Consider the following 57,671-nt stretch of genomic DNA (forward strand, 5'->3'; position numbering starts at 1 on the left):
CGGGTCGTCGGGTACGTCCCAGTCGGCCACGCGGCCGGGATCCATCAGGCGGGTGCGGGCGACGAGCAGGGCGACATCGTCTGTGGGCCGTTCGGTCAGCAGGGCGTCGAGGACCGCTTGGCATGTCGCCTCGGGACCCGGGTCACCTGGGCGGGCCAGCGTGGCGCGCAGGACGTCCAGCCCGGCGTCGATGTCGCGGCCGCGCCGCTGGACCAGCCCGTCGGTGAACAGGACCAGCCTGCTTCCTTCGGGCAGCACGAGCTCCGTGGTCTCCACCGGCAGGCCCTCGTTGATCCCGAGCGGCGGCGACCCCGGGATCTCCGGGTAGGTGACGGTGCCGTCCGGGAGCACCAGGGCCGGGCCCGGGTGACCGGCCCTGGCCATGGTGCAGTGCCCGGTGACCGGGTCGTAGATGGCGTAGAGGCAGGTGGCTCCGGAGACGTCGACGTCGCTGTCCCCCTCCGCGTCGATGCGGCTGACGAGGGCGTCGAGGTGGGCGAGGAGTTCGTCCGGGGCCAGGTCGAGGGCGGAGAAGTTGTGCACCGCGGTACGCAACCGTCCCATGGTGGCCGCGGCATGGAGGCCGTGGCCGACGACATCACCGACCACCAGCGCGACCCGGACCCCGGGCAGCGGGATGATGTCGTACCAGTCCCCGCCGACGCCCGGCTGGGCCGGGAGGTAGCGATGGGCGACCTCAAGGGCGGAATGCGTGGGCAGGGCGCGGGGCAGCAGGCTGCGCTGGAGTGTGACAGCCATGGCGTGCTCGCGGGTGAAGCGGCGCGCGTTGTCGATGGCGACACCCGCTCGGGCCGCCAGCTCTTCCGCGACGGACAGGTCCTCGGGCTCGAAGGGGTCCTTGTCCTTGCGCCAGAAGTCCACGCTCCCCAGCACCACACCGCGTGGCCGCAGCGGGGCGGAGACCAGGGAGTGGATGCCGTAGTCCAGGACCGCACGTGCCCGTGGCCGGTCCAGGTCGGTCCAGCCCCCGGAGGCCGAGAGGTCGGCCGCCAGAACGGCCCGGCCGCCGGCCACACCGAGCGCCGCGGGACTGCCGGGAGGCAGGTGCAGCACCTCCCCCACCGGGTAGAGGGGGTGATCGTCGCGGATACCGGCGATCGCCGTGCGGCGCATGTCGGAGTCCGCTCCGGTGGGTTCCTCACCGCGCAGGACGGGGTCCAGCAACTCCACGGTGACGAAGTCGGCGAACCGGGGTACCGCCACGGCGGCCAGTTCCTCGGCGGTGCGCACCACATCGAGCGTGGTGCCGATGTGCGTCCCGGCGTCGTAGAGCAGTCGCAGCCGGGACCGCGCCACTTCCGCCCGGCCCGCCAGTTCACGCAGCTCGGTGGTGTCGCGCAGGGTGACCACGCTGCCCCGGGGGCCTCCTGGCCCCTCGACGGTACGGAGGTTGACGGCGAGGAGCCGGTCCCCGTTGGCGTGGACCTCGTCGCTGGCTGTCCGGCCCGAGACCAGGAGCTGCGTGGTGTCCGGGGTCAGACCGAGGTCGGTCACCCGTCGTTGCTCGGCGTTGCGCGGCAGGTCGAGCAGGCGTCGCGCCTCGTCGTTGGCCAGCGTGAGCACGCCGTGGTCGTCGATGATGAGCACGCCTTCCCGTACCGAGTGAAGGACCGCGTCATGGTGCTCGTACATCCGTGTCATCTCGGCGGAGCCCAGGCCGTGGGTCTGATGGCGCAGGCGTTTGCTCACGGCCGCCGCCCCGGCCGCGGCCAGCAGGAGTGCCCCGCCCGCGACCGCGAGGATCGCCGGTAGCTGGTGCGCGACCATCTCGTTCACGCTCTTGACGTAGATCCCCACCGAGATCAGTCCGACGACCCGGCCCCTGTTGTCGAACACGGCGACCGTCGTGTCGACCGCTCGTCCCAGGGCGCTGTCGAACGTCTCCTGGAAGGGCTTGCCCGTGAGCGCGGGTCCGAAGCTGCCCGTGACGTGGCCGCCGATGCGGCTCGGGTCGGGGTGGGACCAGCGGATGCCGTTCGGGTCGAACGCCACCACATAGCCGACGTGAGCGCTCTTGCGCATCTTCTCCGAACTGGGCTGCAGCAGCCGTGTCGGGTCGGCCGACCGCATCGCCGCGGCGGTGCCCGGTGCGTCCCGGAACGCCACGGCCACGGCGAGCGACCTGTCCCGCGCCTCGGCTGTGCCGGTGTGCTGGGACTGGACGAGGAGTACCAGGAACATGGCGGCGATCAGGAAGACCGCGACGACCACCTGCAGCAGGAACACCTGTCCCGCGACACTCCGCGGCAGCGGCTTGGGAAACCGGCCACGACGCCTGGTCCGGTACCGCCGCGGAGACCCTTTCTCGACCATCCGCCCAGCATCACCGAGGAGAGGCCGGCGGAGCGGCTGACCGCGCCGGTACGCGGCAGTGCCTTACACGACGGGGTCACAGCCCAGGCGGTGCACGGCGGCCGGTGGGCCGTGGGACGTCCCCGAGCAGCGGTGGTTCCGTCCCGCTCGCGTGATCGGGTGGAATCAGTCCTTGCGCCCCGTCACGGCGACGGTGACGCCAAGGCCGATCATGGTGAGCCCGCCGGCCCCGCCGACCAGGGAGAGCCGCTGGGGTGAGCGGGTGAAGTAGTCCCGGGCGGTGGACGCGACAAGCCCCCACACCAGGTCGGAAGCGACGGCGATGATGTTGAAGACCAGGCCGAGCACCAGCATCTGGACCGCGACATGCCCCTGACCACGATCGATGAACTGCGGCAGTACGGCGGCGAAGAACACGATGGCCTTGGGGTTGGTCACGCCGACCGCGAACCCCTCCCCAAGGGTGCGCAGACCACTGCGCGCGGCTTCCCCGCCGGTGACCGCGGCATGCAGCGAGCCACGCTGCCGCCAAGCCTTGACGCCGAGGTACACCAAGTAAGCGGCACCGGCCAGCTTGAGCAGTGTGAAGACGAGGACCGAGCGCTCCACCAGTGACCCGATCCCCAGGGCCACGGCCACGATCAGCGCATAGGCGCCGAGCGTGTTCCCGACGACCGTGGTCAGTGCGGCACGGCGTCCCTGCGCCAGTGCCCGCCCGATCACGAACAGCACGCTGGGTCCGGGAACCACGATCAGCAGGAACGACATGGCCGCGAAGGCGAGTAGACGGTCTGCAGACACCATGAGGGTATGCAAGCACGGGGGTGCTCACCCTTCCAGCAGGTTTCCGCATTCCGGTCGGGCTTCTCGACGGTGCCGATCGCACGCCGGGGCGCGCGGCCCGGCGTGCCGGGGCTGCGGGCGCTTCCCGGGCCGGGTCCCCGGCCGTTGCCGGCGCAGGCTGAACGGTCTTCCGCGCGGGCGCGGGGAGCGGGGCCTCGGCGTCATCGAGGACCGCATAGAGTGACCGTGCGCCCGGCCGGTCCGGCATGAGGGCTTCCGGCGGCGAGCGGATGAGGCTGCGATGAGTGAACTGACGAAGCCCGAGATCGAACGCCCGGAAGGTGACGCTCCCCACGAGCTGACCATCCGCGACCTCGTCGTCGGGGACGGGCTTGAGGCGAAGCCGGGCCGGGTTGTCCAGGTTCACTACGTCGGCATCACCTTCGAGTCCGGAAAGGAGTTCGACACCTCCTGGGACCGGGGCAAGGCGTTCAAGTTCGCCGTGGGCGGTGGCAAGGTCATCAAGGGATGGGACCGCGGGATCAGAGGGATGAGGGTCGGCGGCCGGCGCGAGATCGTCATTCCCCCGCGCCTCGGCTACGGCAACCAGTCACCCTCGGCACTGATCCCGGCGGGCTCGGCACTCGTCTTCGTGGTGGACCTGCTGTCCGTCGCGGTCTGAGGCCTTCTGCTGCCCGGCCGCTCCCCCGGAACCGAGGCCGTGCGGCACCTGCCGGCGGACCGCGACATCACAGCTGGGCAGGCCGGGGCCGGGGGCACGGGCGGGGTCGCGATGACGGGCGCCGCCGGAGGCCGGCGGCTTGAGGTTCCGGAAGAAGTCGTCCTCGCGCGGCGTGGTGACGCTGACCGACGCGCCCTCGGCTCCCGCATCGGGCGCGGACGGCCGCCGAGCCATGCGGACGGCGGAGCGATTGCCGGGCCGCCCACCGCGGGGTGTTCGCGGCGCCCGGCCGTCCTCGTGCGCAAGGTCATCGGGCGGCCCTGCGGGGGAAGCCGAGGGCGACCACGGCCGTCAGGGCGATGCCCGCCGCTGCCGCCAAGAGCGCGGTACGCGTGCCGTCCACCGTGGCCGCCGCCGAGGCGTGCTCGCCGGGACCCGCGATGCCGACCAGGACCGCCAGGCCCACCGCGCCGCCGATCTGCTGGGCCGTGGACGCCATGCCGGAGGCGATGCCCTGCTCGTGGCCCGCGACTCCCGCGGCGGCGGCGCCGAACATCAGGGTGTAGGCCGTCCCTTGGCCCAGGCCGAGGGCCAGGAAGCCGGGGACGAGCGCGGCGTAGGAGCCGTCGGCGGCCATGGCGAGGGCCACCGTCGCCGTTCCCGCCGCGCCGAGCGCCAGGCTGCCGGCCATCGCGGCGCGCGTCCCGAGCCGCGTGGTGGTCCGGCCCGCGAGGAGGGAGCCCGCGGTGATCGCCAGCATCGGGACGAGGTAGGCGAGGCCGGTGCGCAGGGCGCTGTAGCCGAGCACGTTCTGGAAGTAGCCGGTGAGGAAGTACGCGAGGCTGCCGATCGTCGCCATGAAGAGGAACGTCACCGCCATGCCGGTGCGCAGGCCCCGGCCGCGGAGCAGCCGCAGGGGCATCAGAGGATCGCGGGTGCGGGCCTCGATGAGGAGGAAGCCGGCCAGCAGGGTCGCGCCCATCACTGCGGAGAGCGTGACCTTCGCGGACAGCCAGCCCGACTCCGGGCCCTGGACCAGGGCGACGACCAGGCCCGTGACGCCGAGCGTGGAGGTCAGGGCGCCGGGCAGGTCGATCCGGCGGCCGGCCCGCCGGACGGTGTCCGGGGCGACGAGGCGGAAGGCGGTCACCACCGCGATCAGGGCCAGCGGGACATTGACGTACAGCACCGAGCGCCAGCCGAGGAGTTGAGTCAGTACGCCGCCGAGCAGCGCGCCCACGACGAGGCCGCTGCCGCCCGCCGCGCCCCACACCGAGTAGGCGCGGTTGCGCTCGCGGCCCTCGGTGAAGAGTGTGCCGACGAGGGTGAGCGTCGCGGGGAAGAGGAACGCGCCGCCGATGCCCTGCACAGCGCGGGCCGCGATCAGCAGAACGGGTCCGGTGGCGAGGCCGCCTGCCAGCGAGGAGACCCCGTACAGGCCCAGTCCGAGCACGAACGTGCGGCGTGGCCCGTACAGGTCGCAGGCGCGGCCGCCGAGGAGCAGGAAGCCGCCGAAGGCGACGGCGTACGCGCTGATCACCCACTGGAGGTGCTGTGCGGAGAAGCCCAGGCCGCTGCCGATCCGGGGCAGCGCGACGTAGACGATGTTGTAGTCGACGGAGATGATCAGTTGGGCGAAGGCCAGGAGGGCGAGGGTCGCGGCGCTCGCCCTCCCGCTCCGCGCGGCGGGCGGGTGGGGGCCGGTCCCCGTCACCGGGGCCGCCATCAGTGGGCCGCCCGCTCGTCCTCGCCCGCGACCTTCGCGGTGCTCAGGGCGATGCGGTTCCAGGTGTTGATGGTGAAGATCAGGGCGAGGATCCGGGCCAGATCCGGTTCGTCGAAGTGGCGGGCGGCCGCTGCGTAGACGTCGTCGGGGACGCCGTCGTGGGAGACGAGGGTGACCGCCTCGGTCAGGGCGAGGGCGGCCTGCTCCTTCTCGGTGAAGAAGCGACGGGCCTCGCGCCACACGCCGATCATGTGCAGCCTGGCCTCGTCCTCGCCGGCCTTGCGGGCGTCGGAGGTGTGCATGTGGAGGCAGTAGGCGCAGCCGTTGAGGAGCGAGGCGCGGATCTGGATCAGCTCGACGAGGGCCGGGTCGAGGCCCTCGCGGGCGGCGGCGTCGAAGCCGATGAGGGCCTTGAACGCCTTGGGCGCGGCCTTGGCGAAGTTGAGGCGCGGGGCGTGGTGGTGAGCGGTGGCGGGGGTGTGGGGTGCGGTCCGGGCGGTGTGCGCGTTGTCTGTCATGATCATGAATCTAGAGGCCGGATAGACCTCGGGTAAGGTTCATTCCTGTGCCGGAATCATGGGTCAATTTGGCGGAACGCATCGGCAGTGACCTGTACTTGGAGCTGTCCGGTCCCGGCAGTCGCCGCGCCGTCCTCATCCGCGCGCTGCGGGACGCCGTGCGCGAGGGACTGCTCGCGCCGGGCACCCGCCTGCCGCCCTACCGCTCGCTCGCCGCCGACCTCGGCCTGGCCCGCAACACGGTCGCCGACGCCTACGCGGAACTGGTCGCCGAGGGCTGGCTGACCGCGCGCCAGGGCTCCGGGACGCGGGTGGCGGAAGGCGCCGCGCCCTCCACGCGCGCACGGAGGCCGAAGCCCGCTCCCGTGCGGCCCACCGCCCCCCGGTACGACCTGCGCCAGGGCGCTCCGGAGGCCGCCTCGTTCCCTCGTACGGCCTGGCTCGCGGCCGCCCGGCGCGCCTTGGGCACCGCACCGGACGAGGTCTTCGGACCCGGCGATCCACGCGGCCGCATCGAGTTGCGCCGCGCGCTCACCGACTACCTGACGCGTGTCCGCGGGGTTCGCGTCGATCCAGACCGGATCGTGGTGTGCTCGGGCTTCGCGCACGCGCTGCGGCTGCTGTTCGACGGTTCGCGCGGCGCGGGCGGCGGGCCGCTGCGCGGTCCCTTCGCCGTGGAGTCGTACGGGCTCCGCTTCCACTGCGACATCCTGGAGGCCTCGGGCGTTCGGACGGTGCCGCTGGACCTGGACGAACAGGGCGCTCTGGTCGAGCAGTTGGTTGAGGAACCACGGGTACGCGGTGTCCTGCTCACGCCCGCGCACCAGTTCCCGACCGGCGGCCCGCTGCACCCGGCCCGGCGCGCAGCGGTCATCGACTGGGCCCGCACCCATGACGGTCTGGTCCTTGAGGACGACTACGACGGGGAGTTCCGCTACGACCGCGTGCCCGTGGGCGCCGTGCAGGGTCTGGACCCCGAACGGGTCGTCTACCTCGGCTCGGTCAGCAAGAGCCTGTCCCCCGCGGTGCGCCTCGGCTGGATGGTGCTGCCCGCGAACCTCGTCGAGGGCGTGCTCGCCGCCAAGGGGACGCGGGAGGCGTCGGCGAGCGTCCTCGACCAGCTCACGCTCGCCGACTTCATCGCCTCCGGGCAGTACGACCGACACATCCGCCGGATGCGGCAGCGCTACCGGCACCGCCGCGACCGGCTCGTCACGGTCCTCGCCGAACAGGCCCCGCACATCACGGTCACCGGCGTCGCGGCGGGACTGCACGCCGTCCTCCGGCTGCCGCCCGGCACGGAGGCGTCCGCGGTCAAGGCCGCGTCCTGGCAGGGGATCGCGCTGGACGGCCTCGCCGGGTTCCGGCACCCACGGGCCTCGATGCCGGCCGGGGACGGTCTGGTCATCGGGTACTCGACGCCCGCGGAGCACGCGTACGGGGCGGCGATAGAGGCGCTGCTGCGGGCCCTGCCGCCCAGCGCCGCCGACTCCCCGGCCTCGCGGTGCTGAGGCCGCCCCAGTCTTCGCGACTGTCTTCCCGACGACGTACGCGATCCTCGTGGGCTCGGGACTCCTCGGATCGCGGCCCGGCGAACGGCCCCGTTCCTTACGCGCCCCGCGTGGAGTGGGAGGTCGGCAGCTCCTGCCGAAGGGATCGCACATGGCCTCGGACCACGACATGCTGTGGCCTCGCCGCGCGTACCGGGGACGCCTCCTGCTGCCACTACTCGACCAGCAGCTGTGGCGGCGGGATCGCCGCCGGGAGCGGCTGCGGGCCCTGGGACATCGACCCGGTGGTGGGGGAACGGCTCACCGAGGTCATCGCGGCCCTGGCAGGTCACGCCGTCGCGCTGGACGCTCCGTCGTCCGCGCCAGAGTTCGGGAACCTGCCCCTCGGTACCGTGGGCCGGCGCGACGACCGGCAAGTGCGGCTTCGGGCTACTCACCGGGCTCCCGGACACCTTCGGCGACGAACGCGACGACATCCCGGTCAAGGTCTTCCGGCTGTACGCCTGCAGAGGCGGCCGGACCGGTCTCCAGCTCTCGCGCTCTGCGCCCACCCGTAGCCTTCGTCGACTCGGTGCGTTTCGACGCCCGCTATCTCCAGCCCAGTGAACCCACTGGCCGCGACCCGATGGACCACCGCGTGGAGATCTCCCAGCGCGCCCGATCCCTGACCCTGTGGGTGATCCTGCACCACGAGGGCCGTGACGGGATCGCCCGTACCGTCGAACACAACCGTTCCGCGGCCGGCGAACCGGGATGGCTCCTGGAGGGAGAGCCGGGCATCGAACTGCTGGCTCCCGTCACACCCAGCCAAGTACTCCTGAGCGTCAGCGAGGAACACCGTGCGCAGCGGGTGATAGACGCGCTCAGCAGCAGCGGCTCGTGCTGGGTCACCCCCACCACGTGGAACGGCCGCTCCGCCGCCCGAATCTCCCTCTCGAACTGGAGGGGCAGCGAGGAGAGCGCCGAGGCCACCGCGGCCGCGTTCCTTGAGGCGTACCGCGATCACCCGGGCTGACCCCGGTTCCTCTCGGCTGCCGGGCCCCCCTGAGCGCCGTGTCTCACGCCCGATCCGGTGCGTAGCCGCCTCTACACGTTGCTTGGTCGGGTAGCCGGGTCACGTTGCCGTGACCCGGCTACCCACCTTGCGGAGACACTCCATGGCGGTAGTGCAGGTGCGGGTCGCCGGTCTTGTTCTCACTGACGGCGACGAGATGCTGGTAGTCGACTGCGACACCGCGGAGCAGGGCGTGAACGGCTTGCTCGACTTCGGCGTCACTGGTGGAGGCGTGACCGAAGAGTGCGCGGTAGTGGACGAGCGAGGCCAGAAGATCCAGCAGCAGGTCCCGGTCGACGTCGTCGCGCAGGTCGCCGCGGACGATTGCGCCGTCGAGGACCCGACCGACGGCATGGCGTGGTGGATCGAACAACGCCGCCATGAACGCCTCGTGGCGCTGGGGCTCGTCGTTGCAGTCCGCCAGCAAGGACGCGAGGGCATCCGGTGGCATCCGCTGGAACGCGCCGACGTGGAGCTTGATCGCGTCGCTCAGGTCACAGATCGTGCAGTCGGTGTCGGGCACCTCCAGCTTGCCGAGCCGTGCGGTCAGGGCATCGAGCAACAGCTCGGGCAGACCGGCCCACCGGCGGTAGATCGTCGGCTTCGTGGTGCCGGCACGCCGGGCCACCGCCTCAAGCGTCAAGCCCGTATAGCCGACCTCGTCGAGCAGCGTGAGACCGGCGTCAAGGATGGCCTGATCGATCGCGGGATCGCGCGGACGGCCTCCAGGACCTTGACTCGACTCCGCAGGGCTGCCAAGTCGCAACGGTCGTCCGGCACCGTGCGCCGGCCGTCTCTCGGAGGCAGGGGTGTGATTCGACATTGACCTCAGGGTATCGTACGTTCCGTTCCGATCCGTATCGTAACTATTGAAGGAGTTGAGATGACTGAAGCAGCTGAACGGATAGCGAACGCAGAGGCGCGCCGGGCGACGGGGTGGGGCGCGCTGCTTGGCCGCAGACACGGACCGGTCTCCGCGACATTGGCCGGCGGAGTCGCGCTGCACGCGATCAACGTCTATCTGGCAACCACGATCCTGCCGTCCGTGATCACAGATGTCGGTGGTGCGAATCTGTACGCGTGGGCCACAACGGTCTTCGTCTTCGCGTCGGTCCTCGGGTCAACGGTTGCTTCCTCGGTCCTCGCCGCACGCGGACCACGAGCCAGCTACCGGCTCGCGTCGCTCATCCTCGGAATCGGCACGGTCGTCTGCGCGCTTGCTCCAACGATGCCGATCCTGCTCGCCGGGCGACTCGTGCAGGGGATCGGTGGCGGCCTGCTTTTCGCCCTCTGCTATTCAGTGGTCCGGATCACCTTCGATGAAGCGTTGTGGCCACGGGCAATGGCACTGGTGTCAGCGATGTGGGGCGTCGCGACATTGGTCGGTCCTGCCATCGGCGGAGCCTTTGCCGAACTCGGCGTCTGGCGCTGGGCCTTCTGGGTGCTGGTCCCGGTCGTGGCGTTCTTCGGCCTCTGGGGTGCGGCACAACTGCCGGCAGGCGGCGTCGACGGAGCGGCGCCGCGTATACCCTGGGCCGGCGTGAGTCTGCTGGCCGCCGCGGTCCTGGTGATCTCGGGGGCGAGCATCTCGTCGCGACTCACGGTCAACATCGTCGGACTCGTGGTCGCCATTCTGCTGCTGGTGGCCTGGCTGAGACACGAGCGCAGCGCAACACGCCGGCTTGTCCCCGCCGCTGCTTTCGGCCCAGAACCACGTCTACGAGTCGTCTATCTGACGATGGCGTTACTCGTTATCGCCGGCACTGTCGAGGTCTTCGTCCCCTATTTCGGTCAGCGCCTGCAAGGGCTCGGACCGCTCGCGGCCGGCTACCTCGGGGCCGTGATGGCCGCCGGCTGGACCGCGGCCTCGCTCACCTGCAGCGGCATCGAGCGCCGTCGCGGGCTCATCATCGCCATCGCTCCGGCGTTCTCGGCTCTCGGACTCATAGCCCTGATCTTCACCGGACCGGTCCACTCGGACGGAGCCGTCCCGATCGGCGGCGTCGCGCTCGGCCTGCTGCTTCTGGGTTGGGGCATCGGCATGGCCTGGCCGCATCTGACCACCATGGTCCTGCAGCTCGTCCCGGACTCCGACCAGGGTCTTGCCGGCTCCTCGGTCACGACCATTCAGCTCACCGCGACCGCGTTCGGGTCGGCCATCGCCGGTGCCGTCACCAACGTCGCTGGATTCTCCGACAGCGCCGGTATCAACGGAACCCAGACCGCGGCCCGGTGGCTCTTCGCGATCTTCACCCTCGCAGCCCTCTTCGCGCTCGCCACTGTACGCTCCGCGCGCCAGTGACCCCGCCCCTCCGGTGAGCGTCAGAGCAATCGCGCGGACGGGGTGAGTCCGTGACGTCGCAGCGCCGGAGGCGGCCCAGAACGCGACAAGCAGAGACCAGGTTGTCGACGTGGGCGGCCATCGCCGCCGGGGCCGGGGCGACCGTGTTCCCGGTCCTGGCGGGCATTGGCATCTACGGCTTCCTCGCCCTATCCGACACGCGGACCCTCTCGCCACCACCGCGACCGCGCCGAACGCGCCTGCTGGTCGGCCGGGTTCGGCAGGAGGGCGAGGCACGCGAGGCCGGTGATGATCTCGCTGGTCCAGGCCCAGTGGCGGGCGAGGCGGAGAGGGTGCCATCGAGGCCGGGAGCGAATCCAACCGCCCTGTCGACGGCCGGCGGGCGTACCTCGGGGTGGGTCGGGTTCGATGCTCGGGTGGGGTCAGGACGGCGCACGCTGCCAGCACTCCCGCCGGGCCGGAACGGACACCGGGCGAGGCGCGGGCCGCTGCGGTCCTGCCCACGCGGCCGCGGTGGGGTGCCCGGCCGCAAAAAGATCTCCCGAACACCGAACCGCTCCGAGGCATCACACATCTTCAGAGGCGTAGGCGCGCATCACCTCGCGCGCCGATTCGTAAACGAGGGGAACCCGAACGTCATGAAGAGCAAGCTGACCGTCATGACCCTAGCGGCCGTCGTCGTCGCCGGGACCGCCACTTTCGCAGTACCGGCAGCGGCCGCCTCCGCCAAAGCACAGCCGACCCGCTGTCACACCGCAGACCTGAAGGCCGGCTTCGCCCTGGGCGGTGACGCGGCGCCGGAGATGAACCAGACCAAGAAGCAGACCCAGGCGTTCATCTGGTTCACCAACCAGAGCAAGCGCACCTGCACCCTGTCCGGCTTCGCCGGTGTCGACATGATCGGCGCTCAGAAGACTGACGGCACCTGGTCGGTAGCGCGTTCGTCCAAGAAGGCCACGAAGTTCACCCTGAAGCACGGGGACACGGTGGACTTCAGCATCACCCTGCTGCCGGTGGCCAAGTCCACCGCGCAGAAGCAGAAGTTCGTTCCGGCGAAGTTCCTGGTCACTCCGCCGAACGAGACGAAGCACCTCACCCTGAAGTGGCCCTTCGGCGGCCAGATCCTCAAGCAGGACGGCGCCACGCACCCGGCGACCTACCTCAACCCGATCGGGCTGTAACCAAGGCCGGCCTCTGCACCTCTCCCGCCGGTAACGGGCGCTCACAGCAAGGTACTTCTCGGTGACAAGGACCTCGTGGGCAGCCACGGCCCACGCGGTGGTGGGGGCCGGCGGGGTATGGGCTTCGGCGCCGGAGCGCAGGTTGCCGGTCAGGGCACCGGGCCTGGTCGCATCTGCGCGCCCCGGACCTTCTCGAAGGTCAGCAGGACCCGGACGGATAAGCCGAAGATGTCGGCGACTTGACGCAGGTGGTTTCGCCGCGGAGATGGACATACCGGTCCGGCCCAGGGGTGTCCTGGGGATCTTGCAACCGTCACAGTCCTTGCTCGTTGGCATGTTCTCGGGGCGAGGAGGTCTCACAAGCGAAGGATGGACCCGGCTGAAGCCGCATCTGCCGAAATCGGGTCAGCGAGGCGGGCGTTGGGGCAGCCACCGGAGGATCATCAACGGGGTCCTGCACGGGAACCGGGCCGGGGTGCCGTGGTGGGATCTGCCTGCGCGTTTCCGGCAAGTGGAGGACCGTGTACGAGCGGCATCGACGCTGGTCAGCGGATGGCACGTGGGACAGGCTCTGCGCGGCCGTCCTGGTCGATGCGGACGCGGAAGGCCGCGTCGACTGGTCGATGGCGAGCGTGGACTCCACCGCCTGGCGGGCCCGCCAGCACGCCGCCGGAGCACGCAAGAAGCCTCCGCGACCGCTGGGAAAAGACGCACGCCCCGGCAGCACCGCCCCGACGAGGGACTCTGTCGCTCCCGGGGCGGCCTGACCTGCAAAATCCACCTCGCCCGTGAGGGCGGACGACGCCCACTGGCCCTGCTGTTCGCCCCAGGCCAGTGGGGCGACGTCCCGCAGTTCATCCCGGTCATGGAGCGTGTCCGTGTCGCCCGCCTCGACGGCGGGCGTCCCCGGACTCGGCCCGACCATCTCGGCGGCGACAAGGCGTACCACTCCCGCCGCAACCTGCGACGACGCCAGATCAAGCACACCATTCCCGAGCCGAAGAACCAGCGGGCCAACCGCCGAGCCCGCGACAGCAAGGGTGGCCGACCCGCCGGCTTCGACAAGAGGATCTAACAAGCGCAGGAACGAAGTCGAGCGAACGATCAACGCGCTGAAAAGCTCCCGGGCCGTGGCCACGAGATTCGACAAGCGCGCCTACGTCTTCCACGGCACCGTCACCGTGGTTTCAATCCGCCTTCGGCTCAAGCCGTGATCACTTGGCCTTCGTGACAAGATCTGGGCGTGACGATGTTGTTCCTGATGGTCGGCCTGCCAGCGGCCGGAAAGACCACGCGAGCGCGGCAGCTGGCCAAGGAGCACAGCGCGCTGCGGCTGACGCCGGATAAGTGGATGATCCCGCTGTTCGGCGATCCGCAGCCGGCTGGAAAGCGCGATGTGCTGGAAGGACGGCTGCTCTGGCTTGGTCTGGAGGCGCTGAGGCTGGGGACCGACGTGGTGCTGGATTTCGGATGCTGGTCCCGTGACGAGAGGTCCGCGATCCGCTGGTTGGTGATGTCTGTGGGCGCGTCCTGTCAGCTTGTCTACGTGCCGGTGGACCATGAGACCCAGCGTGCTCGGATCGCTCATCGCCATTCGACCACCCCTGATCAGACTTTCGCGATGAGTGAGGCGGATCTGCTGCACTGGAGGACGCTGTTCGAGGAGCCCGACGTCACGGAACTCGATGGACAGGTGGTGGGAGATCCGCCTCCTGGGTGGTCAGGATGGCTGGAGTGGGCCGCCGATCGGTGGCCATCGCTCGCGTGACTGTCCGGCCAACCTTGGTACGGCCCATCAACGCAGCCGTGCCAGGAGTATCGGGCCCGTAAAGATCCGCCGGTCAGGCTCTAGGCAGGTGCCGACCACGACGGTGGTATGGCCTTCGTGGGCGTGGATGTGGAGCCGGCCGTGGCGGATGGCGTCGTGGACCTTCTGGGCCCGGCCGGAGACCTCGCGGAAGTCGCTGCGGAGCACCAGGGCACTGGGCAGTTGGCCCAGGTCCAATCGTCGTCCACGGCCTCCCGGAGCCGGGGGTGATCTCGACGGTGATCCCCTCGGCGGTCAGGTGTTTGGCCGAGCCTGTGCCCAGTAGGGCTCCTCGGAGTCGATGCGGGGCAGAACCAGGACGTTGTCCGCGACGACGGTCCCGTCGGCTGGAACGTGTACCAGCGCTGCCTCAACGCCGTGTCCATCCGGCCCGGGACTGTGATGCGAACCGAGCAGCGATGGGGCACCGCACTGCCGGGAGTCCTCACACGCGCAGGTCCGACCGATCAGGTCCCAAGTTCTCTATTTGCGCTGACGGTCACCGAGGTGACCGGACCGACCGCCGCGTATTCCACTGCGCTCAGGCCGCTGCGGCCGCGGCGGGACCGGGCCTGAGCCGGGCCGGATCGCCGCCGATCCGCCGCCTCGCTCACGGTGAACGCCGCTTGCTCGGCGGATCTCAGCGACCTTGCCATGGCGACACGAACCGGCCACGGCTTTCCACCGCCTTGCCGCACTGACCGGCCCAGTCGGCTGACCGACGTCGCCTGCCCGCCCACGATCCGAGGGACCCCGGAGAATCTGGCCACAGCGCCGGAATTCCGCCATGACCTGACAGCGAAATCGCCACGCCCGCACAACGGCTGACGATCATGGGTGGCACGTCATCGCGACCGAACAGTGAGGCTGGCAGTCTGTCGGCCGCCTGGGCGCCGGGCACCCGGGCGCGGGGTTCCCGGGCTCCACCGGGCAGCCGGAGGCGGGGAGAGTTAAGGACAAATTTCGCTCATAAGGGCTGTTTGGAGCTGTTGGATCATTCTGCGAAGTTTGGTGTGGTGTGTTCGTGTGCAGATTGTGGGTGTCGGCCGCGGAGCATCTGCGGCCGCGCACTTCGAGAGGCTTCCTCATGCGCTTCATGCGCACCACTGCTCTTTCCCGGACTCTGCTGGTCTCCGCGATCACGGTGGCCGGACTCACCGCCGCCCCTGCCCTGGCTTCCGCGTCGGCCCGTGCCGAGATGGGCAGCGTCCGGGATGTGGGTGACTTCAGTCTCCGGGGTCTTCCGGGGGGTAATGGGGCCAACGGTGTGGGCACCGGTGGTGGGATCGGCGGCCTGGGCGGTACCGGCGGCGCGGCCGGTGCCAACGGTAATGGCGGCACCGGGGGTGACGGCGGCAATGCGAGCGGCAGCGCCAGCGTCGGTGGCGCGGGCGGTGCCGGCGGCGCCGGGGGTGCCAACGGCAACGGCGGTAGCGGCGGTCCCGGAGGCGGAGCCGCCCTGGGCGGTATCGGGGGCAAGGGCGGTGTGGGCGGTGTCGGCAACGCGGGTGCCGGTATCGCCGGTGGCAGGGGCGGCAACGGCGGAGCGTCCACGGTCGGTGGCGGACACAAGGGCGGTACCGGCGGTGCGGGTGGCGCTGCCAGCCCGGTGTGTCCCGGCAAGCCCGGTGGCACCGGCACTGCCGCCACGTTCACCGCGGACGGCACTACCGGTGCCACCGGCGCCGCCGGGAACTCCACCCTTCCCTGCTGAACCGACCTCCGCGGGGACTGCCGAGCCAGCTCCCGCAGGACAAACACGTCTCATTCACCCGCGCTCTACCTGAGTCTGAGGAGACCCCGTCATGAACAAGAACCAGACCGCCGCTCTCCTCGCCCTGCCCACGTTCTTCGCCGGCGCAGCACTCTTCCTCGGCTCTCCGGTCGCGGCCTCCGCCCTCGCCTGCACCGCCGGCACCGCGGGCGTCGCGGGTGCCAATGGGGACTCCTCCCATCCCAACGGTTTTCCCGGCACCGCAGGCGGCCCCGCGACCGGAGCAGGGGACTGCGCCGGCGGTGCGGGGGGTCCCGGCGGCAACGGCGCGGCCGGCGGACTGACCGGCGCGGGCGGAGCAGGCGGCGCCGGCGGTCTGGGTACCCGCGGGGGCACGGGCGGCGCCGGAGGCTCCGGCGGCAACTCCGGCGCCAACGCCGGCGCGGGCGGCCACGGTGGCCTCGGCGGCGCCGGGGGCCCCAACGGCGGTGCGGGTGGCAACGCGGGCAGCGGCGGCATCGGCCACGGCGGTGGCGCGGGCGGTAACGGCGGCGCGGGCGGCGTCAACAGCGCCGGCAACGGCGGCAAGGGAGGCAAGGCCGGCAATGGCGGCAATGGCAGCCCTGGTGGCGCCTACCCGGGTGGTGCCGCAGGTGTCGGCGGGGCGGGGGGCCTGAGCTCTGGAGGGACCCTCAACTTCGGCGGCAACGGCGGTGACGGGGGCAACGGCGGCGCCAAGTCGGGTGCCGGCGCCGACGGCGTCTGCGGTATCGGCGGCGCCGGCGGCAACGCCACCGGCGGCCTCCTCTTCCACGGCGGAACCGGAGGGACGGGCGGGACCTTCGGCTTGGGAAGCCCCTGCGCGAACGGAGCCCACGGAACGCCGTGACCCACCACCACCGGTGCCCCGCGCCACCCCCTGGCCGAGGACACCGGGTGCGGCCCCCACGTGTGACGGTCGCACGCTGACCATCTCGCCACTGAGAGCCGGAGAGCCGACTCCCAGTGGCGAGGAGTAACCGGATCCGGCGTGCGCACGGACCAGGTAGCGCCCGGGGGCGACGCCGTACGCACGGCTGCGTCCCTGCCGTACCCGCTTCCCTGACGCCGTCTCCTGTCGTCCGACCGGGTCTGCCTGGTGTGTTTCCTCAACAGCTCCGACGCGCACCGTCGTGGTACCGGGACAAGTGCACCAGGGGTGTCAGGTTGCCGGGAGGGGCGGGACAGCAACGGGCAGCACACAACCTGCTGCTGCGGCCGCGGTCTTGAGGGCGGCCGCAGCCGCATCGTTGGCCGTCTTCTGGGCTTCGAGGGACGCTAGGCCGTTTCTTCTGGATCACTCCCGTCGGAGTTGGTTGTCAGTGCGGGGTGGGAGAGTCCTGGGCATGACGTTGCCGAAGAACCTTGAGGGAGTGCTGACTGAGATCGGACGCGACTTGTTCGACGTTCTCGTCATCAGGACCGACTTCAGTGACGACGAGGCATGAAACGCCGTGGTTGGGGAGCTGCACCGGCCGTGGGGGCCGGGCGGTGGGTTTGCCGCAGCAGTGCAGCTGGTTGATGCGCCTGCTTGGTCAGGAGCATCGGCCGACGAGGTTCTTGCCGCTGTGGTGGATGAGGATCTGGTTGTCGTCTTCCCCGCTGACCGCGGCACGATGAAGTCGCCGGCGCGGGCGTTGCTGGCTCTGTCGACCGTCTGGGAAGACGTGAGTGGCCTTGACCCCGTCTACTACCAGGAACTCATCGAGTCGCCGGATCCCAGGGAGTTTCGAGCCCTGCCCACCGCGGTGCACGGCGTCCAGGTGGACCTGGCGCTCGGCAACGTGGACTTCGCAGAGTACGCCGGGGCTGCTTCCGCAGAGCCTGATCAGGTACTGCGGCCTATCTGACTGGTACGGCGCACAGCCGAGGGCGATCTGGACTGGGTCGTCGCAGTCGACTCCACGGTCGTTCATACTCACCAGCACGCGGCCGGGACCCGCAAAAAAAGGGCCTTGGCCAAAGAAACCGGACCATCATGCACTGGGACGGTCTCGTGGTGGGATGACAACGAAGATCCACCTGGCGGCCGACAACCGCTGCCGCCCGCTGGCCTTCGTCATCACCCCCGGCCAGGCTGGTGACGCCCCGGCATTCCCGGCGTGATGACGGGGATCCGGGTGCCTCGGCAGACCCCGAACGACGCCCACCGCGGTCCTCGCGGACAAAGCGTATTCGTCTCGCGCGATCCGCACCTACCTGCGACATCGCGGGAACCGGGCGGTGCCCCCCCAACCCGCCGACCAGGCAGCCAACCGCAAGCGGCTCGGCAGCCGCGGTGGACGCCCTCCGGCGTTCCCGCGCGGAACGTACAAACAGCGGAACACGGTCGAGCGGTGCATCAACAAGATCAAGCAATGGCGCGGCCTGGCCACCCGCTATGGCAAGACCGCCACCATCTACCTCGCAGCCCTCCACCTGGCAGGCATCTTCGTGTGGTCAGCAAGGTGATCCGGAGGAAACAGCCTAGGCCTTGCAGGCGGCGACTGCCGCCTCGGCAGCAGTGGCGGCGGTGGTATCGGCATCGACCGCCGCGTTGGCCGAGGTGACAGCGGCGGCAGCGGTGGCGGTGGCGGTCGTACTGGCGGCAGCGATGGCGGCCGCGTCCGGCGGGACGGCGGCCAGGGCCGCGGTGAGGGTCTTGAGGGCTGCCGCGGCGCTGGACGCGTCTGCCGCAGCGGCAACCGCAGCGGTACTGGCATTGGTTACGGCAGCAGCAGTAGTGGTCGTGGCGGCGGCGCAGGCTGCCGGGTCGGGGACGGCCACCCGGGGCGCGGATGCCGGGGCGGCGCCGGCGGGAGCCGTGATGAGCGCTGTGCCGCCGAGGGCGAGGGCCACGGTGGCCAGGGATGCGGCAGCGATGCGGTGGATCGGCATGCGGAACTCCAGGGGACGGGTAGCGGGGGTTCTCGAGTGCCCGGTGGGACAGCCAGAGCGCGAGAACCCGGGGCGGCCCGGGATCGGGCCGACTCACACTGAGAAGAAGATCAGCGAAAGTCCCCTATGTCCTCCTGAAGGTCGCGGCCGCGCTGACGAAAGCGCCTTGGGCGACACCGTTTTGACCATGAGCAGGAGATAGTTCAACATCCTGCTGGACGAGCCCGCCCCTGGTGGGGCGCTGTTTTGCGCCGCACCACACGTCGAGGTCGTGGCCGTCGGGACCGCCTCGGCGTTCTTCGCCCGCTGCGCAACAGTGGTGGCAGCTCAGGGCCGGATGGCGGCGCCGGCGGGACCGCCGGATTCGGCGAGACGGGCGGGACGGGCAACTCCGGCGGCCGACGCGGAGGGTGGATTGGCGTGAGGGACGGTGGTGGTCAGGGTCTGGCGGGATGCGATCACCCCCGTCGGTGAGCCAGTGCTGGCAGGTAGCTCATCCTCACTCCCAACCGCGGTGTCGACGAAGGTGGGCTTCGCCGCTTCGCTGACGTCTCGGCTTCGGCCCGCTGCCGCGCGGTGCGCTCCTGTGTCGACGAAGGTGGGCTTCGCCGTTTCGCCGACGTGGGATCGGTTGCTGTCCGTGAACGCGAAAATGCCTTCTGAGCTGGGACGATGAACCTTGTCGAGAGGTAATGCCGGTCCAGGCGGAAGGCACTTTCCGCGCCCCGGGCTTCCGGACAACGTACGGGAGATGCTCGCCGCGGACCCGGAGATCCGGGTCGTCGTGGAACTGGCACTGTGGACAACAGCCGACATGGCGGCCCGGCTCGCCCGCCATCCTGACGCGGAGGTCCGCCGCGCGGCTGCGGCGAACGAGGCCCCGCCACCGGATCTCCTGGCCGCGCTCGCCAACGGTGAGGGGCTTCCCCCGGCGGAACGGTGGCTGGTCTGCGACAGCATGGAGACGCCGTTCACGCACGATCCGCACTGCCCCCCGGTCCGACTGCGGTCTGCGGTCCGGTGCCGCCTGCGACGGCTCCCACGGATCCACCGTCCATGAAACGGCCGAGCGGGTACTGCGGAATCCCGCCGCGCCGGTCGAGGCTCTCCTCCGGTTCGCCGGCCATCCTTCCATGATGCTGCGCTCGCCGCCCGCCCCGGCCTTCCGCCGGAGACAGGGCTGAGGCTCGCGGGCGATCCCCGTTCCCGGAGTCCGGGCCGAACTCGCGGGGAACCCGGCGATCGACGCGCCGCTCGTCCGGAAGCCGGCCGCCGGCCACGACGTGCAGCGCGCACTCGCGCACGACCCCGGGGTGCCGCTGGACGTACTCCCCCGCCTTGTGGCCGCCGTCAGAATCGGACCGACGCCGCTGCCGCGGGTCTCAGCGGCCACCGCCTCCGAGGCCGAGGATCTGTCCCGCTCGCCGGATCCCACGGTACGGATGCTCCTGGCCCAACGACGCGACCTGCCGGCCGGGGCCCGCGACAGGCTGGCCGCCGATCCCGAAGCGAAGGCGGTCAAGTACATCGCGAGGCACCGGGCCTGTTGGATCGTCAGCTACGGGCCATGGTCGAACGGCACGGAGTCCAGGTCATGGCCGGGGGGCGGCCAATCCGGACACATCGCCGGCCCTGCTCGACGAGTTGGCCCGGCACGTTCCACCGGCCCGCAGAGCACTGCGTGAGGTCGCCCGGCACCCCTAGGCGCGGGGACCGCCGCCGCTCGCCTGTCTCGCCGACAGCCGGGCCCGGCCCCTGACCGCCCGCCACCCGGCCCTTCCACCCCGGACCCTGGTCGAACTGCTCGCCGCCGACGACTGGCAGGTGGTGGGGGCTACCGCCGCCGACGCCTCGCTGCCTCCGGCGGTCATGAGAGACCTGCTACCCGGAGCCGAGCAGACTCCCTCAGCGCCCGCAGCCTGTCAGTGACCAGAGGCGTACTCCCCCAGCCGCGCCGGAGGAAGCCGACCAGCCGCCGCATCGGGAGCACTCCGCCGTTCAACGGTATGCGTACGAGCTAGTAGCTCTGCGGGAACGTCGCGAGGCGCGGCAGCAGGCAGATGCCACGGCCGGCGGCGACCGGCGCCGCGATCGCGGACCAGTCGACCGCGTTGCGGGTGACGCGGGGTGAGAAGCCCGCTGTCTCCGGCTGCCTGATTCCAGGCCTCGTTCTTCACATGGCCGTCGGCTGAACATCTCGCCACTGCACCGTTGTTGAGCTTTGGCTACCGGTGCCGGCCTGTCGGCGGGGACAACTCAGCACGGTGGACAGCGAATTGCGGATGACGTCACGGAACCCCCTTGCGCAATGGTCAAGAAGCGTTGACCATTGAGCGCATGCCTACCGATGATCTGCCCGAGACGCTTCACGTCACCACCGACGAGCAACTGCGCGCCGTCTCCAGCCTCACGCGCCACCGGATCATGGCCGTGCTCCGCTTCGAACCGGCGACGATCACGCAGATCGCCGGGCGGGTGGGGCTCGCGAAGGGGAGTTCCAGCTATCACGTGCGGCTGCTGGAGCGGGCCGGCCTGGTGAAGGTCGTGCGGACACGGAAGGTGCGAGGGGTGACCGAGCGGTACTACGCGATGGCCGCGCGGTCGATCGTGCTGCCGGATCCGGGGACCGGGCAGCCGGATGTGCTGATGCGGCATGCGGTGGCGGATCTGGAAGCGGCGCCCGTGGATGGCGAACGGTATGTCCGGATGGCTCATCTCCGGCTCACGGAAAAGCAGTTCACGGAGCTGGGGGCTCGACTGGAGGAGCTGGCCGACGAGTACCGGCAGCTGTCGGATCCGGCACTGCCGGACGTGTCGCTGGCCTTCGCGCTGTTCCGGCCGGGGCCGCGCGATCAGGCCGAGGGAGAGGCCAAGTGACCTCCGACATCGGGAAGTTGCCGACCGGGTTCGGGCGGCTGTGGACCGCTCAGACCGTTTCCTCGCTCGGCGACGGCGTGACGCATGCCGCACTGCCGCTGCTCGCGTTGACGCTGACACGGGATCCGATGGCTCTCGCCGTCGTCACGGCCGCCGGGACGCTGCCCTGGCTGCTCTTCGGGGTGGTCGGCGGCGCGCTGTCGGACCGCTGGGACCGCCGGCGCACGATGTGGGTCGCGGACACCGCTCGTGCCCTGCTGCTCGTGATACCGGCGGCGGCCGCAGCGCTCGATCTGCTGAGCATTCCGCTGCTCGCGGCCGTCGCCTTCCTGCTCGGCCTCGGCGGACTCTTCTTCGACACGGCCGCCACGGCCTATCTGCCCGATCTGCTCGGCCGCGACCCCGTACACCTTGAGCGCGCCAACTCCCGGCTGCGGGGCGCCCAGACCGCCATGTCCGGATTCGCGGGGCCGCCCGCGGGCAGTGCGCTGCTCGCGGTCGGCCGGGCGGTTCCGCTGGTCGCCGACGCGGTGTCGTTCGCACTCTCCGCGCTGCTCGTACGGTCGCTGCCCGCCGCGCCCCGGCCTGCCGGGGGCGTCCGCGCGTCGCTGCTCCGGGAGGCACGAGACGGGGCCTCGTACGTCTTCCGGGACCGGTTGCTGCTCGGGCTCGCGCTCCGCCCGGCCGTCGGGAACGTGGCCTTCCTCGCCGTGGAGACCGTGCTCGCCCTCTTCGCGCACGACCGGCTCGGCATCGGCACCTTCGGCTTCGGCCTGCTGCTCACGGCGGAGGCCACCGGCGGGCTGCTCGGGGCGGGCATCGCCTCCTTCCTCGGCCGGCGGCTCGGCACCGGAACCGCTCTGACCTGTACGGCCGCGGTCGAGGGCCTCGCCGTCCTGGGACTCGCCGCCGCCCCGAATCCGTACCTGGCCGGGCTCGCGCTCGCCGTCTGCGGGGCGGGCATGGGCGCCACGATGGTGCTCGCGCCCTCCCTCCGTCAGGCGATCGTCCCGGCCCGCCTGATGGGGCGGGTCGCCTCCACCTCCCGCATGCTCGCCATGTGCGCGGCCCCGTTCGGCGCATTCGCCGGAGGATGGCTGGCCGCCTCGTACGACGTCCGCACCCCGCTCTACGCCGCCGCCGGCCTTCTCCTCACTATGACGGCCCTCACCGCGACCATGACCGGCAACCGCCGTGTCGAGGCCGCGCTGCGGGGTGCCGCACCGGACGGCGGCCCGGCGCGGCCGGCATCCGGGGAGTCCGTCCGGGAGGGTGCGCCCGGCCCGTCGTCGTGACCCCGTCGCGGATGGTGTCGCGGAGACCTCACGTGTCCCAGGTCAGCGTTCGTAGGTGCCGGTCAGCCGACCCCGGGCGAGGACGGGCGCTGTGATGCCGCCCAGGAGTGCGCGGGGCCGTGTCCGGTCGGCCGTCTCCGCGCCGAGGGCGCCGTCCACGGTGGCCGCGAGGGCGAACAGCTGGAAGGTGTAGCGGTGTGGTCCGTGGCCCTTGACGGGCGCGGGGCCGTGGTAGCCCCGTCCGATGGTCGAACGGAGCACCCGCACCCCGGCGGCGGGCCGTCGCGCGTCGAGTGCGCCTGGGCCGAGGTCTCCCGATGCCGGGTCGACGAGAGCTACGCAGTGCACGGCGGGCCTGGGCAGGGGGACGTCGGTGTCCTCGACGACCAGGAGGAGTTGGGCGGTGCCCGGGGGCGGCGCGGTCCAGGTGAGGTGGGGGGAGAGATTGCCGCCGCCGACGTTCTTCGCAGCGTGCCGCGGTGGCATGGCCTCGCCGTGGGCGAAGTGGCGGCTGGTCAGGGTCAGGAGTGCGGGGCCCTGGAGGTTCGGCAGGTTCCACGCCGTATGGGCCTCGCCCGCTCTGCGGTTGTTCAGGAGCCTGCCGAGCAGGGTCATCGGGTCGCCTCCACCATGTCGATGACCTCGGCGGTGGCAGTGGTCTCACCGATCTTGGGAAAGACGCGTTCGATGCTGTGGCGGTGGGCTTCGGGATCGGGGTCGCACATGGCGTCGGTGGCCATCACGACGTGGTACCCGTGGTCGGAGGCCGATCGTGCGGTCGACTCGACGCCCGCGCTGGTCGAGATGCCCGCGAGCACGACCTGGGTGACGCCCAGGTCTCGCAGGAGGGTGTCGAGTCCGGTGTCGTGGAACGCGCTGCGCCGCCGCTTGGTGATCAGGTGGTCGGCCGGCCGGACATCGAGTTCGTCGATGAGGTCCGCCCAGCCGGCGGGCCGGACGCCGTCGCTCCCGGCCCGTCCGGCGTCGGTACGTCCCGGCGCGCGTCCGGTGACGTTGACGAGGACCACGGGCAGCTCGTGGCGCCGGAACGCGGCGGCCAGGTGGGCCGCCTGTTCGACAGCGGTGGCGGCGAGTGGACTGCCGGCCAGGGCGGAGACGATGCCCTTCTGCAGGTCGATCACGACGAGCGCGGGCCTGGGATCGATCGTAGTCAGTGTCATGCGGTTGTCTCTCCTGTGGATGCGGACCGGTTGCCGGGCCGGACAGTGCGGTGGTCGCAGCCGCTTCGGCGGTTGCTGCCGCCGGACTACCTCCGCGGTCGCGCGAGGGGGTCGACGGTGGGGGTCTCGTGCGGCACCGGGCCTTGACGGCGGGGCTACTGCCGCGCGGAACGGAGGCGATCGCGGCGAGCAGCGCGAGGGCCGCGCCGAAGGCGAACACGATGACCAGGCCGGAGTGGGAGGGGTCCGTCGATCAGGGACAGAAAGACCTCTCTTCCGGTCAGGGCCAGTTGCTGCGCGGCCGAGAGGTGCGTGAGGGCGCCGGTGGGCTGGAGCAGGTGCTGGATCGGGTTGACACCCAGCTGGGCGGCTGACACCCAGCTGGGCGGCGAAGAGCGACGAGACCGGGGGCGGGCTGCCGACCTGGCCGGCGACGTGTGCCGGGACGCCCTGTTGTCGCAGTGCGCCGGTCAGCGTGTGCGGGAGGCTGCCGGCCAGTCCGGCGATCATGAGGGAGAAGAACACGCCGATGGACGGCGGTGCCGGAGTTCTGGAATGTGGCGCGCATGCCGGAGGCGACGCCACGCAGCCGGGCGGGCGCGCTGCCCATGATCGAGGAGGAGTCGGGGGCGGCGAACATGCCGCCGGCGATCCCGTTCAGCGTGATCAGCACGGCGAATATCCAGTAACTGAAGTCGATCGGCAGGAACATCAGGCCCAGGAAGCCGGCGCCGAGGAGCAGCGCTCCGCCGGTGGCCAGGCCCCGGGAGCCGATCCGGTCGGACAGATAGCCGGAGACAGGCCCGGCGGCGAGGCATCCGGCCGTCAGCGGCAGCATGAAGATGCCGGCCCACAGGGGCGTGTCGCTGTAGTCGTAGCCGTGCAGCGGCAGCCAGATGCCTTGCGGCCAGATGATCAGTACGAACCGCATACCGCCTCGGCCGATCGAGACGGCCAGGCCCGCCAGGGTGCCGAAGGTGAGGGCCCGCAGGCGGAACAGGCTCAGTTCGATCATGGGCGCGGAGACGCGGTTCTCGATGACGACGAACGCCGCCAGGAGGATCAGTCCCCCGGCTATCAGCCCGTCGGTCAGCGGATCGGTCCAGCCCATGGTGTGCCCGCCGCAGGGCAGGAGGCGGAAGGTGACCGCGATCAGGACGGCGCTGAGTCCGGCCGCGAAGGTGGCGTTGCCAGGCGATCAGCCACATCGTTCCATGGCCTCCGGTGTCAGATGTTCAGATGGTCCGGGCCAGCCGGTCCAGCAGTGGCCCTGCCGCCGCGAGCTGTTCCAGCTCGGCCGGGGTGAACGCGCCGTCGGCCAGGGCCTTGGCGATGAGCTCGGTGCGCGCGTTGCGCTTGTCCTTCAGCTCCCGCCGGCCGGCGTCGCTCACGGTCAGCACCACGCGCCTGCCGTCGTCCGGGTCGGGGCTGCGCTCGACCAGTCCCCGGGACCTCAGCGCGGCGAGCGTCGCCCCCATGGCCTGGGCGGTGATCTGCGCGTCCCGGGCCAGCGCGGAGGAAGTGGTGGGCCCCGTACGTTCCAGCTGCGACAGGGCGGTCCGCTCCGGCATCGTCAGCCCTCCCCCGGTGGGCACTTGCCGCACGCGCCGCAGCAGCGCGCCGACGCCCACGAGAAGGGAGGCGGCGACCTTTCCGGGGTCCAGATCTTCGTTCACATAGTAAGGCTACCTTATCAACCAGCCTTATTTGTTTGGACGTGGGCGGCACTGTCCGCCGGGTCAGGCGGAGAGTGTCCTCTCCAGTGAGGCGAGCCCGTCGCGGTAGATGCCCCCGAAGAGGGCGGTCGCCTCGCCGTCGGCGACTCCGTCCGGTGTGAACGTCCCCGACCACTCCACCCTGGACCCCGCCGCGCCCAGGTCGACGACCTTGAGCGTGGAGCGGTAGCCCGTGACCGGGAAGGGTGCCCGGACTATGGAGTAGGCGTAGCTGCGGGCCCGCTCGTCGAAGGACTCCAGGCGTTCCACGATGACGCCGCCCTCCTCGTTCGTCAGAGTGCGCAGCCGGGCACCCTCACCGAACCGGCTCTCCTTGATGTACGGGAGCCAGTCCGGCAGGGAGCCGAAGCCGCCGATGAGCTGCCAGACCCGGTCCGCGGACCACGCGGTGGTGAGGGTGGCGGTCGTGGAGGTCATGACGCTTCCCGTAGGGGAACGGGTGCGTCGTGGGCGATGATCTCCTGGTCCCGCAGCGCCTTCCAGAAGGCGTACGGCACATTTTCGGTGAGCGCGCCGAGGTCCTCGGCTATGCGGCTGGGGCGGGTCGCGCCGGGGATGGCCGCGGCGACGGCCGGGTGCGCCAGGACGAACTGGAGCGCGGCGGACTTGATGCCGATGCCGTGCTCCTGCGCCAGCGCCTTGATCCGGCTCACCTTCTCGACGATGGCGGCGGGCGCCTCCGCGTATTCGTAGTGGTTGCCGCCGGCGAGGATGCCGGAGCTGTAGGGGCCGCCGACGACGATGTCGACGTCGCGCTCGGCCGCGGCGGGCAGGAGGCGCTGCAGCGCTCGTGAATGGTCGAGCAGGGTGTAGCGTCCGGCGAGGAGGAACGCGTCGGGGCGCGGCTCGTCCAGGTCCAGCGTCATCTCCAGCGGCTCGACCTTGTTGACGCCGATCCCCCAGGCCTTGATGACCCCCTCCTCCCGCAGCCGGGTCAGGGCGCGGAACGCACCGGTGCGGGCGCTCTCGTACATGGACAGCCAGCCGTCGCCGTAGAAGTCCTGGGCGATGTCGTGGACCCAGACGATGTCGAGGCGGTCCGTCCGGAGGCGCTTGAGGCTGTCCTCGACGGAGCGCAGCGTCGCCTCTGCGCTGTAGTCGTTGACGATCCTGTTGGGACGTCCGTGCTCGAACAGGGCTCCCTTTTCACCGAGTTGACGGCTCGTGGGGTCCTCGACCTCGTCGAGGACGACCCGGCCCACCTTGGTGGACAGGACGTACTCGCCGCGCGGCTTACCGGCGAGGACGTCGCCGAGGCGGATCTCGGCGAGGCCGGCGCCGTACAGCGGGGCCGTGTCGAAGTAGCGGATGCCCTGGTCCCAGGCGGCCTGCACGGTGGCGGCGGCCTCTTCGTCGGGGATGGCGCGGAACATGTTCCCCAGGGGGGCGGTGCCGAAGCCGATGCGGCCGGGCAGCAGGGAGCGGATGGTCATGGGTGGTGCCTCGATCTTGTGTGGGGGCGATGTGGTGGTGGCCGGGGAGGGTCAGTTGAGGGTGTCCGGGTCCGGTCCGGTGCGCAGGGCGCGGTCCAGGGCGGTGAGGGCCTCGACGTCCCCGGCGCTCAGCCGGAAGCCGAAGACGTCGAGGTTCTCGCGGATGCGGGCCTCGGTCACCGACTTGGGGATGACCACGTTGCCGGTCTGCAGGTGCCAGCGCAGGACGATCTGGGCCGGGCTCCTGCCGTGCTTCGCCGCGAGGGAGACGACCGCCTCGTCGCTCAGGACGGCGCCCTGGGCGAGCGGGCTCCAGGCCTCGGTGGCGATGCCGTGACGGGCGTGGAATTCGCGCAGCTCCCGCTGCTGGAGGCCGGGGTGCAGCTCGATCTGGTTGACGGCCGGGACGACAGAGGCGCTCTTCAGCAGGCGCTCCAGGTGGGCGGGCTGGAAGTTGGAGACGCCGATGGCGCGGGTGCGCCCGTCCGCGAGGAGCTTCTCCAGGGCGCGCCAGGTGTCGGAGTAGAGGTCGCGGGCCGGGGTCGGCCAGTGGATCAGGTAGAGGTCGACGTGGTCGAGCCCGAGCTTGTCCAGGGAGGCGTCGAAAGCGGCCAGCGCGGAGTCGTAGCCCTGGTCGGCGTTCCACAGCTTGGTGGTGATGAACAGCTCGTCACGGGCGACGCCGGATTCGGCGAGCGCCCGGCCGACGCCCCGCTCGTTGCCGTAGACCGCGGCGGTGTCGATGCTGCGGTATCCGGCGTCGAGGGCCGTGGCTACGGCGGCGGTGGTCGCCTCGTCGGGGACCTGGAAGACGCCGAAGCCGAGCTGCGGCATGGTGACGCCGTTGTTGAGGGTGATGTTCGGGATGGAGCTCATGTTGTTCTCGCTACTCTCCGGGGGGACACGCGTGCAACAGCGCCTTACAAGCGATAACAATAATTGCATGCGCGGGCTATTGCAAACGCACCATGACGGCGTGCGCCTTATGCCCCGGGGGCTCCCCGGCCGCGTGTCCCCTCGCCCGTTGTCCCCTCAGCCCAGCAGCAGGGACCTCGGCTGCGCGGAGAGCGCCTGGTCCAGGACGAGGGAGGCCGCACCGACGGCAGCCACGTTCTCTCCCAGGGTGGTCGAGGCCACGGTCGTGGCGTGGGTCGCCCTGACGAACGGGGACCTGGCCACCATCGGCTCGATGGTGGCCAGGAGACGCTCACCCAGTACGTGCCAGGCAGGTCCGCCGAAGACGATGCTGTCCACGTCGAGCAGGGTCGCCGCCGCGCACACCCCCCGGCCGACGCGCAGCCCCAGGCGCTCGATGATGCCGTCCGCCTGGGCGTCCCCCTCCGCGGCGAGCTGTCCGAGGCGCTCCAGTCCGCTCTGCGCGTCGGCCGGATCGAGCACGGTGTACTCGCCACCGAGCACGCCGAGCGCGATGGCCTCCTCGACCAGGGTCCGCGTCGAGCAGGCGGCGCCCAGCCCGCCCACCTCGCCCGCGTTCCCGGAGACGCCGCGCAGCACGGTGTCGTCCACCACGAGCCCCATGCCGGAACCCGTACCGAGGTAGAAGAAGAGCAGGTTGCGGCTGTCGGGACCCGCCCCCGCCCAGCGCTCGGCGACGACGGCGGCCGTGACGTCCTTGTCGAGCAGGGCCGGGAGCCCGGTCGCCTCACTGAGCCGGTCGCGCAGCGGATAGCGGCCCCAGCCATGCAGTTCGGGCGGTTCCACCACCCAACCCGCGGTGACGTCTACGGGCCCCGGCGCTGCGATGCCGAGACCGAGGATCCGTCCGTCGTCGATCCCGGACTCCGCCACGATCCCGGACACGGACGCGGCCATGTCCGCGACGGTGCCGTCGGTGTCGCCGCCACTGGGGGTACGCCCGCTGCGCTGGGCCACCACCTTCCCGAGCAGGTCCACCAGGACGCAGGTGATCACGGCGGGGTCGAGGTGGACGCCCACCGCGTACCGGGAGGTGGGGACGATCTCCAGCAGGGTGCGGGGCTTGCCGCTGCCGGTGTTGTGCTTCCCCGACTCACGGGCGAGGCCCTGGTCGAGCAGTCGTCGGGTGATGTTGGAGACGGTCTGCGCGGACAGGCCGGTGGCCTGCGCGAGCTCCACCCGGCTCAGGCCGCCGCTCCCCCGCCGGCGGATGGCGTCGAGGATCACGGACTCGTTGAAGTCCCCCATCCTCGGCAGGTTGGTGCCACGCCTGATGGCGCCCTTCTCCGTGCTCGCCGTCTTGCTCGTCAACGTGCCTCTCCCAGCCTCGGCGGGCGGCGGCGGAACCGCCGCCCCGCCTGCGACGGCAACAGAATCGATGGAATGGTACGACGCGGGAGGGACAGCGCGCCGGGGACGAACGCGCCCCGGGGCACAACTGTCCCTCTCTCCTGGCGGTTTCACTTCCTCACCGCCGGTCGCAGGCGCACCGTGCGGATCTGGAAGGGCCGGAACGCGAGGCCGACCGCCCCGTCCTCCGGCGCCAGCTCGCGCTCCGGCTGCTCCAGCAGGTCGCAGTCCTGTGCCCCGGCGAGCGGGAATCCGGCGCTCAGCCGGGACCCGACCGCTCCCCCGCACGCCTCGTACAGCCGCACCACGACGTCGCCGCTCCGGTCGTCGGCGAGCTTGACGGACTCCACCACCACGTCCGTGGTGTCGAGCGTGACCAGCGCGGCCGCCTGCGCCGGGGCCGCCCGCAGCGGCAGGTTCAGCGCGTAGCCGCCCGCGACGGCCTCCTCGATCCCGGCGCCCGCGAGCAGCGCGTAGCCGAAGCGGTGGGTGCCCCGGTCGGCCTGCGGGTCGGGGCTGTGCGGGGAGCGCAGCAGGGTCAGGCGCAGCGTCGTGGTGGTCCCGCCGCCCTGGCGGGTGTCGCGGCGCACGTCGTGCCCGTAGGTCGAGTCGGTCAGGAGCGCGGCGCCCCAGTGCCGCTCGCCCACGTGCACCCAGCGGTGCGCCCACAGCTCGAAGCGGGCGGCGTCCCAGCTGGTGTTCTCGTGGGTGGGCCGCTGCACATGGCCGAACTGGATCTCCGCGCTCTCCCGTTCCGCGTGCACATCCAGCGGCCAGGCGGCCTTCAGTACCGTGTCGCGCTCCTGCCAGTCGATTTCGTTGCGTACGGTCACCTGGCGGCTCTCGGCGGCGAGTTCGATGTGCTGGACGAACCGCGAGTCGCCGTGGACGCGTTCGACCCGCACCGACGCGAGCAGCGGGCCCCCGTCCGCGAGTGCCACCGACTCGCAGGTGTCGAGGTCGTGCACGACGTCGCGGTAGTAGGAGTCGATGTTCCACGCCGACCACAGGTTCGGGTCGTCGGGGTGGAGCTGGAGGAGGTTGCCGGCGGCGCCGGGGGCGATCGCCTCCCGCCGTGCCGTGTGGTCGTACACCGAGGTGACCAGGCCGCGCCGGTCCACGACGACGGTCAGCACGCCGTTGTCGAGGACGAATCCGTCGTCCTGCGCGCGGGCCGTGACGGGCTGGCGGGCCTGTGCCGTGCCGCCGGAGGCCAGCGGGCCGGCCTCCGCGAGGACCGCCGTACGCCCGTCGGCGAGGTGCTGTGCGCCGGGGAACCCCGGGTCGCCGGCGAGAACGGCGACCTCGCGGCGCGCGTACGGCCCGGCGTTGAGGAGCGCGGGCCGGCCCGGCAGCCGCTCCGCCGCCTCCGCGATCAGCGTCTCCAGTTCGGCGTGGATCTCGCCGTACTCCCGCTCGGCCTGCTGGTGCACCCAGGCGATGGACGAGCCCGGCAGGATGTCGTGGAACTGGTTGAGCAGGACCCGCTGCCACAGCGATTCGAGCCGTTCGTACGGGTAGGGCGCGCCGGACCGTACGGCGGCGGTGGCCGTCCACAGCTCGGCCTCGCGCAGCAGCGCCTCGCTGCGCCGGTTGCCCCGCTTGGTGCGGGCCTGGCTGGTGTAGGTGCCGCGGTGGTTCTCCAGGTACAGTTCGCCGCGCCAGACGGGCAGTCGCGCGCCCTCGCGTTCGGCGCGTGCCGACTCGAAGAAGGCGTCGGGCGATTCGACCACGATCTTCGGTGAGCCTTCGAGGTCGCGCAGTCGGCGGGCCTTCTCCAGCATCGAGCGGCTGGGCCCGCCGCCGCCGTCCCCGTAGCCGAAGGGGACGAGGGAGCGGGTGGCAACGCCCTTGTCGCTGAAGTTGCCCTCGGCGTGGGCGTTCTCACCGGCCGTCAGTGAGGCGTTGTAGCTGTCGACGGGCGGGCAGTGGGTGAAGATCCGCGAGCCGTCGATGCCCTCCCATTCGAAGGTGTGGTGGGGCAGCCGGTTCGTCTCGTTCCACGAGAGCTTCTGGGTGAGGAACCACTCGGCGCCGGCCAGTCTGGCGAGCTGCGGGTAGGCGGCGGTGTACCCGAACGAGTCGGGCAGCCAGATCCCGGGCTGTCCGACGCCGAACTCCTCGGCGAAGAAGCGTCGTCCGTAGACGAGCTGGCGGGCGAGCGCCTCACCGCCCGGCAGGTTCCCGTCGGCCTCGACCCACATGCCGCCGACCGGCACCCAGTTGCCGTCGGCAGCCGCCTTCTTCATCCGGGCGTAGATGTCCGGGCGCTGCTGTTTCATCCACGCGTACTGCTGGGCGGAGGAGCAGGCGAAGACCAGCTCGGGGTACTCCTGGGCGAGGGTGGTCATGTTGGTGAAGGTGCGCGCGCACTTGCGTACGGTCTCGCGTACCGGCCACAGCCAGGCCGAGTCGATGTGTGCGTGGCCGACGGCGGAGAGGGTGTGCGCGGAGGCGTGCGCGGGCCGGGACAGCGCGTCGGCCAGAAGCGCCCTGGCGCGCGCCGCCGTTCCGGCGACATCGGCCGGGTCCACGGCGTCGGCGGCGCGGCGCAGGGCGTAGAGGATCTCGTGGCGCCGGGTGGAGCTGAGCGGCAGCTCGTGCATCAGCTCGTCGAGCACCTCGATGTCGTGGACGAGGTGCCACACGTCTTCCTCGCGTACCGCGATGTCGGCCTGCCTGAGGCGGTAGAGGGGCGCGTTTCCGGCGGTTTCCAGGGAGCCGTGGTGCAGGTGCAGTCCGGCGCTGCCGACGATCGGCGGGTTGGCGGCCAGCTCGATCAGCAGGTCGATGGCGGCGCCGCCGGTGGCTGAGCCGTCGAGGAGCACGCTGCGGTTGTACGGGTGCAGACCCTGGAGCGGCGTGCCCTGGGCATCGTGGACCAGGCCCTCGGCCTGGCCGCCGGGCCCCTTGGACAGGTCGAAGTCGAGGTCGAAGACGGCCTCCACGCGGCGCCCCGACCAGTCTCCGGGAATGTCGGCGCGCGCCCGCATCCAGGTCGTCTGCCAGGGGCTGCCCCAGGCGTCACCGATCGTGAAGGGCTCGTAGTCGGCGCCCAGTGCCTCGGCGACGGGGACGGGCTCGCCGTCCACGCGCCAGGCGCTCAGGGCCAGCGGTCGTACGGCGCTGTAGACGGCGGGGCGGACGGTCCGGTCGAGCAGCTTGCGGATCCGGTCCTCGATGATCCGGCGGTCGTCATGCACGGAACTGGTCCTTCCAGGGGTCGTACGCGGTGTCGTCGGGGGCGGGCAGCCGGATGGTGTCGTGCGCGCCGTCGGGCCAGCTCACGTCCGCGAGCAGGGCGTCGCCCTCGGCGCGGGTGGTGACCTGGGGCAGGGCGCCGGGGCCGGTGCCGCCGAGGTGGATGAGGGCGACGTGGACCGCGCCGTGCGTGACGGGTCCCTCGGTCGCCACGACCGGGGTGGCGGAGGAGGCGCCGAGGGCGTTGCTGCCGGCTCCGGCCACCGAGGCCGCGCGGGGCAGCCGGTGGGTCCCGATGACGACGGAGACCAGCCCGTCGGCCCCCTCGACCCGGGCCGCGGCCCCCTCGACGGTCGCGGCGCCGGCCCCGGAGCGGGGATCGACGGCCAGCGCCCAGCCGCCGACACGCAGCCGGTGGCCGGCCGCCGTCCCGCCGTCCGCACGGTCCTCCGCGCAGTCGTCGACCCGTACGGCACGCACTTCGACGGACCCCCGCAGGGCCGAACCCGTGGTGATCCAGGGGCCCAGGGCGTAGCGGGTGTCGGGCCCGCCGAAGACGTCCCAGGTCGCGTCCTGCGGCCAGTGCGCGCGGGACCGGGAGACGGCCGTGGCCCCGCCGATGGAGATCCGTTCCGCGGGGCGCCGGTGCGAGGCGCGTCCCGCCGCGTCCAGCAGGACGACCGCGTTGTCGAGCGGGTCCGCGTCCGCGCTGCCGCCGGGGACCGTGGGGTCTCCGGGGGTCTCCGGGGCGGTGTGCGTCGAGTAGGCGAAGCGGGCGTAGCCGGGGTCGTCGGCGTGCGGGCGGGCCGGGTCCGCGTGGTCGCCGCCGTGGTTGACGACGCGGACGACCCCGTCGGCGGCGGTGCCGGAGACGAGCCAGCCGGGCGCGGTCAGGGTCCGCGTGAAGTCGCCCTGCTCGACGGGGAGTGAGGACACCTCCTCGGTCCACACCGGGTGCTCGGGCGGCAGGGCGAGGCCGATGAAGCCCTTGCTCGCCCAGTACGGGGAGGCGGGGCCGGAGTACCCCTGCAGAATGCCGCGGAAGGGCCGGTGCCAGCCGAGTGTCAGCAGGCCGTTCTCGTCGGTGGCGCCGTGGTCGGTGAAGTGGTCCAGCATCCGGCCGGCGAGTGCCCGGGTCTCCCCCGGTGCCAGCGGTGTGGCGTCGAACAGCGCGCCGGTCCACAGCGGGGCGAGCGCGGCGTGCCGGTAGGTGAGGGAGCGGCCGTGGACGAGCGGCGAGCCGTTGCCGCCGATCAGGAGCCGCTGGTCCGCCAGGAATCGGTGCAGCCTGGCCCGGTAGCGGTCGAGGAGTCCGCTGGGCGCGGCGTCGCCGAGGATGCGGCAGAACCACAGCGGGTAGAGGTGCATGGCCCAGCCGTTGTAGTGGTCGAAGTTGCGGTGGGCGGCGCCGGTGAGCCCGTCCGAGTACCAGCCCTCGCCCGCGTACCAGCCGTCGGTGAGGGCGATGACCCGGTCCAGGTCCTGCTGGCGCCACTGTCCGCCGGCCGTGCGGGCGAACGCCTCGGTGACGCCCTGGAACCAGATCCAGTTGTTGCCCGGCATCGGGTCGCCCACCATGGGCGCCAGCCAGTCCAGGACCCGCTGCCGGACCCGCTCTTCGAGGCGGTCCCAGATCCACGGCCGGGTCTCGTGCAGGGCGATCGCGATCGAGGCGGCCTCGACCTTCGCCTGGCCGCTTTCGGCGAAGGTGGGCCAGCGCTCCGGGCTCGCGGGGTCGGTACCGGCGGCCAGGCCCGCGGCGTACCAGCCGGCGAGGTCGAGCGGGTCGGCTCCGCCCGCTCCCGCCAGCCGGAATCCGGCCAGCAGGAAGGTGCGGGCGAAGCCTTCGAGACCGTCGCTGTGGACGCCGTTGTGGCTCGGGACGCCGGGCAGGCCGATCAGGGCGTGCTCCTCGCTGGCGTAGGGCCGTACGGCGAGCAGCATCCGTTCCGCGGTGCGCTCCCAGTGGGCGCGGTCCTGGGTGGGGGTGCGGTTCATGACTGGCGGCTCTCCCATGCCTGTTCGTACTCCGCGCGGATCCGGTCGCCGGCCTGCTTGCGCCAGTTCCGCATCGCCTCGTTCCACTCCTTGAGGGGGACGCGGCCCTGCATGATGCCCTTGCGGGTGTCGTCCAGGGTCTTCTGGAGCAGCGCGGACATCTTGGCGTTGGTCGGCGAGTAGAGGTCCTCGGTCGGGTTGGCGAGCAGCCGTTGGACCGCTTCCTTCTGGAACGCGTACTGCGTCTTCACGATCTCCGGCCTGGACGGGTAGTACAGCGTGAAGGGCGCGTCCGTGGCGAAGATGGTCGGCAGGGCGACCTCGGCCTGGCCCTTCGGGGTGAGGATCGGGTCGGTCCCCTTGAGGGTGTGGTCCGTGCCGGGGACGCCGTACTTGCGCAGCAGGTAGCCGTCCGTGCCGAAGGGCGAGGCGAGCGCGTTCATCGCGCGCAGGATCTGCTTGATCCGCTCCTTGGGCGCCTTCTTGATGATGAGCATGCCGTAGTAGGACTGGCCCTGCCATTGGACGCCCTCGCCGCCGTCCCAGCCGGGCGCGAGCAGGTAGCCGAGTTCGAAGCCCTTCGTGGCCGGGGCGTACATGGAGTAGTAGTCGTTCCAGGCCACGGGCCCGTCGGGGTTCAGGACGGTCTGTCCGGTGCCGAACCAGTCCTTGACCTTCCCGGTGACGCTGTAGGCGTCCGGGTGCATCACGCCGGCCTTGGTCATCCGGCGGACCGCGTCCAGGGTCTGCCTGGCCTCCTCGGTCTCGAACCACCAGGTGAACTTCCCTCCTTCCTCACGCCACTTGTTGGGTCCCCCGAGCATCTGCATCACGGTGTCGAACGCGGTGATGGGGTCGCCCATGGCGTACTGGCTGTGCTTGCGGTCGGTGACGTCCTTGCAAAGCTGGAAGAACTCCTGCCAGCTCTTCGGGTCCGGGTCGAGGCCCCGTTCGCGGATCAGGTCGAGCCGGGTGTAGACGGGGCCGCCGGAGAGCGGGCGGGGCATCGGGATCGCGTAGATACCACCGTTGAGCACGCAGGGCGCCCAGGAGGGGGACGGGATGTTCGCGAGGTACGGGTAGTCCCGGATGCTGTCACCGGAGAGATGCTCGGTGAGGTCCTGGAAGAGCGCGTCCAGCATGCCCGGGGTGGCGGCGGAGTTCTGGCTCGGCGGCAGCATCAGCATGGTGTCGGGCAGGTCGCCGCCCGCGACGGTCACGGCGAACTTGTTGGGGTAGTCGCTGACCGGTGAGATCTGGAAGTTGAGATCGCACCCGACACTTCTGTTCAGGGCCTGCCACATCACGTTGTCCGTGACCGGTGGCGGCACCGGGTTGAAGATCAGCGTCATGATGTCGATGGCCGGGCCCTTGGCGGGCGGGCCGCCCGGCAGTGACTTCACCGGCTCGGCCGGGAAGTTGAGATACCCGGGCGCGACACCGGCGGCGGTGGCCGGCATCGGCGTCGGGACGCCGTTGTACGGGATGTAGGCGGGGAGCGGCACCTTGGCGTTGGCGGCCTTGGCCGACACGGGGCGGTAGTCCCCGCAGCCGGCCAGGGTCAGTCCGGCCGTGACGCCGGCGGCCGAGGCCAGGAATCCGCGCCGACTCAGTGATGAGTTCATGACAGTTTACCCCTTTATCCCTTCACCGCTCCGACCATCACGCCCTTGTTCATGTGGCGCTGGAGGAAGGGGTAGACGATCACGATGGGCACGATCGACAGCACGAGGATCGCGGCCTGGAGGGACTGGGCGGGCGGCAGCGGCGCCCCGGCGGCGACATCCACCTGACCGCCGCTGAGCGCGGCGTTGTTGACGACATAGGTACGCAGCACGAGCTGCATGGGCCACTTCGACGCGTCGTTGATGTAGAGCAGCGCGTTGAAGAACGCGTTCCAGTACGTCACCGCGTAGAACAGGCCGATGACGGCCACCGCGGCCTTGGAGAGCGGAAGCACGATCCTGGTGAGGATCGTCGTCTCGGAGGCGCCGTCGATGCGCGCGGAGTCCAGCAGCTCCTTCGGGATGCTCATGAAGAAGGAGCGCAGCACGATCACGTTGAACGCGTTGATCATGGTCGGCAGGATCAGCGACCAGTAGCTGTTGATCAGGCCGAGCTGTTTGACCATCAGGTAGCTGGGGATGACGCCCGGTGCGAACAGCATGGTCATCAGCAGCATGAGGAGGACCGGCCGGTGGCCGAAGGAGCCGGGACGGCTGAGCCCGTACGCCAGCATGATGGAGCAGACGAGGCTCAGCGCGGTGCCGGCCACGGTGATGCCGACGCTGACCAGCATGGCCTTGGACACCAGGCCACCGGAGAGCAGCGCCGAGTAGGCGGACCAGCTGGGGTTGTCGGGCCACAGCACGTAGCCGCCGGCCCTGGTGACCTGGCCGGTGTCGGCGAGCGAGGTCGAGATGATCGCGAGGAACGGCAGCAGGACCAGCACGACGCAGATCAGCAGGATCAGCGATTTGAGGGCGCGCCACGGCGGGGATCCGGGGGTCTCCCCCGGGATGGCGCTGTAGGACCTGCGAGGCCTGCGGCGCACCGGGTGTGCGGGTGACAGTGTGGTCATGACTTGTACACTCCTTCCTCGCCGAACAGGTGGGCGATCTTGTTGGCGCCCAGGACGAGCGCGACTCCGATGACTCCCTTGACGAGCCCGACGGCGGCGCTGACGCCCCAGTCCCCGCCGAGGAGGCCGTGGTTGTACACGTAGGTGTCCAGGACCTCGCTGTTCTCCAGGCCGACACCCCCCTGTTGCAGCAGGATCTGTTCGAAGCCGACGGACAGGGCGTCACCGAGACGGAGGATGAGGAGCAGGATCACCAGGCCGCGCAGAGCGGGCAGGGTGACGTGCCAGGTCTGCCGCAGCCTGCTCGCGCCGTCCATGGCCGCCGCCTCGTAGAGGTCGTTGTCGACGCGGGAGAGCGCGGCCAGGAAGAGGATCGTGCCCCAGCCGGTGTCCTTCCAGATGACCTGGGAGGTGAGCAGGGTCTTGAACAGCTCGGGGTTCCCGATGATGTTCCAGGTGCCCATGTCGTGGGCCTGGAGGAACAGGTTGAGCATGCCGCCGTTGCCTAGCAGCTGCTGGAAGAGGGCGACGACGACCACCCAGGACAGGAAGTGCGGCAGGTACAGGACGTTCTGCACCCACTTCTTGACCCGTTCGCTCACCAGGCTGTTCAGCGCCAGCGCCAGCAGAATCGGCACCGGGAAGACGAACACCACCTGGATCAGGGTCAGTTCGAGCGTGTTGACGAGGGCCCGGACGAACTGGTCGTCGCCGTTGAAGAGGACCTCGAAGTTCTTCAGCCCGTTCCACGGGCTGTGCAGTATGCCGATGTAGGGCTGATAGTCCTGGAACGCGATGACGTTGCCCAGCAGCGGTATGTAGTGGAACAGCAGCAGGACCAGGATGCCCGGGACCAGGAACCAGAACAGGGCCGTGTCGCGCCGGCGGGGTGGGCGGCCGGGCCGCTCGCGGCCCGCCTGCCCGCCCTCCTCGGCCGCGCGGGCGGCCGGTTGCTCACGTGTTGTCATGACATCAAGCCCTTTCACCGGGGATCAGGCATCGTCGGCCGCCTCTCGGGGCCGGCTGCGTGAGGTGGTGCGCTGAGTGATGTGACGTCCGTGGGGGCGGGAAGCGAGCGCGCGGGGCGCGCGGCCGGTCAGGCCAGCCGCGGGAGCGCTTCGCGGGTGACCTCGCCGAGCAGCGGCTCCCCCGCCACCCAGCGCTCGGTCTCCTCGACCGCGTACTGCCCGAGCCGTCGCACCTCGCTGCCCTGCGCCCCGGCGATGTGCGGGGTGAGCAGCACGTTCGGCAGGGCCGACAGCGGATGGCCGACGGGCAGGGGTTCGGGGTCCGTCACGTCGAGGTAGGCCTCGACGCGGCCGGTCGCGCACTCCCGGGCGAGGGCGTCCGTGTCGACGACGGCGCCCCTGGCCGTGTTGATCAGCGCGCCCCCGTCGGGCAGGAGCGCGAGCATCGCGGCGTCGATCAGGCCCTCCGTCTCCGGCAGCAGCGGAACGTGGACGCTCACCACCCGGGACAGCCGGAACAGCTCGGCGAGGCCGGTCCGCCGCGCGCCGAGCCGGTGCGCGGTCTCATCCGTGATGTACGGGTCGTACAGCAGGATCTCGTGATCCGCGCCGGACCTGGCCAGTTCGGCCATCACCCGGCGGCCGATGCGCGAGGCGCCGACGATGCCCACGGTGAGTCCGTCGGCGCCGCAGCGGTCGGCGGCGCCGGGCCACACGCCGGGATATCCGGCGGCCATCGTCAGGGTCCGGCGGGCGGCGAGCCCGATGAGGGCGACGGTGTACGAGGCGACGGGTCCCGCATTGGCATCGGCGGCCGACGACACGACGATGCCGCGTTCCCACACCGCGTCGCTCACCAGGGACTTGACGGTCCCGGCCGCGTGGATGACGGCGCACAGCCGAGGAGCCCGCGCGAGGATACCGGCGGTCAGCCGGGGGCAGCCCCAGCCGCTGATCAGGACCTCCGCGTCGCCCAGCGCCGCCGCCAGATCGCGCCCGACGGGGGCGGGAGCGAGGCGGACGGCCTCGGACAGGCGGTTGCGCAGGTCGGCGGGGAGTACGGAATCGGCCACGGCGGGGTCCATGACGCAGACCGCGGCCGGCCGCTCGGACGGCTCCGGCTGTCCGGGTGGCCCGGACGATCCGGGCCGCTGCCGCGGCTCCGGTGGGTCGGGTGGTTCCTGTGAATCCGGTGGCTCGGGTGGTTCCTGCGAGTCCGGTGGTTCGGGGTGTGCGGCTCGGGCTGGCATGCGGGATCCCCTTCTCGGTCCTCTTCCGGTACGTACTGGCCGTCCGGCTCACCGGGACGCCGGCGGCGGGGCGTGCGCCGACGGCCTCCCGGCTCGGGTGCCGCCGTCCCGGGCGGCACGTCGTCAGGCTCGGGGCAGGCGCAGGGTGACCAGCTGGAACGGCCGCAGCGCGAGCACGACGCCGCCGGCGTGCTCAGCCGGCCGTTCCGCGTCGTTCAGGGGGCGCTCCAGGAGATCGGCCGGGACGGCCCGCGCGGTGGCGAAGCCGTCGACCCGCACGGTGGCGCGGGCCCGTCCGCCATGCGCCTCGTAGAGGCGGACGACCAGGTCACCACTGCGGTCGTCGGCCAGTTTCACCGCGCTGACCACGACGGCGTCGTTGTCCACCGTCACCAGGGGCGCGACCTCCGCGGCGGTGCCGGTGACCCGCCGCTCCGGCAGGTTGGCCCGGTGGCCCTCGCGGACCGCGTCACCGATCGTCGCGCCCGGCACCAGCGCGTGGTGGAACCGGTGGACGCCCTGGTCGGTCTCGGGGTCGGGGTAGCGGGGCGCACGCAGCAGCGAGGCCCGTACGGTCGTGGTCGTGCCGGCGTCGGCCCCGGTCCGCACGGCACGCGTCACGTCATGGCCGTAGGTCGCGTCGTTCACGATCGCGACGCCCCAGCCCGGTTCGTCGACGTGCACGAAACGGTGGTTGCAGGCCTCGAACTTGGCCCATTCCCAGCTCGTGTTCTGGTGGGTGGGCCGGTAGACGTGGCCGAACTGGGTCTCGGAGGCGTACCGGTCGGCCTTCACGTCCAGCGGGAAGGCCAGCTTCAGGAAGCGTTCGGTCTCGTGCCAGTCCACCTCGGTGGCGATGTCGAGCCGCTTGGCGCGGGCCGGGACCGTCAGGAGCTGGACGACGCGGGAGTCACCGAAGGACCGCTCGACGCGCACCGCCGCGCCGTCGGCGGCCAGTTCGGTGACCTCGGTGAGGTCAGTGCCGACGTTCCGGTAGAAGGCGTCGACGTCCCAGGCGTCCCACTGGTTGGGGAAGTCGGGGTGCAGCTGGAGCAGGTTGGCCGCCTGCCCCGGCGCGATGGCCTCGCGCTCCGCGCCGTGGTCGTACACGGAGACGACGAGGCCGCGTCCATCGATCTCGACCCGCAGAAGGCCGTTGTCCAGGACGTATCCACCACCGTCGAGCGGTACGGGGACCACCGCCTCCTTGTGCGCCGGCCGGGGCGAGGCACCGCCTGCGGGCACCGAACCACGGCTGTGCGGTGCGGAGTTGAAAGCCAGATCGGTGCCGCCGGACGCGTCACCGGCCAGCGCGCGCTGCGCCCCGCCGATGATGTCCTCCAGCTCCGCGGCGAGGCGCGCGTAGGTCTCGCGCGCCTCGCGGTGCACCCAGGCGATGGACGAGCCGGGCAGGATGTCGTGGAACTGGTGCAGCAGCACCGTCTTCCAGATCCGGTCCAGTTCCTCGTAGGGGTAGGGGAACGCGGTCCGCACCGCAGCGGTCGTGGCCCACAGCTCGGCCTCTGCCAGCAGCGACTCGCTGCGCCGGTTGCCGCGCTTCGTCTGCGCCTGGCTGGTGAGGGTGGCGCGGTGCAGTTCGAGGTACAGCTCTCCGACCCAGACGGGCGGGTCGGGGTACTCGGCCTCGGCCTTGGTGAAGAAGCCGGCGGGGGTCTCCCACTCCACGGTCGCCGATCCTTCGAGACTGCCCATGCGGGCGGCCTTGGCGACCATCTCGCGGGTGGTGCCGCCCCCGCCGTCACCGAATCCGGTCGGCGCGAGGGACCGGGAGGCGACGCCCTTCTCCTTGAAGTTCCGCGCGGCGTGGGCGATCTGCTGACCGCTCATCTCGCAGTTGTACGAGTCGACGGGCGGGAAGTGCGTGAAGATCCGGCTGCCGTCGATGCCCTCCCACTGGAAGGTGTGGTGCGGGAACGTGTTGGTCCTGCTCCAGGAGATCTTCTGGGTGAGCAGCCACTTGGAACCGGCCGCCTTGATGATCTGCGGCAGTCCGGCCGCGAAGCCGAAGGTGTCGGGCAGCCACGCCTCGTCGTTCTCGATGCCGAACTCGTCCAGGAAGAACCGCTTGCCGTGCACGAACTGACGGGCCATCGCCTCCGAGCCCGGCATGTTCGTGTCCGACTCGACCCACATCCCGCCGGTGGGTACGAACCGCCCGTCCGCGACCGCCTTCTTGACCTTCCTGTACACCTCCGGCCGGTGCTCCTTGATCCAGGCGAACTGCTGGGCCTGCGACATCGCGAAGACGAAGTCCGGCTCCTCCTCCAGGAGGGCCGTCATGTTCGACGTCGTGCGGGCGACCTTGCGCACCGTCTCGCGCAGCGGCCACAGCCAGGCCGAGTCGATGTGCGCGTGCCCGACCGCGCTGATGCGGTGCGCGGCGGGAACGGCAGGGGCGGCGAGCACACCGGCCAGTTCCTCGCGGGCGGCCCGCGCCGTACCGTTCACGTCCTGGAGGTCGAGGGCGTCCAGCGCCCGGCCGACCGCCCGCAGGATCTCCCAGCGGCGCGCCCCCTCCACCGGCAGTTCCGCCATCAGTTCGCCGAGGACCTCCAGGTCCATGACCAGGTTCCACACCGTCTCGTCGAACACGGCCAGGTTCATCTCGCCCAGGACGTACTGCGGCGCGTCGCCGGCGGTGGCCCTGTCTCCCATCGGCGTCGGCTGGAACGGCACGCCGCTCGCGTCGATGTCGGGGTTGGAGGCGGCCTCGATCCGCCAGTCGACCTGCTCCCCGCCGGCCACCGGTGATCCGACGCGGACGTACGAGTTGCGCGGGTGGAGGCCCTTGACCGGGGTGCCGTCGGGCCGGTGGACGAGCCCCTCGCACTGGAAGCCCGGCGTGCGCGGGGTGAAGCCGAGGTCGAGCACGGCTTCGACGGTGTGGCCCGCCCACTCCGCGGGGACGGTCCCGGTGACCTTGAACCAGCTGGTCCCCCAGGGCGCGCCCCACGCGGTGCCCGGGGTGATGGGCCGGTCCGGCGCCGTGAGGCCCTCGGCCGGCGGGACGGGCTCGCCCGACGTGGACCAGATCTCCACGTTCAGGGGGGTGGTGACGGGGTGGACGGCCGGCCGGATGCGTTCCCTGAGGACGCGGTCCAGACGTGCTTCGACCAGGTTCCGGTCGTCGTGCATGAGAGGTGTCTCCTGTTGCTGCGGGCGGGCGCGGGGGCTCGGCGGGTGGCGCCGGCCAGGTGTCCTGGAGCAGAGCGGCGCCGAGCCGGGTGATGCCGAGCGTGAGTGTCGGCGGGGAGGTCGCCGGCGGCGGTCGAGGCCGGTCAGAGGCTGGTGTCCGCCACCGGAGCGGGGCGCTCGCAGGTGGTGGTCACCGGCAGTGCCCGGCCCTCGGCCGCCGCGTCCATGAGGGTGAGCATGACGTCCAGGACATGTGCGGCGAGCTCCGCGGACGCACGGTGCGGGCGGCCGCTGTGGAGCGCCTCGGCCAGATCCGCGAGGCCCGCGCCCCGCCCCGCGCCCCGGTAGCCGGCCGACACGGGCAGCGTTTCCCAGCCGTCGCCGCGGTGGATCTCGACGGGACCGTCGAAGTTGTTCGGGTCCGGCACGGACAGTGAGGCGCCGGTGCCGTGCACCTCGATGCGCGGCAGCCGCGCGGCGCGCACGTCGAAGCTCATCACCAGCGTGGACAGGGCCCCGTCCGCGTGCTCCAGGACGCCCGTGATGTGGGTGTCCACCTCGACCGGGAAGGTCTCCCCCGCACGCGGCCCGCTGCCGATGGTCCGCTCGGTGCGGGGCCGGGAGGAGGCACCGGTCACCTTGACCACGGGGCCGAGCAGGTGGACCAGGGCCGACAGGTAGTACGGGCCCATGTCGAGCAGGGGGCCGCCTCCGGGACGGTAGTAGAACTCAGGATCCGGGTGCCACTTCTCGTGGCCCGCGGTCGTCATGAAGGCGGTGGCCGCGACCGGCCGGCCGATCAGACCGTCGTCAACGGCCCTGCGCGCGGTCTGCGTTCCGGTACCGAGGACGGTGTCGGGGGCGCAGCAGAGCCGCCGTCCGGCCGCACGCGCCGCGGCGAGCACGGCGCCGGCCTCCTCGCGGTCGACGGCGAGGGGCTTCTCGCCGTACACGTGCTTGCCCGCGGCGAGTGCCGTCAGAGCGACGTCCGCGTGCGCGGCCGGGACGGTGAGGTTGAGGACGGCGTCCACGTCGTCGCGGGCGACCAGGCCGGCGACGGTCGGCGCGAGGGAGACGCCGTCACCGGCCTGCTCCGCGACGGCCCGCGCGCGGCCGGTGTCGAGGTCGGTGACGGCGGTGAGCCGCACCGACGTCAGGCGCTCCAGCGTGGACAGGTAGGCGCCGCTGATCTTCCCCGCGCCCACGATGCCGACGTTCAGAGGCTTCAGCGGCTCGCCCACAGCAGTCCCCTCTCGGTCAGCGTCCGGACCTGGGGCACGTCGAAGTCGTCGGGCTTGTGCCCGATGGTCGAGACGAAGACCCGCCCCGCTCCCCAGGTCCTGGTCCACACGGCGGGCATCACGGCGGGTCCGTCGTGCGGTTCCGCGGCCGGGAAGGTGGTGGTGGCCAGGACCTCGATACGCGGGTCGGTGAGGACCCAGTACTGCTCGCTGTGCACGGAGAAGTCGTCGAGGCCGGCGATGACCGGGTGGTCCGCGCGCTCGGGCAGGAAGGTGTAGGTGTGGTCGTGGAAGCCCGGCGGGTGCATCACGAACTTGCCGCCGGTCAGCAGGTGGTAGCCGTGGTCGTGGAAGCAGTCGACGATGCCACCGTGCCAGCCCGCGAGACCGGTGCCCGCCCGTACGGCCGCGGCGAGGTTCTCGCGCTGCTCGGGCGTGATGGTGCCCATCGTCCAGCACTGCACGATGAGGTCGGTGGCGGCGAGCTTCTCCGCGTCCTCGTACACCGCGAGGTCCTCGGAGGTCTCGACGGCGAACCCCTGTTCCTTGAGGAACGGGAGGAATCCGTCGCTGATCGTCACGGGCTGGTGCCCGTTCCAGCCGCCGCGGACGACGAGCGCCCGCCTGGTGTCGGTGGTCAAGGTGATTGCACGCTCCCATCGGCGCCGCACGTGCGGGGTGCGGCGGTAGGGGTCTGGGCGAGTTCGGCCGGCTGACCGGGGTGAAGCGGGGGTTACCGCTGCTCAGGCCGGTCGTCGGCTGGGTGCGATAAGAACGTACGAACGGCGGACATACTTTGTCAATACACTTTACGAAGTGCGTCGGAGAGGCCTCGGCCGGGCCGCCGCGATGTCAGTCGGTGATGTGGAACGTGGCCGGGGAGTCGTTCCGCAGCGCCAGTTGACCCGGACGGAGATTCTCTACCGTGTTGCCCGTGAAGGCTCCGGTGCCGGTGACGCCGGCACCAACCAGGATTCCCTGCGTCGCGGGACTGTCGATGGTGTTGTTCCTCAGCGTCACGTCGACCCGTGTCAGGTCGATGAAGAGGCCGGCCCGGAAGGCTCCGCGCATCACGTTGTCGCTCAGGGTGACGTGCGTATAGGCGTCGGGGAACAGTGAGGCGCTGTTGGGGGAACCGATCCGGACCCCGTGCCGGACGCCGTTCCAGCCACCACCGCCGATCAGGACGTTGCCGCTGATCGTGGCGGACTCCAGGGGATGCCCGGTATCCCCGAACACGCCGATGTCCAGGGCACTGTTCGAGGAGACGCTGTTCACGAGATTGCCGCGCACCTCTACGTTCTCGCCGCCGGCCACCCGGAGGCCGTTGGCCCACCAGGGCGCGATCGCGGTGTTGTTGAGGATCTTCGCCCCCCTCACCTGACCGTTGGTGCCGCTCACGCCCGCGTCGGAGTACGTGGCGAAGGAGTCGTCGCCGGTGTTCCGGGCAAAGTTGTTACGGACGGTGATGTTGTCGCCCTGCTTGTCCGGATCCCTCGTGTTGCCGTTGTTGATGTTGAATCCGTCGCCGTAGCCGTCCGAGGTCCGGCTGTTCTCGATGAGGCCGTTCGATCCGGAGAGCCAGTTCGCGTCGGTGTGCCGCGTCCAGATCCGCTGGACCAGCCACCCGTCGGCACCGCTGGCGTTGATGCCGTAATCCGCGCCGCCGGTGCCGCCGACCCCGCGCCACACGGCGTTCGAATCGATCTGGATGTCGCGCAGCGTGGTGCCCGATCCCACCAGGGTCTTCGAGCGCCACGACGTGGCCGGCAGCGGGGTCTTGCGATAGAGCGTCGAGTACCACATCCCGGCGCCTTCCACCGTCACGCCCGTGAAGTCGAGCGGCGTGGGCTGGAGGCTGTTCGTCAGATACCTGCCGCGCGGGATCCACACCGTCTTCCCCTGAAGGCGGGCAGCGTTCACCGTGTTCTGGATGGCGGCCGTGGAGTCCTTCCCGGACCGGGGATCGGCGCCGTAACTCACCACGGAGAGGGAGTTCGCCGGCTGGGACCGCGCGGGCCCCACGTTCTCCAGGTCGACGGAGTCGATGTCGTAGACCACGGCCTTGTTGCCGGATCCCTTACGGAACGTGACCGTGCTGCCTGCCGGGATCGGCGCGCCCGTGACCCAGACGGGGAAGTCGTTGTAGAAGCGGTAGGGCATCCCGCCGGCCTTGGGGTCGTCCGGGTTCGTGGTCGCCTCGCGGTAGTTCCACGCCTGCGCGGAACTCAGCGTGATCGCCTGACGGAACGTGCCGTTGACGTACAGGTCCAGCGACGCGCTGATGCCGCCGCCTTCCGGAGCGTCGGGGATCGAGGCACGTACCACGAGGGTGTTGGCGCTCCGGCCCGAGCTGTTCGGAACCGACACCTCGTCACCGGTGTTCTCCAGCTCGACCAGCGCGTTGCCCGACGCCTCGGTCTCCAGGGAGGCCGAGGTCGGGACCGTCGCTCCGGGCCTGATCGAGCGGACGCGGGCGGCGCCGCCGAGCGTCCCGGATTCGGCCTCGACCGTCACGAACGGCGTGGTGGCACCGGCCGTCTCGGCCATCCCGGCAGGGGCACCGCCAAAGGCCCCGGCCGCGGCCTCCGCGTAGCCTCCGGCGCCGGGAAACACGCCGAACAGCGTGCCCGCGACGACGGCGGCTACGCCACCGGCCAAACGGGAGTGTCCTCGAAATCCTCTGCGGTGCATGGTTCACCTCGTGTGGGAGTAGGCCATGGGATACCCGGCAGCGCCGGAGGAGCGGGCCGCACGTGGCGGCGCTTCATGCCCGGGGGCGACCGCACGCCGCAGGTGCCTGCCGGGGCCCCGGCAGCAGGACGCCACCGGGTTCCGCCACCTGGCCGAGACCTGATCGGTCATCAGGGGTGGGGCAACAGGCTTGCGAATGAACCGAGTTGACGGAACGCGGCGACGATCGGGGTCACCTGAGAACCTAGGAACCGTCACCACGCTTTGTCAATACGTTGTACTAATGTGGTCGCATCCCACTCCAGCTACCACCGCGGTGATCCTCGCCGCCTACGATGGCCGATGAAATTCGTCATGGTGCCGGGCGGCTGGCAGGGCGGATGGGCATTCGGCTCAGTGGCTGTCGAGCTGAACCGAGCCGGTCATCAGGTCGAGGCGGTGACCCTGGCGGGGCCGGCGCCGGACGGACCGGCGGCTGTGGACCGGCCGCCGAACCTCGACACCCATATTGACCAGGTAGCGGAGATCATCGAGCAAGGTGACGGGACACCGCCGGCGCTGTGCGGGCACAGCTACGGCGGGATGGTGATCGCCGGTGTCGCGGGCAGGGCCGGCCCCCGCCTCGACCACCTCGTCTTCATCGACGCCTATGTTCCCGGGCGACGGGGGATTCGTGCTGGTCCCTCACCAGCGACAGCTTCCGGGAGTCGTTCGTCGCCGGTTCCCGCGCCGACGGCCGGTGGATCGCGGTCCCGGACGGGCTCGACCCTCGCGCGACCGCACCCGCTGGCGAGCTTCATCCAGCCGGTCAGGCTGCGGCACGGCTCCGGCCACGCGCCGCCCGCCCGGACGTTCATCAGCGGTGGCGCGTGGCCGGACAGCCCGTTCCCCAGCCTGACCGAATGGTTGCGCGACGACCCGGCCCGGCGGGTTCACGAACTTCCCGCCGGTCACAACATCGCCCGCCGCGACCCCCATGGCCTCGCGGCCATCCTCCGCACGCTTCCGCCGGCCGGCGGGAAACCATGACCCCGATTCCGGGGCCGCCGGGCCGAAGGGGTGCTCCGACGGCCCGGCGCCGGCCGGCCGGCAAGACAGGAGCCGCGTTTGGCGACAGGAATCGACCCGTTACGCCTTGCGGGCCACGGCGCACCACATGGGCAGGGTGTCGTCCGCGATGTCGGACGGGCCCGGACGCCAGCGGGTCAGGGTGACGAGCCCCGGTTCCAGGATCTCCAGGCCGTCGAAGAAGCGCCGCACCTCGGCGTGGGTGCGGGGGGTGGCCGAGGCGTGGCTGGCGGCGCGCTCGTTGTAGATCCGCATGGACTCGGCAACCTCGGGCGCGGTGACGTCGGCGGCCGGGTGCGACAGCACCAGGTGACTGCCGGGGGCCAGGCGGTCCAGCAGCCGGCGGGTGATGTCCCAGGGGTCCTCGGTGTCCTTGATGTACTGAAGGATAGCCACGAGCATGAGGCCGACCGGCTGGTCGAAGTCCAGGTTCCGGGCGGCCGCTTCGAGGATCGCGTCCACATCGCGCACATCGGCCTGCACGTAGTCGGTCTGTCCCTGGGGTCCGCTGACCAGGAGCGCCCGCGCGTGGGTGAGCACGATCGGGTCGTTGTCGACGTAGACGACACGCGATTCGGGGGCTGACTGCTGCGCCACCTCGTGGGTGTTCGCCGCGGCGGGGATCCCCGTGCCGATGTCGAGGAACTGGCGGATACCGAGGTCGGTGAGGTGACGTACGGCGCGACCGAGGAAGGCTCGGTTGGCCCGGACCGACGGCACGATCGTCGGGTTGGCCTGGGCGGCGAGCTCTGCCGCCTCCTGATCCACTACGTAGTGGTCCTTCCCGCCCAGCCAGACGTTGTACACGCGGGCGGGGTGCGCGCTCGCGGGATGCGGGACGGAAAGCGTGTTCTCGTTCATCGTTCTGTCTCCTCGTGCGGCCGCCACAGCCAGCTCGAACTCAAGTACGGGACACGGTACATCCGTGATCCATCGCTCATGACCCATGAGCACATGGCATTTGGTTCCGGACCGGGGCCGGCCCGGGACCGGCGCTGTTCGGGCTCCCGCTCATGTGGCGCTCCGTCACTCATACCGTTGCTTCGGTGAGTCCGCCTCCTCCCCTGCTCGATGTCGGCGATCGTCAGCTCCGGCATCCACAGCTGGGCCGACGTCGTCCCGGCCCGGACCGGCCGGGCGTCCACCGGCAGCCACCGCTCCGGCTTCCACGTGGCGCTGCGCAGAGGGGAGTTGGGGCAGTGCGAGCAGATCTCCTCGACGCCCGCCACCAGCGTGCCCGGCCGGCGGCTCTCCCGCGGCGGTCAGCCGCGACAGCAGTTCCGCACGGGTGGAGGCGACGGGAAGTGCGTAGGCCCGGCGCAGCGCCTCCCGGACCGGCGCTATGCCTCCCGGACCGGCGCAGCGCCTCCGGCCCGGCACGGTGTCGGGACGGAGCGAGTCGAGGGATCACTTCCATGAGCGGCAGCAAACTCCGGCCCGCCCGCGCCCGCCGAGGCCCCGAGGGGCCGGCCCGCCGCTCCCCCGCTCCGCTCCGCCTCCTGGAACGAATTCGTCTCATTCGTCACCGGCGCCGTGGGCGAGGTACTCAGCGCGAGCGAGGCACAGCGGTCATTGCATTTGCTGGCGTACAGGTTGTACTTTGCTCGCGAAAGTGAACTGACTTCCCGGACCAACGGGTTGAGGTCATCGCTCCGTCACCCCCGACGGTGTTTGCGCACCAGTCCGAAGAAGGAAGAACGTGCCTGCCAAGACGCTGTTGATTCCCACCGCCGACGGTCGGGCCGACGCATTCGCCGCCTTCCCCGACAGTGACGAGCGGCATCCGGGCGTGCTGCTGTACCCGGACGCTTTCGGCGTGCGGCCGGTGGTGGAGGAGATGGCCCGTGAACTGGCCGGGCACGGGTACTACGTACTCGTCCCCAACATCTTCTACCGGCACGGCGCGGCACCGGTGATCGAGCTTCCCGAGCACATCAGCGCCGAGACCCGGCCCGCGGTCTTCGCCCAGGTGATGCCCTTGATCAAGGCACACACGAGCGAACGCGCCCTGCGCGACGCCGAGGCCTACCTCGGGTTCCTCACCGGCCGGCCCGAGGTCAGCGCCGGACCGGTCGCCGCTGTCGGCTACTGCATGGGCGGGGCCCTGGCGATGCGCACCGCGGCCGCATATCCCGGTCAGGTGGCGGCCGTCGCCGGATTCCACCCCAGCCCCCTGGTCACCGACGAGCCCGACAGCCCGCACCAGGGCTTCCCGGAGGTCTCCGCCCAGGTTCATCTCGGCCTCGCCGAGGGCGACATGACTCCGGAATCCCTCAGCGAGCTCAACCGGGCCCTGGACGCCGCGGGCGTCAGCCACACCTGCGAGGTCTACCCGGACACCACTCATGGCTTCACCATGTCCGACACCGACGCGTTCAGCCCCTCCGGGCTGCGGCGCCACTGGGACCGCCTGCTGCCGCTCCTCGACCGCGCGCTCACCGGCCGCTGAGGCTCCGGGGCCCGCACCCGCGCCGGCGTGGATCTGCTCGCCCGGCAGGCGGGTGAACCCTCCTGTCGTTGTTGGCGGCACTCCCCTGGCCCGAGGACATCACCGGCGACCGCCCGGGGGCGGCGAGGCCCCGTAGCGTCCCGGCCGCCCGCGTCCGGCTGAGCGCGTGGTGGTGACCGCGGGCCGGCCGCACGGCAGCCGGCCACGTCCCGGCTATCCCGTACTCCCCGTACACACGGCAGGATCGGGCCCCATGTGTCCGGGCCGGGCCGCCCGCCAGGACACCTACGTCACCGCACTCCAGGAGCCGTCACCCTCATGCTCGACAGAAACGACCTGCTGGTCATCGGTGAATGCGTCGCCGACATCGTCCGGCTGCCGGGTGCGGCCGACCAGGTCCATCCGGGAGGCAGCCCGGCCAATGTCGCGTACGGCCTGGCCAGGCTCGGACACGGTGTCACCCTGCTCACCCAGCTCGGGCCGGACGCCCACGGGCGGCGGATCCGCGACCATCTGGCCGGTGCCGGGGTCGAGGTCCGCACGGACGGTGCCACGGCCCCGACCCCGTCCGCCGCCGTCGCGCTGGACGGTGCCGGGCGGGCCGCGTACACCTTCGAGATCACCTGGACGCTGGGCCCGGTCTCCCTGGAGCGGCCGCCCCGGCACGTCCACACGGGGTCGATCGCGGCCGTGATGGCTCCGGGCGCGTCCGCGGTCCTCGCCGCCGTCGAGTCGCTGCGGACGGCAGCGACCGTCAGTTACGACCCCAATGTGCGGCCGGAGCTGATGGGGGACCACGAGGCGGCCGTGCGCGAGGTCGAGCGCTGTGTCGCGCTCAGCGATGTGGTCAAGGCCAGTGACGAGGATCTGGGATGGCTGTATCCGGGGCAGGAGCCGGGACGGGTCGCCGAGCGGTGGCTCGCCACCGGGCCGGCCCTGGTGCTGGTCACCCGGGGCGGCGACGGGGCCCTGGCCGTCCTGCCCTGCGGCCGCGTGTCGGTCGCCGCGCCGGCCGTCGACGTAGCGGACACGGTGGGTGCCGGGGACGCCTTCATGTCGGGCACCCTCCACGCACTCGCCGCGCACGGGCTGCTCGGCGCACAGGGGCGGGAGCGGCTCCGCTCGGTGGACCGGGCCACCGTCACCGACGTCCTGCGCCACGCGGCGGCCTCCGCGGCCGTGACCGTCGCGAGGGCGGGTGCCAGCCCGCCCGATGGTCCGGAACTCGCCGAGGCGCTCGGCCGGACCGGCCGCTGACGCCGGGACCGGCGGGGAGCACCCCCTGACGCCGGCCGCTACCCCCAGCACCACTTGGGTTCCCGGCGGGCGGCGGCGATGAGCGGGCGCGGGGACTTGGGGCGGGGCTGGAGCCGGTTGCGCACGGAGGGGCGTCCGGGAGCGGGCGTGCTGCCGGCGGTGAGGCTGCGGATGTGGTCGGTGAATCCGGGGGCGGGCAGGGGCAGCTCGAAGTCGTCTATGTGGCCGACCGCCGCGGGTACGTAGTCGAGGACGGCTCCGACCATGGCGGGCACCGGGACCGGGTCGGTCTTGAGCGCTCCGAGGATGCGCAGCGCCGTGGGCAGCAGGCTCGCGTCGGTGGTCGTCACGGCGTTGAGCGCGTCGCTGACGATGCCCGGCACGTCGTCGGCGGTGACGTCGGGCACGGTGTCGGTGAAGTCGTCGGTGGAGGGGGGCGCGCTCTGGATCTGCTCGGTCTGTTCGTACCACCAGCGGGCCTCGCCGTGCTCGCCCAGCGCGAGGTGGTGGAGGTAGAGGCAGTAGGAGGCCGCGGGGTCGCCGGCGCCGGCCGCGTACTGCCACCAGAAGCGGGCGTTCTCCTCGGATTCCGCGAGCTGGAGGATGCAGCCCAGGACCCGTGCGCCCGGAGGTTCGGGGAGTTGCGGGGTGAGGAAGGTGTCCAGGGCGCTGAGGGCGGTGTTGCGGGTGACGACGGTCTCGCAGAGGGTCTGCAGGTTCTGGGCCGCTTCGTGTTCCGTCGGCTCCTCCGGTACGGCGACGGCCGGCGGCGGGGCACAGGACGGGCCGGCGGTGTGGAGGCGGGCGAGGAGACGGGTCTCCGCGGCGTGGATGTCGTCCTGGGTGTAGGGGGTGGTGACGAGGCGTGCGCGGGAGAGGAACTCCGTGATGTGGCGTGTCATCGTCGCCCTTCCATGGCGCGGTCCGGTCCCAGGATGTCCCGCAGCCGGCGCGTCGCGTGCCGGACGGTGGAGCGCACGGTGGCGCTGGTGATGCCGAGTACGTCGGCCACTTCGGGGGCGTTGAGCCCGTGGAGGTAGGTCATCACCATGACGTCGAGCTGACGCTCGGTGAGCTGCCGCATGGCCCTCATGAGCGCGAGGGTCTCGGTGACCTGCCCGTACGGATCCACGGCGTCGCGCAGGGCGAAGGTGTTGAAGGCCTCGTCGTCGAGCAGCGGGGGCCGGCGCCTGCGCGCCCGGCTGTGGTCGTTGACCTTGTTGCGCATGACGGTCCACGCGTAGCCGGACGGGTTCTCGACGAGCAGGACCTTGTCCCAGGTGCGCAGCAGCTGCTCGAAGGCGCTGTCGATCGCTTCCTCGGCATCGTGGCGGTTGTGCAGGAAGGTCTCGGCGTAGTGGATGTAGCGCGGCCGGTTCATCTGGTGGAAGGCGGTGAACGAGAGGTCGGGGAGCGGCTGGGTCATCGGATCGGCGCCCGGACGGGTGCGGCTTCGGTACTCGGTCACCGGCCTTCCTTCCGGTCACGGGGGCGGCGGTTCAGCTCGCTCACCCCGATCCGGACTCCCGCGGCCGCCAGGTGGCGCAGCAGGGTGCGGGCGTCGTTGCCGAAGACGCGGATCGTGACCGCCAGGATCATCAGGTCACCTACGAGGTGGATCGTCACAGGCGCGAGCCTCTGTTCGTGCGGAGAGCCGGGCGCTTCTTCGAGCCCGGGAAGTGCGCGGTCGTGCGCCCTTCACTCTCAACAACACCTGGCAACGAACAACTGTGCATGCGTCATTCGGAGAAAGTGACGGAACGGCAGAACCGGTGAGGCGCGGACGTTCCCGCTTGCTCATCCGGCACGATCAGCCACCCCGCGCCAGGCGCCCGCCGGTACCGTCACCAGCGCACACGCTCCACGGCCGCCACTTTGCATAAGTTTGCGCAAAGACAGCAAAGTTCTATCGTGATCCAGGTCACACCCGCCATCCGCGACGGGATCCCGACTTCGATCACGGACATGCCCCGGGCCCCGGCGGGGAAGAGCTCGACGGCCTCACCGCGGCGTTCATGATTCACGACGGCGAAGGGAAGCGCGACCCGGTACGGGCTGTTCAGGCGTGGGCAAGGGTCCTGCCCACGGGCGCGAAGGAGAAGCCGAGCAGTTCCTCGACCGGGGTGTACACCTCGGGCATGTGCATCGTCGAGGAGAGCAGCAGGTTCGCGGCCGGGGCGCACAGCACGGCGAGCCCCTTTCCGACCGCGACGTCGGCGGAGGCCAGCGGCTCGCCGTTCTCGTCGAACGTCGTGATCAGGTCGGGGAACGCGGCCCTGCGCTCGCCGCCCGGTTCCAGCGTCATGTACTCGTTGACGAAGTGCAGCACGGTGCCCTCGGCGTCGTCCAGCACGGCGACGCCGACGTCCAGGCCCTCGCGCTGCTCGCAGCGGTACTCGCGGACGGTGCCGGTGGCGACGATCCCGCCGCCCAGGTGCCGTGCCGCCCCGGCCGGGCCGTCGGCCAGGAACCGGTGGCCGAGTTCGATGGCGGAGCCGATGGCGCCGGACGCGCCGTGCCGCGTGGCGTAACCGACCTCGATCGCGTTCCTGGCGACACCCACCCAGCCGCCCGCCTCCACCGACGCGCGCCGGACCACGGACGACGCGGCGTCCAGACCGCCGGCGACGGCGCCCTCGACATACGTGTGCGGCTTGCCGCCCGCGTAGCCCTGGACCGAGCGGTAGCCGTCCTGCCGGTGCAGCCCCATCGCGCCCATCACGCTGGAGGGGTGGGCGCGCCCGTTGCAGGCCAGGTCGATGACGGGCAGTCCGGTCATCGCCGAGTGGAACCAGCCGTTGACGGTGGTCTCGGCGCCGTTCTCGTTCGTGTGGATCGCGGCGAGCGGGCGCGGCAGGTCGCGGCGCAGCAGCTCCAGGGCGCGCAGCAGGTGCGTGGGCAGCACCAGCGGGTCCGCCGCGGCGGGGGCTCCCACCAGCGCGACGGTGGCGGTGAGGTCCTCGGGCGCGAACTCGTCGGCGGTCCACAGCTCCGGCGCACCCACCTGAAGGGCGAGTTCGGCGGTGCGCAGCCCGCGCCCGACGAATCCGCCGCCGCCCCCGCCGAGCACGGCACCGCCGTACACGGCCGCGCGGATGTCCTCGTGGGTCAACTGTCGCTTCACGTTTCTTCTCTTCCTTCCCCGAGGGGACCGGTTCGCCGAGGGGATGCCCGCAAGGCAGCCCGGTGTACGGGCCCGTCCGGCCGCTCGCGCGGGGCGTCGAACGCGCCGCGACCGGAGGGACAGAGGGCGTCTCCCGCGATGGCACGGCCGGCTCAGCGGGCCGGCGGCCAGCGGGATGCCGAGCTGTCGGCGCGGCCCGGCCACCCTGATCGGCATGGGAGTTCTACATTATGGAACCAGGTCCTATTATATGGACTACTCATGGATCATCGGATCGGAGGGGCCTCGGCGTCAAGAAGTCTCAGAATGCGGGCGGAACGATCACGGCTCCGGGGCGGCATACCATCGGACGCGACGCGGCCGGGGGCGGCCGGAGAGGGAGGAAGACGGTGAGCACACTCGCCAACGCCCGGGACGTCCTGCGTCTCATGGCCCGCCTGCGGCGCGATGTCACCGTCACCGACGTGGCCGGCGAACTCGGGCTTCCCAAGAGTTCGGTGTCGCGGACCCTGAGCATGATGGCCGGGTACGGCTTCCTGGAGCGCGACCCCGTCACCCGGGCCTACCGCCCCGGCGAGCTGATCATGGAGGCGTCGTACCACTTCCGCGCCTCGCGCGGCACGGTCTCCCTGCTGGAGGAGGAAGCCGCCCGGCTGGTGTCCGAGACCGGGTACACCGGGTACGTCGACGTCCTGGACGGCAGCGAGTCGCTCGTCCTGCACATGCGCGTCAGCGCCATCGGCTCCCTCCACGCCTACACCCCGGCGGGCACCCGGGCTCCCGCGTACGCCAGTTCGATGGGCCGGGCGCTGCTCGCGCGGCTGGAGGACGACCAGGTCACCCGCCTCGTCGACGACCGTCTGGAACACAGCGTCGGACAGGCGCCGAAGACCCGCGCGGAGCTGCTGACGCAGCTGGCCCGGGTGCGGGCGGACGGGTGGGAGTTCTCGCGCGGCGAGTACGTGCCCGGCGTGGCCGGGATCTCGGGGGCCGTCCTGGACGGCGACACGGGCCAGATCTTCGGGATCGGCATCGCGCTCCCCGCCCAGGAGCTGCGCGACGGCATGCCTGAGCAGTTCGGCAGGGCGGTGCGGGACGCCGCCCTGCGCGTCGGCAAGCGGATCGGTGATCCCTACTGGCTGCGGTTCGCCGCGGCCGGCAGCGGACGGTCCCGCGGAGTGTCGGCCCGCCCCGGGACGGCGGATGACGGACCGGTGCCATGACGACACCGCCGCCCCGGCTCCTCGCGGCGCTGGACCGGTTCCACACCGCCCGCCCGTGGGACCACAACGCCCACTACCACCGCTGGATCATGCGGCAGATCCCCAAGCGCTTCGGCACCGCCCTCGACATCGGTTCGGGCAGCGGGGACCTGGCCCGGCTGCTGGGCACGCGTGCCGGCTCGGTGCGGGGTCTGGACGCCGATCCGGCGATCGTCGCTCGGGCACGCGGACTCACCGCGCCGGACGCGCCCGTCGCGTTCAGCGTCGGGGACGCGCTCACTGACATACCGTCCGGCTGCTACGACGTGATCACCTGTGTCGCCGCCCTCCACCACCTGCCGTTCTCCGACGCTCTCGGTGTGTTCCGCCGGCACCTGGCGCCGGGCGGGACGCTGGTTGTCGTGGGGCTTGCCCGCCCGCAGTCGGCCGGTGACCGGCTCCTCGGCGCGGTCGCCGTTCCGCTGAACGTCGCCATGGCCTGGATCAGGAACCGGGGGCGCCGCTCGGCACGGCCGGTGTCGATGACCGCCCCCACCAGGCCCGCGGTGATGAGCTTCGCCGACATCGCGCGTGAGGCCCGGCAGGCACTGCCGGGTGCCCGGCTCCGCCGCAGGGTCTTCTGGCGGTACACCTTGGTCTGGCACCAGAACCGACCTGCCCCGCAGGGAAGTTCCAGGACGGCGAAGGCTGCTGCCGACCGTGAGGAGGCCCCTTCGTCTAGCGCTCGGACGGGCGCGGCGCCGGGCCCTCGGGGCGTACGTCGCCGGCGTCGCCCGTCACACGTGTGCCGGGGTGCCACAGCGAACAGATGAGGGCGAGCACGAGGGCACCCGCCATGGAGTAGAACACCCACTGGTTCGCCTCGGCGAAGTCCAGCCGGAGCGCCTGCATCGACTCCCGGGCGAGCTCGGCGGCCCTGCCGTCTCCCGTCGGCTGTCGCGCGTCCGCGTTCCCCGTGACGGATTCCGCGATGCGCCGGGCGGCGGTGCGGGCGGGCCCGGACGGCACGCCCCGGTCCCGCAGCGACTCAAAGACTCGGTTCACCGTGACATGCGTCAGCACCGTGCCGAACACCGCGAGACCGATGCTGGCGGCGAAGTTGCGGACCGTCTGCGTGATGCCGGTGACCTCACCGTAAGAGGCGCCGATCGACCGGTTGACGGCATCGGTCGAAGCTGGCGCGAGCAGGAAACCGATGCCCGCGCCCGCGAGCGCCGCGTACGGCCACTGGTCGTGCATCGAGAGCGTCGTCAGCCTGGCGGCCCAGAGCGCGAATCCAACCGCGCCGAGCGCGGCACCGGTCTTCAGGGCCGGGCGGGCGCCGCGCTTGTCCAGGATGCGGCCGCCCCACTGGGAGGCGAGGGCGAACCCCACGAAGAAGTAGAGGAGGTAGAGCGCCGCCTGGTTGGGCGAGGCGCTCAGGGAGACCTGGGCGTACACCGAGGCGAAGAAGAGCACCGGCACGAAGGCCGTCATGGCGAAGAAGAGCACGAGCATGTCGACGGAGAACGCCCGGTCCCGGAAGACCTGGAGTCTGACGAGCGGATGACGCCGGCGCAGTTCGAAGCGGCAGAAGCAGGCCAGGACCACGAGCCCCACCACGATGCACGTCCACGTGGACCAGGCGTCCCAGCCCCAGGACACGGACTGCTGGAGTCCCAGCACGGTCAGCCCCATGCCGACCGCCATGAGCACGGTTCCCGGCACGTCCAGCGGTTCCCGGTTGGAGCTCTCGGGGATGTGTGCGAGCAGCGCCAGGACGATGGCGACCACGGCGACGGGGACGTTGATCCAGAAGATGGCGCGCCAGGTCCATTCGGTGAGCCAGCCGCCCAGCAGCGGGCCGATGGCCGTGAGCCCGCCCGAGACGCCGAAGAACAGCGCCAGCGCGCGCCCGCGCCGCTCCACCGGGAACACCGCGATGACCACGGCGAGCGCCGCCGGGAACATCAGGGCCGCGCCGAAGCCCTGGATCGCCCGGAACCCGATCAGCCATGCCTGGGCGTAGTCCCCCCTCGGCACGGCGCCGCAGAGCGCGGAGGCGATGACGAAGAGGAGCGTGCCGCAGAGCATGACGCGGCGGTGGCCGAAGATGTCGGAGAGCCGGCCTCCGAGCGCGAAGAAC

The 57,671-nt window shown here is 71.3% G+C and carries 47 protein-coding genes and 2 pseudogenes (2 of these 49 cut by a window edge); 19 read left to right on the forward strand and 30 right to left on the reverse strand.

The features are described 5' to 3' along the window. Both ACIP89_RS21750 and ACIP89_RS21755 read right to left on the reverse strand, forming a co-directional pair. Positions 1–2,334, reverse strand: partial view of a SpoIIE family protein phosphatase gene (locus ACIP89_RS21750; RefSeq protein ID WP_402116228.1) — the 5' portion only. The gene continues 402 nt to the left of window position 1, outside the view; 2,334 of the gene's 2,736 nt are visible here — the first part of the coding sequence; it begins with the start codon at positions 2,332–2,334; the stop codon falls past the left edge of the window. A gap of 165 nt (positions 2,335–2,499) precedes the next feature. Beyond that, positions 2,500–3,138 (reverse strand): LysE family translocator, encoded by a 639-nt coding sequence (locus ACIP89_RS21755; RefSeq protein WP_402116230.1) that lies wholly within the window; start codon positions 3,136–3,138, stop codon positions 2,500–2,502. Positions 3,139–3,418: 280 nt separating this feature from the next. On the opposite strand from ACIP89_RS21755, the gene ACIP89_RS21760 reads away from it, so the two are divergent. Continuing rightward, on the forward strand, positions 3,419–3,799 hold the full coding sequence (locus ACIP89_RS21760; protein WP_402116231.1) for an FKBP-type peptidyl-prolyl cis-trans isomerase: 381 nt from the start codon (positions 3,419–3,421) through the stop codon (positions 3,797–3,799). Between the two features lie 307 nt (positions 3,800–4,106). Here ACIP89_RS21760 and ACIP89_RS21765 read toward each other — a convergent pair whose 3' ends face one another. After that, positions 4,107–5,513 (reverse strand): MFS transporter, encoded by a 1,407-nt coding sequence (locus ACIP89_RS21765; protein WP_402116233.1) that lies wholly within the window; start codon positions 5,511–5,513, stop codon positions 4,107–4,109. A gap of 11 nt (positions 5,514–5,524) precedes the next feature. Then, positions 5,525–6,049: a carboxymuconolactone decarboxylase family protein gene (locus ACIP89_RS21770; protein WP_401934004.1), complete on the reverse strand. Its 525-nt coding sequence runs from the start codon at positions 6,047–6,049 to the stop codon at positions 5,525–5,527. A 41-nt stretch (positions 6,050–6,090) separates the two neighbouring features. Here ACIP89_RS21770 and ACIP89_RS21775 point away from each other — a divergent pair, with 41 nt between their 5' ends. Both ACIP89_RS21775 and ACIP89_RS21780 read left to right on the forward strand, forming a co-directional pair. Next, positions 6,091–7,554 (forward strand): PLP-dependent aminotransferase family protein, encoded by a 1,464-nt coding sequence (locus tag ACIP89_RS21775; RefSeq protein ID WP_402116235.1) that lies wholly within the window; start codon positions 6,091–6,093, stop codon positions 7,552–7,554. A gap of 571 nt (positions 7,555–8,125) precedes the next feature. Beyond that, positions 8,126–8,569, forward strand: a complete 444-nt coding sequence (locus ACIP89_RS21780; RefSeq protein ID WP_402116236.1) for a hypothetical protein — start codon at positions 8,126–8,128, stop codon at positions 8,567–8,569. A gap of 118 nt (positions 8,570–8,687) precedes the next feature. Here the strand turns inward: ACIP89_RS21780 and ACIP89_RS21785 are convergent, their stop codons facing one another. After that, positions 8,688–9,431, reverse strand: a complete 744-nt coding sequence (locus ACIP89_RS21785) for a TetR/AcrR family transcriptional regulator (protein WP_401928986.1) — start codon at positions 9,429–9,431, stop codon at positions 8,688–8,690. 60 nt (positions 9,432–9,491) lie between these two features. Between ACIP89_RS21785 and ACIP89_RS21790 the strand changes: the two genes are divergently transcribed. The 8 genes and pseudogenes from ACIP89_RS21790 to ACIP89_RS21825 form a co-directional block, all read left to right on the forward strand. Continuing rightward, the gene (locus ACIP89_RS21790; protein ID WP_402116237.1) at positions 9,492–10,910 is read left to right on the forward strand and encodes an MFS transporter; all 1,419 of its coding nucleotides are present in this window, start codon (positions 9,492–9,494) and stop codon (positions 10,908–10,910) included. Between the two features lie 638 nt (positions 10,911–11,548). Then, entirely contained in the window at positions 11,549–12,091 is a 543-nt protein-coding gene (locus ACIP89_RS21795) for a DUF4232 domain-containing protein (RefSeq protein ID WP_401933991.1), read from the forward strand. Between the two features lie 334 nt (positions 12,092–12,425). Next, positions 12,426–13,305, forward strand: a pseudogene (locus tag ACIP89_RS21800) (IS5 family transposase). A 29-nt stretch (positions 13,306–13,334) separates the two neighbouring features. Then, positions 13,335–13,859, forward strand: coding sequence for an AAA family ATPase (locus ACIP89_RS21805; protein WP_402116239.1), 525 nt, complete (start codon positions 13,335–13,337; stop codon positions 13,857–13,859). A gap of 1,135 nt (positions 13,860–14,994) precedes the next feature. Next, positions 14,995–15,612: a hypothetical protein gene (locus ACIP89_RS21810; RefSeq protein ID WP_402116241.1), complete on the forward strand. Its 618-nt coding sequence runs from the start codon at positions 14,995–14,997 to the stop codon at positions 15,610–15,612. Positions 15,613–15,703: 91 nt separating this feature from the next. Next, positions 15,704–16,501 (forward strand): hypothetical protein, encoded by a 798-nt coding sequence (locus ACIP89_RS21815; protein WP_402116242.1) that lies wholly within the window; start codon positions 15,704–15,706, stop codon positions 16,499–16,501. Positions 16,502–17,105: 604 nt separating this feature from the next. Next, on the forward strand, positions 17,106–17,501 hold the full coding sequence (locus ACIP89_RS21820; RefSeq protein ID WP_401928541.1) for a DUF6924 domain-containing protein: 396 nt from the start codon (positions 17,106–17,108) through the stop codon (positions 17,499–17,501). Between the two features lie 133 nt (positions 17,502–17,634). After that, a pseudogene (locus ACIP89_RS21825) lies at positions 17,635–18,102 on the forward strand (IS5 family transposase); the annotation flags it as partial. 15 nt (positions 18,103–18,117) lie between these two features. On the opposite strand, the gene ACIP89_RS21830 reads toward ACIP89_RS21825, so the two are convergent. Further along, on the reverse strand, positions 18,118–18,528 hold the full coding sequence (locus tag ACIP89_RS21830; RefSeq protein ID WP_401928540.1) for a hypothetical protein: 411 nt from the start codon (positions 18,526–18,528) through the stop codon (positions 18,118–18,120). Between the two features lie 751 nt (positions 18,529–19,279). Here ACIP89_RS21830 and ACIP89_RS21835 point away from each other — a divergent pair. The 3 genes from ACIP89_RS21835 to ACIP89_RS21845 all read left to right on the forward strand — a co-directional run bounded on the left by ACIP89_RS21835 (position 19,280) and on the right by ACIP89_RS21845 (position 22,700). After that, a complete protein-coding gene (locus ACIP89_RS21835; protein WP_401928539.1) occupies positions 19,280–19,588 on the forward strand; it encodes a hypothetical protein in 309 nt (102 codons plus the stop codon). Positions 19,589–20,865: 1,277 nt separating this feature from the next. Then, positions 20,866–21,405: a helix-turn-helix domain-containing protein gene (locus ACIP89_RS21840; protein WP_401928565.1), complete on the forward strand. Its 540-nt coding sequence runs from the start codon at positions 20,866–20,868 to the stop codon at positions 21,403–21,405. Next, positions 21,402–22,700, forward strand: a complete 1,299-nt coding sequence (locus ACIP89_RS21845; RefSeq protein WP_402116243.1) for an MFS transporter — start codon at positions 21,402–21,404, stop codon at positions 22,698–22,700. The genes ACIP89_RS21840 and ACIP89_RS21845 overlap by 4 nt, the downstream gene beginning before the upstream one ends. Before the next feature lie 42 nt (positions 22,701–22,742). Here the strand turns inward: ACIP89_RS21845 and ACIP89_RS21850 are convergent, their stop codons facing one another. The 18 genes from ACIP89_RS21850 to ACIP89_RS21935 all read right to left on the reverse strand — a co-directional run bounded on the left by ACIP89_RS21850 (position 22,743) and on the right by ACIP89_RS21935 (position 46,392). Beyond that, positions 22,743–23,315, reverse strand: a complete 573-nt coding sequence (locus tag ACIP89_RS21850; RefSeq protein ID WP_402116245.1) for a YbhB/YbcL family Raf kinase inhibitor-like protein — start codon at positions 23,313–23,315, stop codon at positions 22,743–22,745. After that, positions 23,312–23,881, reverse strand: a complete 570-nt coding sequence (locus ACIP89_RS21855; RefSeq protein ID WP_402116247.1) for an isochorismatase family cysteine hydrolase — start codon at positions 23,879–23,881, stop codon at positions 23,312–23,314. The genes ACIP89_RS21850 and ACIP89_RS21855 overlap by 4 nt, the downstream gene beginning before the upstream one ends. Before the next feature lie 280 nt (positions 23,882–24,161). Next, positions 24,162–25,037 carry an MFS transporter gene (locus ACIP89_RS21860; protein WP_402116500.1) on the reverse strand — a complete coding sequence of 292 codons (876 nt, stop codon included), beginning with the start codon at positions 25,035–25,037 and terminating at the stop codon, positions 24,162–24,164. Positions 25,038–25,116: 79 nt separating this feature from the next. Continuing rightward, positions 25,117–25,557 (reverse strand): MarR family winged helix-turn-helix transcriptional regulator, encoded by a 441-nt coding sequence (locus ACIP89_RS21865; protein ID WP_402116249.1) that lies wholly within the window; start codon positions 25,555–25,557, stop codon positions 25,117–25,119. A 63-nt stretch (positions 25,558–25,620) separates the two neighbouring features. Further along, entirely contained in the window at positions 25,621–26,034 is a 414-nt protein-coding gene (locus tag ACIP89_RS21870; RefSeq protein WP_402116250.1) for an SRPBCC family protein, read from the reverse strand. Continuing rightward, the gene (locus tag ACIP89_RS21875) at positions 26,031–27,050 is read right to left on the reverse strand and encodes an aldo/keto reductase (RefSeq protein WP_401929012.1); all 1,020 of its coding nucleotides are present in this window, start codon (positions 27,048–27,050) and stop codon (positions 26,031–26,033) included. The genes ACIP89_RS21870 and ACIP89_RS21875 overlap by 4 nt, the downstream gene beginning before the upstream one ends. Positions 27,051–27,101: 51 nt before the next feature. After that, the gene (locus ACIP89_RS21880; RefSeq protein ID WP_401929014.1) at positions 27,102–27,926 is read right to left on the reverse strand and encodes an aldo/keto reductase; all 825 of its coding nucleotides are present in this window, start codon (positions 27,924–27,926) and stop codon (positions 27,102–27,104) included. 156 nt (positions 27,927–28,082) lie between these two features. Next, complete coding sequence (locus tag ACIP89_RS21885) at positions 28,083–29,297, reverse strand: ROK family transcriptional regulator (RefSeq protein WP_401929016.1); 1,215 nt, start codon at positions 29,295–29,297, stop codon at positions 28,083–28,085. 149 nt (positions 29,298–29,446) lie between these two features. Next, entirely contained in the window at positions 29,447–32,539 is a 3,093-nt protein-coding gene (locus tag ACIP89_RS21890; RefSeq protein ID WP_402116253.1) for an alpha-mannosidase, read from the reverse strand. Further along, on the reverse strand, positions 32,532–34,535 hold the full coding sequence (locus ACIP89_RS21895) for a DUF2264 domain-containing protein (RefSeq protein ID WP_401929020.1): 2,004 nt from the start codon (positions 34,533–34,535) through the stop codon (positions 32,532–32,534). The genes ACIP89_RS21890 and ACIP89_RS21895 overlap by 8 nt, the downstream gene beginning before the upstream one ends. Continuing rightward, entirely contained in the window at positions 34,532–36,160 is a 1,629-nt protein-coding gene (locus tag ACIP89_RS21900) for an extracellular solute-binding protein (protein ID WP_401929022.1), read from the reverse strand. Before ACIP89_RS21900 ends, ACIP89_RS21895 begins: the two co-directional genes overlap by 4 nt. A gap of 14 nt (positions 36,161–36,174) precedes the next feature. Continuing rightward, on the reverse strand, positions 36,175–37,116 hold the full coding sequence (locus ACIP89_RS21905; RefSeq protein ID WP_401928526.1) for a carbohydrate ABC transporter permease: 942 nt from the start codon (positions 37,114–37,116) through the stop codon (positions 36,175–36,177). Beyond that, a complete protein-coding gene (locus tag ACIP89_RS21910; protein WP_401928525.1) occupies positions 37,113–38,084 on the reverse strand; it encodes an ABC transporter permease in 972 nt (323 codons plus the stop codon). Before ACIP89_RS21910 ends, ACIP89_RS21905 begins: the two co-directional genes overlap by 4 nt. Positions 38,085–38,212: 128 nt before the next feature. Beyond that, complete coding sequence (locus tag ACIP89_RS21915; RefSeq protein ID WP_402116254.1) at positions 38,213–39,169, reverse strand: hydroxyacid dehydrogenase; 957 nt, start codon at positions 39,167–39,169, stop codon at positions 38,213–38,215. A 288-nt stretch (positions 39,170–39,457) separates the two neighbouring features. Next, a complete protein-coding gene (locus ACIP89_RS21920; RefSeq protein WP_402116255.1) occupies positions 39,458–42,490 on the reverse strand; it encodes an alpha-mannosidase in 3,033 nt (1,010 codons plus the stop codon). 143 nt (positions 42,491–42,633) lie between these two features. After that, positions 42,634–43,731 (reverse strand): Gfo/Idh/MocA family protein, encoded by a 1,098-nt coding sequence (locus tag ACIP89_RS21925; RefSeq protein WP_401929027.1) that lies wholly within the window; start codon positions 43,729–43,731, stop codon positions 42,634–42,636. After that, positions 43,716–44,372, reverse strand: coding sequence for a ThuA domain-containing protein (locus ACIP89_RS21930; protein WP_401928517.1), 657 nt, complete (start codon positions 44,370–44,372; stop codon positions 43,716–43,718). The genes ACIP89_RS21925 and ACIP89_RS21930 overlap by 16 nt, the downstream gene beginning before the upstream one ends. Positions 44,373–44,583: 211 nt before the next feature. Beyond that, on the reverse strand, positions 44,584–46,392 hold the full coding sequence (locus ACIP89_RS21935) for a right-handed parallel beta-helix repeat-containing protein (protein ID WP_402116257.1): 1,809 nt from the start codon (positions 46,390–46,392) through the stop codon (positions 44,584–44,586). 387 nt (positions 46,393–46,779) lie between these two features. On the opposite strand from ACIP89_RS21935, the gene ACIP89_RS21940 reads away from it, so the two are divergent. Further along, the gene (locus tag ACIP89_RS21940) at positions 46,780–47,454 is read left to right on the forward strand and encodes an alpha/beta fold hydrolase (RefSeq protein ID WP_402116258.1); all 675 of its coding nucleotides are present in this window, start codon (positions 46,780–46,782) and stop codon (positions 47,452–47,454) included. A gap of 99 nt (positions 47,455–47,553) precedes the next feature. On the opposite strand, the gene ACIP89_RS21945 is transcribed toward ACIP89_RS21940, so the two are convergent. After that, a complete protein-coding gene (locus tag ACIP89_RS21945; protein WP_402116260.1) occupies positions 47,554–48,354 on the reverse strand; it encodes an SAM-dependent methyltransferase in 801 nt (266 codons plus the stop codon). A gap of 838 nt (positions 48,355–49,192) precedes the next feature. Here ACIP89_RS21945 and ACIP89_RS21950 point away from each other — a divergent pair. Together ACIP89_RS21950 and ACIP89_RS21955 are read left to right on the forward strand one after the other, a co-directional pair. After that, on the forward strand, positions 49,193–49,942 hold the full coding sequence (locus ACIP89_RS21950) for a dienelactone hydrolase family protein (protein WP_401928510.1): 750 nt from the start codon (positions 49,193–49,195) through the stop codon (positions 49,940–49,942). A gap of 318 nt (positions 49,943–50,260) precedes the next feature. Further along, on the forward strand, positions 50,261–51,199 hold the full coding sequence (locus ACIP89_RS21955; protein ID WP_402116262.1) for a carbohydrate kinase: 939 nt from the start codon (positions 50,261–50,263) through the stop codon (positions 51,197–51,199). 38 nt (positions 51,200–51,237) lie between these two features. On the opposite strand, the gene ACIP89_RS21960 is transcribed toward ACIP89_RS21955, so the two are convergent. From ACIP89_RS21960 to ACIP89_RS21975, 4 genes are all read right to left on the reverse strand, one after another. After that, positions 51,238–52,101: a hypothetical protein gene (locus ACIP89_RS21960; protein WP_401928507.1), complete on the reverse strand. Its 864-nt coding sequence runs from the start codon at positions 52,099–52,101 to the stop codon at positions 51,238–51,240. Beyond that, positions 52,098–52,667 carry a sigma-70 family RNA polymerase sigma factor gene (locus ACIP89_RS21965; protein ID WP_401928506.1) on the reverse strand — a complete coding sequence of 190 codons (570 nt, stop codon included), beginning with the start codon at positions 52,665–52,667 and terminating at the stop codon, positions 52,098–52,100. The genes ACIP89_RS21960 and ACIP89_RS21965 overlap by 4 nt, the downstream gene beginning before the upstream one ends. Then, positions 52,664–52,825: a hypothetical protein gene (locus tag ACIP89_RS21970; RefSeq protein ID WP_401928504.1), complete on the reverse strand. Its 162-nt coding sequence runs from the start codon at positions 52,823–52,825 to the stop codon at positions 52,664–52,666. Before ACIP89_RS21970 ends, ACIP89_RS21965 begins: the two co-directional genes overlap by 4 nt. A gap of 433 nt (positions 52,826–53,258) precedes the next feature. Beyond that, a complete protein-coding gene (locus ACIP89_RS21975) occupies positions 53,259–54,323 on the reverse strand; it encodes a DUF917 family protein (RefSeq protein ID WP_402116264.1) in 1,065 nt (354 codons plus the stop codon). 389 nt (positions 54,324–54,712) lie between these two features. Here ACIP89_RS21975 and ACIP89_RS21980 point away from each other — a divergent pair, with 389 nt between their 5' ends. Both ACIP89_RS21980 and ACIP89_RS21985 read left to right on the forward strand, forming a co-directional pair. Beyond that, complete coding sequence (locus tag ACIP89_RS21980; RefSeq protein WP_402116266.1) at positions 54,713–55,546, forward strand: IclR family transcriptional regulator; 834 nt, start codon at positions 54,713–54,715, stop codon at positions 55,544–55,546. Then, complete coding sequence (locus tag ACIP89_RS21985) at positions 55,543–56,358, forward strand: class I SAM-dependent methyltransferase (RefSeq protein WP_402116268.1); 816 nt, start codon at positions 55,543–55,545, stop codon at positions 56,356–56,358. Before ACIP89_RS21980 ends, ACIP89_RS21985 begins: the two co-directional genes overlap by 4 nt. On the opposite strand, the gene ACIP89_RS21990 is transcribed toward ACIP89_RS21985, so the two are convergent. After that, positions 56,264–57,671 carry the 3' portion of an MFS transporter gene (locus tag ACIP89_RS21990; protein WP_402116270.1) on the reverse strand. 230 nt of this gene lie beyond the right edge of the window, so only the last 1,408 of its 1,638 coding nucleotides appear in the window; its start codon lies off the right edge, out of view; it ends in the stop codon at positions 56,264–56,266. The genes ACIP89_RS21985 and ACIP89_RS21990 overlap by 95 nt on opposite strands.

The organism is Streptomyces sp. NPDC088730 (assembly GCF_044751215.1).
Classification (GTDB): Bacteria; Actinomycetota; Actinomycetes; order Streptomycetales; family Streptomycetaceae; genus Streptomyces.

Bases quoted from the DNA above. Each gene is read 5' to 3' on its own strand.
- ACIP89_RS21755 (WP_402116230.1), bottom strand. From the start codon at position 3,138: ATGGTGTCTGCAGACCGTCTACTCGCCTTCGCGGCCATGTCGTTCCTG.
- ACIP89_RS21760 (WP_402116231.1), top strand. From the start codon at position 3,419: ATGAGTGAACTGACGAAGCCCGAGATCGAACGCCCGGAAGGTGACGCT.
- ACIP89_RS21770 (WP_401934004.1), bottom strand. From the start codon at position 6,049: ATGATCATGACAGACAACGCGCACACCGCCCGGACCGCACCCCACACC.
- ACIP89_RS21785 (WP_401928986.1), bottom strand. From the start codon at position 9,431: ATGTCGAATCACACCCCTGCCTCCGAGAGACGGCCGGCGCACGGTGCC.
- ACIP89_RS21790 (WP_402116237.1), top strand. From the start codon at position 9,492: ATGACTGAAGCAGCTGAACGGATAGCGAACGCAGAGGCGCGCCGGGCG.
- ACIP89_RS21795 (WP_401933991.1), top strand. From the start codon at position 11,549: ATGAAGAGCAAGCTGACCGTCATGACCCTAGCGGCCGTCGTCGTCGCC.
- ACIP89_RS21810 (WP_402116241.1), top strand. From the start codon at position 14,995: ATGCGCACCACTGCTCTTTCCCGGACTCTGCTGGTCTCCGCGATCACG.
- ACIP89_RS21815 (WP_402116242.1), top strand. From the start codon at position 15,704: ATGAACAAGAACCAGACCGCCGCTCTCCTCGCCCTGCCCACGTTCTTC.
- ACIP89_RS21830 (WP_401928540.1), bottom strand. From the start codon at position 18,528: ATGCCGATCCACCGCATCGCTGCCGCATCCCTGGCCACCGTGGCCCTC.
- ACIP89_RS21835 (WP_401928539.1), top strand. From the start codon at position 19,280: ATGCTCGCCGCGGACCCGGAGATCCGGGTCGTCGTGGAACTGGCACTG.
- ACIP89_RS21840 (WP_401928565.1), top strand. From the start codon at position 20,866: ATGCCTACCGATGATCTGCCCGAGACGCTTCACGTCACCACCGACGAG.
- ACIP89_RS21850 (WP_402116245.1), bottom strand. From the start codon at position 23,315: ATGACCCTGCTCGGCAGGCTCCTGAACAACCGCAGAGCGGGCGAGGCC.
- ACIP89_RS21855 (WP_402116247.1), bottom strand. From the start codon at position 23,881: ATGACACTGACTACGATCGATCCCAGGCCCGCGCTCGTCGTGATCGAC.
- ACIP89_RS21870 (WP_402116250.1), bottom strand. From the start codon at position 26,034: ATGACCTCCACGACCGCCACCCTCACCACCGCGTGGTCCGCGGACCGG.
- ACIP89_RS21875 (WP_401929012.1), bottom strand. From the start codon at position 27,050: ATGACCATCCGCTCCCTGCTGCCCGGCCGCATCGGCTTCGGCACCGCC.
- ACIP89_RS21880 (WP_401929014.1), bottom strand. From the start codon at position 27,926: ATGAGCTCCATCCCGAACATCACCCTCAACAACGGCGTCACCATGCCG.
- ACIP89_RS21895 (WP_401929020.1), bottom strand. From the start codon at position 34,535: ATGAACCGCACCCCCACCCAGGACCGCGCCCACTGGGAGCGCACCGCG.
- ACIP89_RS21900 (WP_401929022.1), bottom strand. From the start codon at position 36,160: ATGAACTCATCACTGAGTCGGCGCGGATTCCTGGCCTCGGCCGCCGGC.
- ACIP89_RS21905 (WP_401928526.1), bottom strand. From the start codon at position 37,116: ATGACCACACTGTCACCCGCACACCCGGTGCGCCGCAGGCCTCGCAGG.
- ACIP89_RS21910 (WP_401928525.1), bottom strand. From the start codon at position 38,084: ATGACAACACGTGAGCAACCGGCCGCCCGCGCGGCCGAGGAGGGCGGG.
- ACIP89_RS21915 (WP_402116254.1), bottom strand. From the start codon at position 39,169: ATGGACCCCGCCGTGGCCGATTCCGTACTCCCCGCCGACCTGCGCAAC.
- ACIP89_RS21920 (WP_402116255.1), bottom strand. From the start codon at position 42,490: ATGCACGACGACCGGAACCTGGTCGAAGCACGTCTGGACCGCGTCCTC.
- ACIP89_RS21940 (WP_402116258.1), top strand. From the start codon at position 46,780: ATGGTGCCGGGCGGCTGGCAGGGCGGATGGGCATTCGGCTCAGTGGCT.
- ACIP89_RS21945 (WP_402116260.1), bottom strand. From the start codon at position 48,354: ATGAACGAGAACACGCTTTCCGTCCCGCATCCCGCGAGCGCGCACCCC.
- ACIP89_RS21955 (WP_402116262.1), top strand. From the start codon at position 50,261: ATGCTCGACAGAAACGACCTGCTGGTCATCGGTGAATGCGTCGCCGAC.
- ACIP89_RS21960 (WP_401928507.1), bottom strand. From the start codon at position 52,101: ATGACACGCCACATCACGGAGTTCCTCTCCCGCGCACGCCTCGTCACC.
- ACIP89_RS21985 (WP_402116268.1), top strand. From the start codon at position 55,543: ATGACGACACCGCCGCCCCGGCTCCTCGCGGCGCTGGACCGGTTCCAC.